This is a genomic window from Fulvivirga lutea, from assembly GCF_017068455.1.
Lineage (GTDB): Bacteria > Bacteroidota > Bacteroidia > Cytophagales > Cyclobacteriaceae > Fulvivirga > Fulvivirga lutea.
In genome coordinates this window covers 4,073,186-4,130,856 of sequence record NZ_CP070608.1, presented here as the reverse complement: position 1 = coordinate 4,130,856, position 57,671 = coordinate 4,073,186, and the positions used below count along the sequence as shown (strand labels likewise).

At 37.2% G+C, this 57,671-nt stretch carries 52 protein-coding genes and 1 pseudogene (2 of these 53 running past the window's edge); 22 read left to right on the top strand and 31 right to left on the bottom strand.

All coding sequences use genetic code 11. The features are described 5' to 3' along the window. The 5 genes and pseudogenes from rpsG to chrA form a co-directional block, all read left to right on the top strand. Positions 1–450 (top strand): annotated as a pseudogene (gene rpsG / locus JR347_RS18310) (30S ribosomal protein S7); it begins 17 nt to the left of the window's first position. Positions 451–460: 10 nt separating this feature from the next. Further along, the gene (gene fusA, locus JR347_RS18305) at positions 461–2,569 is read left to right on the top strand and encodes an elongation factor G (protein WP_205722015.1); all 2,109 of its coding nucleotides are present in this window, start codon (positions 461–463) and stop codon (positions 2,567–2,569) included. A gap of 11 nt (positions 2,570–2,580) precedes the next feature. Further along, positions 2,581–2,886, top strand: coding sequence for a 30S ribosomal protein S10 (gene rpsJ, locus JR347_RS18300; RefSeq protein WP_155184296.1), 306 nt, complete (start codon positions 2,581–2,583; stop codon positions 2,884–2,886). A gap of 119 nt (positions 2,887–3,005) precedes the next feature. Next, complete coding sequence (locus JR347_RS18295; protein WP_205722014.1) at positions 3,006–3,977, top strand: isopenicillin N synthase family dioxygenase; 972 nt, start codon at positions 3,006–3,008, stop codon at positions 3,975–3,977. Positions 3,978–3,980: 3 nt separating this feature from the next. After that, positions 3,981–5,159, top strand: a complete 1,179-nt coding sequence (gene chrA, locus JR347_RS18290; RefSeq protein WP_205722013.1) for a chromate efflux transporter — start codon at positions 3,981–3,983, stop codon at positions 5,157–5,159. On the opposite strand, the gene JR347_RS18285 is transcribed toward chrA, so the two are convergent. The 17 genes from JR347_RS18285 to JR347_RS18205 all read right to left on the bottom strand — a co-directional run bounded on the left by JR347_RS18285 (position 5,156) and on the right by JR347_RS18205 (position 28,754). Continuing rightward, positions 5,156–5,827 carry an energy transducer TonB gene (locus JR347_RS18285; protein ID WP_205722012.1) on the bottom strand — a complete coding sequence of 224 codons (672 nt, stop codon included), beginning with the start codon at positions 5,825–5,827 and terminating at the stop codon, positions 5,156–5,158. The genes chrA and JR347_RS18285 overlap by 4 nt on opposite strands. Positions 5,828–5,912: 85 nt before the next feature. After that, entirely contained in the window at positions 5,913–6,587 is a 675-nt protein-coding gene (locus JR347_RS18280; RefSeq protein ID WP_205722011.1) for an energy transducer TonB, read from the bottom strand. Between the two features lie 65 nt (positions 6,588–6,652). Further along, positions 6,653–7,012 (bottom strand): VanZ family protein, encoded by a 360-nt coding sequence (locus tag JR347_RS18275; protein ID WP_205722010.1) that lies wholly within the window; start codon positions 7,010–7,012, stop codon positions 6,653–6,655. A 1-nt stretch (position 7,013) separates the two neighbouring features. Continuing rightward, complete coding sequence (gcvH, locus tag JR347_RS18270) at positions 7,014–7,394, bottom strand: glycine cleavage system protein GcvH (protein ID WP_205722009.1); 381 nt, start codon at positions 7,392–7,394, stop codon at positions 7,014–7,016. Positions 7,395–7,443: 49 nt separating this feature from the next. After that, on the bottom strand, positions 7,444–14,580 hold the full coding sequence (gene sov / locus JR347_RS18265) for a T9SS outer membrane translocon Sov/SprA (protein ID WP_235689717.1): 7,137 nt from the start codon (positions 14,578–14,580) through the stop codon (positions 7,444–7,446). A 51-nt stretch (positions 14,581–14,631) separates the two neighbouring features. Further along, complete coding sequence (ruvA, locus tag JR347_RS18260) at positions 14,632–15,225, bottom strand: Holliday junction branch migration protein RuvA (protein WP_205722008.1); 594 nt, start codon at positions 15,223–15,225, stop codon at positions 14,632–14,634. After that, positions 15,222–17,501 carry an NADP-dependent malic enzyme gene (locus JR347_RS18255; RefSeq protein ID WP_205722007.1) on the bottom strand — a complete coding sequence of 760 codons (2,280 nt, stop codon included), beginning with the start codon at positions 17,499–17,501 and terminating at the stop codon, positions 15,222–15,224. The genes ruvA and JR347_RS18255 overlap by 4 nt, the downstream gene beginning before the upstream one ends. Before the next feature lie 35 nt (positions 17,502–17,536). Further along, complete coding sequence (locus JR347_RS18250) at positions 17,537–18,625, bottom strand: DUF4837 family protein (protein WP_205722006.1); 1,089 nt, start codon at positions 18,623–18,625, stop codon at positions 17,537–17,539. Between the two features lie 95 nt (positions 18,626–18,720). Further along, complete coding sequence (locus tag JR347_RS18245; RefSeq protein ID WP_205722005.1) at positions 18,721–20,079, bottom strand: lytic transglycosylase domain-containing protein; 1,359 nt, start codon at positions 20,077–20,079, stop codon at positions 18,721–18,723. Positions 20,080–20,082: 3 nt separating this feature from the next. Further along, on the bottom strand, positions 20,083–21,510 hold the full coding sequence (gene gatA, locus JR347_RS18240; RefSeq protein ID WP_205722004.1) for an Asp-tRNA(Asn)/Glu-tRNA(Gln) amidotransferase subunit GatA: 1,428 nt from the start codon (positions 21,508–21,510) through the stop codon (positions 20,083–20,085). 1 nt (position 21,511) lies between these two features. Next, positions 21,512–21,718 carry a Sec-independent protein translocase subunit TatA/TatB gene (locus JR347_RS18235; protein ID WP_205722003.1) on the bottom strand — a complete coding sequence of 69 codons (207 nt, stop codon included), beginning with the start codon at positions 21,716–21,718 and terminating at the stop codon, positions 21,512–21,514. Positions 21,719–21,805: 87 nt separating this feature from the next. Continuing rightward, on the bottom strand, positions 21,806–22,996 hold the full coding sequence (locus JR347_RS18230) for a murein hydrolase activator EnvC family protein (protein ID WP_205722002.1): 1,191 nt from the start codon (positions 22,994–22,996) through the stop codon (positions 21,806–21,808). Further along, a complete protein-coding gene (locus tag JR347_RS18225; protein WP_205722001.1) occupies positions 22,983–23,744 on the bottom strand; it encodes a DUF4292 domain-containing protein in 762 nt (253 codons plus the stop codon). Before JR347_RS18225 ends, JR347_RS18230 begins: the two co-directional genes overlap by 14 nt. After that, on the bottom strand, positions 23,734–25,452 hold the full coding sequence (locus tag JR347_RS18220; protein ID WP_205722000.1) for a tetratricopeptide repeat protein: 1,719 nt from the start codon (positions 25,450–25,452) through the stop codon (positions 23,734–23,736). The genes JR347_RS18225 and JR347_RS18220 overlap by 11 nt, the downstream gene beginning before the upstream one ends. An 8-nt stretch (positions 25,453–25,460) precedes the next feature. After that, positions 25,461–26,462 (bottom strand): sugar phosphate nucleotidyltransferase, encoded by a 1,002-nt coding sequence (locus JR347_RS18215; RefSeq protein ID WP_205721999.1) that lies wholly within the window; start codon positions 26,460–26,462, stop codon positions 25,461–25,463. 45 nt (positions 26,463–26,507) lie between these two features. Then, on the bottom strand, positions 26,508–27,956 hold the full coding sequence (locus JR347_RS18210; RefSeq protein ID WP_205721998.1) for an oligosaccharide flippase family protein: 1,449 nt from the start codon (positions 27,954–27,956) through the stop codon (positions 26,508–26,510). Between the two features lie 15 nt (positions 27,957–27,971). After that, the gene (locus tag JR347_RS18205) at positions 27,972–28,754 is read right to left on the bottom strand and encodes an enoyl-CoA hydratase/isomerase family protein (protein ID WP_205721997.1); all 783 of its coding nucleotides are present in this window, start codon (positions 28,752–28,754) and stop codon (positions 27,972–27,974) included. Positions 28,755–28,977: 223 nt separating this feature from the next. On the opposite strand from JR347_RS18205, the gene JR347_RS18200 reads away from it, so the two are divergent. Further along, complete coding sequence (locus tag JR347_RS18200; protein WP_205721996.1) at positions 28,978–30,009, top strand: T9SS type A sorting domain-containing protein; 1,032 nt, start codon at positions 28,978–28,980, stop codon at positions 30,007–30,009. Here JR347_RS18200 and JR347_RS18195 read toward each other — a convergent pair. Then, positions 29,986–30,942 (bottom strand): NAD-dependent epimerase/dehydratase family protein, encoded by a 957-nt coding sequence (locus JR347_RS18195; protein ID WP_205721995.1) that lies wholly within the window; start codon positions 30,940–30,942, stop codon positions 29,986–29,988. The two genes, JR347_RS18200 and JR347_RS18195, sit on opposite strands and share 24 nt — an antisense overlap. 94 nt (positions 30,943–31,036) lie before the next feature. Between JR347_RS18195 and JR347_RS18190 the strand changes: the two genes are divergently transcribed. Together JR347_RS18190 and kbl are read left to right on the top strand one after the other, a co-directional pair. Beyond that, complete coding sequence (locus JR347_RS18190; protein WP_205721994.1) at positions 31,037–31,384, top strand: hypothetical protein; 348 nt, start codon at positions 31,037–31,039, stop codon at positions 31,382–31,384. Further along, entirely contained in the window at positions 31,384–32,577 is a 1,194-nt protein-coding gene (gene kbl, locus JR347_RS18185) for a glycine C-acetyltransferase (RefSeq protein ID WP_205721993.1), read from the top strand. The genes JR347_RS18190 and kbl overlap by 1 nt, the downstream gene beginning before the upstream one ends. A gap of 1 nt (position 32,578) precedes the next feature. Here kbl and cdaA read toward each other — a convergent pair whose 3' ends face one another. After that, positions 32,579–33,469 (bottom strand): diadenylate cyclase CdaA, encoded by an 891-nt coding sequence (cdaA, locus tag JR347_RS18180; RefSeq protein ID WP_205721992.1) that lies wholly within the window; start codon positions 33,467–33,469, stop codon positions 32,579–32,581. A 15-nt stretch (positions 33,470–33,484) separates the two neighbouring features. After that, positions 33,485–34,342, bottom strand: coding sequence for a dihydropteroate synthase (gene folP, locus JR347_RS18175; RefSeq protein ID WP_235689716.1), 858 nt, complete (start codon positions 34,340–34,342; stop codon positions 33,485–33,487). 36 nt (positions 34,343–34,378) lie between these two features. Here folP and JR347_RS18170 point away from each other — a divergent pair, with 36 nt between their 5' ends. Genes JR347_RS18170 through JR347_RS18160 form a run of 3 tightly spaced genes read left to right on the top strand, consistent with a single transcriptional unit; the run spans position 34,379 to position 36,534 of the window. Further along, a complete protein-coding gene (locus JR347_RS18170; protein WP_205721991.1) occupies positions 34,379–34,921 on the top strand; it encodes a DUF1599 domain-containing protein in 543 nt (180 codons plus the stop codon). A gap of 1 nt (position 34,922) precedes the next feature. Beyond that, complete coding sequence (locus tag JR347_RS18165; protein WP_205721990.1) at positions 34,923–36,026, top strand: BT_3928 family protein; 1,104 nt, start codon at positions 34,923–34,925, stop codon at positions 36,024–36,026. Beyond that, positions 36,010–36,534: a shikimate kinase gene (locus tag JR347_RS18160; protein WP_205721989.1), complete on the top strand. Its 525-nt coding sequence runs from the start codon at positions 36,010–36,012 to the stop codon at positions 36,532–36,534. Before JR347_RS18165 ends, JR347_RS18160 begins: the two co-directional genes overlap by 17 nt. Here the strand turns inward: JR347_RS18160 and JR347_RS18155 are convergent. Further along, entirely contained in the window at positions 36,508–38,088 is a 1,581-nt protein-coding gene (locus JR347_RS18155; RefSeq protein ID WP_205721988.1) for an OmpP1/FadL family transporter, read from the bottom strand. The two genes, JR347_RS18160 and JR347_RS18155, sit on opposite strands and share 27 nt — an antisense overlap. A 32-nt stretch (positions 38,089–38,120) precedes the next feature. Then, entirely contained in the window at positions 38,121–39,458 is a 1,338-nt protein-coding gene (locus JR347_RS18150; RefSeq protein WP_205721987.1) for a hypothetical protein, read from the bottom strand. A 131-nt stretch (positions 39,459–39,589) separates the two neighbouring features. Here JR347_RS18150 and proS point away from each other — a divergent pair, with 131 nt between their 5' ends. From proS to JR347_RS18110, 8 genes are all read left to right on the top strand, one after another. Then, complete coding sequence (proS, locus tag JR347_RS18145) at positions 39,590–41,068, top strand: proline--tRNA ligase (protein WP_205721986.1); 1,479 nt, start codon at positions 39,590–39,592, stop codon at positions 41,066–41,068. A 160-nt stretch (positions 41,069–41,228) separates the two neighbouring features. Further along, entirely contained in the window at positions 41,229–42,677 is a 1,449-nt protein-coding gene (locus tag JR347_RS18140; protein ID WP_205721985.1) for a sensor histidine kinase, read from the top strand. Between the two features lie 59 nt (positions 42,678–42,736). Continuing rightward, positions 42,737–43,426: a glycosyltransferase family 2 protein gene (locus tag JR347_RS18135; protein WP_205721984.1), complete on the top strand. Its 690-nt coding sequence runs from the start codon at positions 42,737–42,739 to the stop codon at positions 43,424–43,426. Position 43,427: 1 nt separating this feature from the next. After that, positions 43,428–44,894 (top strand): cellulose synthase family protein, encoded by a 1,467-nt coding sequence (locus JR347_RS18130; protein WP_205721983.1) that lies wholly within the window; start codon positions 43,428–43,430, stop codon positions 44,892–44,894. Positions 44,895–44,922: 28 nt separating this feature from the next. Further along, positions 44,923–46,218 (top strand): hypothetical protein, encoded by a 1,296-nt coding sequence (locus JR347_RS18125; protein ID WP_205721982.1) that lies wholly within the window; start codon positions 44,923–44,925, stop codon positions 46,216–46,218. Beyond that, positions 46,211–46,711, top strand: coding sequence for a rhodanese-like domain-containing protein (locus JR347_RS18120; RefSeq protein WP_205721981.1), 501 nt, complete (start codon positions 46,211–46,213; stop codon positions 46,709–46,711). The genes JR347_RS18125 and JR347_RS18120 overlap by 8 nt, the downstream gene beginning before the upstream one ends. Continuing rightward, positions 46,704–47,318 carry a TIGR04282 family arsenosugar biosynthesis glycosyltransferase gene (locus JR347_RS18115; protein ID WP_205721980.1) on the top strand — a complete coding sequence of 205 codons (615 nt, stop codon included), beginning with the start codon at positions 46,704–46,706 and terminating at the stop codon, positions 47,316–47,318. The genes JR347_RS18120 and JR347_RS18115 overlap by 8 nt, the downstream gene beginning before the upstream one ends. Before the next feature lie 156 nt (positions 47,319–47,474). After that, positions 47,475–48,005, top strand: a complete 531-nt coding sequence (locus JR347_RS18110) for an EF-hand domain-containing protein (protein ID WP_205721979.1) — start codon at positions 47,475–47,477, stop codon at positions 48,003–48,005. A gap of 34 nt (positions 48,006–48,039) precedes the next feature. Here the strand turns inward: JR347_RS18110 and JR347_RS18105 are convergent, their stop codons facing one another. The 4 genes from JR347_RS18105 to JR347_RS18090 all read right to left on the bottom strand — a co-directional run bounded on the left by JR347_RS18105 (position 48,040) and on the right by JR347_RS18090 (position 50,661). Next, positions 48,040–48,612: a hypothetical protein gene (locus JR347_RS18105; protein ID WP_205721978.1), complete on the bottom strand. Its 573-nt coding sequence runs from the start codon at positions 48,610–48,612 to the stop codon at positions 48,040–48,042. A gap of 113 nt (positions 48,613–48,725) precedes the next feature. Further along, positions 48,726–49,097, bottom strand: a complete 372-nt coding sequence (locus JR347_RS18100; RefSeq protein WP_205721977.1) for a cupredoxin domain-containing protein — start codon at positions 49,095–49,097, stop codon at positions 48,726–48,728. 27 nt (positions 49,098–49,124) lie between these two features. Beyond that, positions 49,125–49,676, bottom strand: a complete 552-nt coding sequence (locus JR347_RS18095; protein ID WP_205721976.1) for a carboxymuconolactone decarboxylase family protein — start codon at positions 49,674–49,676, stop codon at positions 49,125–49,127. A 124-nt stretch (positions 49,677–49,800) separates the two neighbouring features. Beyond that, positions 49,801–50,661, bottom strand: coding sequence for a helix-turn-helix domain-containing protein (locus JR347_RS18090; RefSeq protein WP_205721975.1), 861 nt, complete (start codon positions 50,659–50,661; stop codon positions 49,801–49,803). A gap of 194 nt (positions 50,662–50,855) precedes the next feature. Between JR347_RS18090 and JR347_RS18085 the strand changes: the two genes are divergently transcribed. After that, on the top strand, positions 50,856–51,194 hold the full coding sequence (locus JR347_RS18085) for a YopX family protein (protein ID WP_205721974.1): 339 nt from the start codon (positions 50,856–50,858) through the stop codon (positions 51,192–51,194). Positions 51,195–51,256: 62 nt separating this feature from the next. After that, entirely contained in the window at positions 51,257–51,499 is a 243-nt protein-coding gene (locus tag JR347_RS18080) for a hypothetical protein (RefSeq protein WP_205721973.1), read from the top strand. Here JR347_RS18080 and JR347_RS18075 read toward each other — a convergent pair. The 3 genes from JR347_RS18075 to JR347_RS18065 are packed head-to-tail and all read right to left on the bottom strand — an operon-like array spanning position 51,496 to position 54,479. Next, positions 51,496–51,732, bottom strand: coding sequence for an acyl carrier protein (locus tag JR347_RS18075; RefSeq protein WP_205721972.1), 237 nt, complete (start codon positions 51,730–51,732; stop codon positions 51,496–51,498). The two genes, JR347_RS18080 and JR347_RS18075, sit on opposite strands and share 4 nt — an antisense overlap. A gap of 43 nt (positions 51,733–51,775) precedes the next feature. Further along, a complete protein-coding gene (locus JR347_RS18070) occupies positions 51,776–53,137 on the bottom strand; it encodes a sensor histidine kinase (protein WP_205721971.1) in 1,362 nt (453 codons plus the stop codon). After that, entirely contained in the window at positions 53,127–54,479 is a 1,353-nt protein-coding gene (locus tag JR347_RS18065; RefSeq protein WP_205723958.1) for a sigma-54-dependent transcriptional regulator, read from the bottom strand. Before JR347_RS18065 ends, JR347_RS18070 begins: the two co-directional genes overlap by 11 nt. A 207-nt stretch (positions 54,480–54,686) precedes the next feature. Between JR347_RS18065 and JR347_RS18060 the strand changes: the two genes are divergently transcribed. Next, positions 54,687–55,352 carry a TapB family protein gene (locus JR347_RS18060; RefSeq protein WP_205721970.1) on the top strand — a complete coding sequence of 222 codons (666 nt, stop codon included), beginning with the start codon at positions 54,687–54,689 and terminating at the stop codon, positions 55,350–55,352. A 144-nt stretch (positions 55,353–55,496) separates the two neighbouring features. On the opposite strand, the gene JR347_RS18055 is transcribed toward JR347_RS18060, so the two are convergent. Continuing rightward, a complete protein-coding gene (locus JR347_RS18055; protein ID WP_205721969.1) occupies positions 55,497–56,411 on the bottom strand; it encodes a glutaminase in 915 nt (304 codons plus the stop codon). A 62-nt stretch (positions 56,412–56,473) separates the two neighbouring features. Further along, positions 56,474–57,671: the final stretch of a WD40/YVTN/BNR-like repeat-containing protein gene (locus tag JR347_RS18050; protein ID WP_235689715.1), read on the bottom strand. 2,030 nt of this gene lie beyond the right edge of the window; only the last 1,198 of its 3,228 coding nucleotides appear in the window; its start codon lies off the right edge, out of view; it ends in the stop codon at positions 56,474–56,476.

The window sequence follows — 57,671 nt, the reverse complement described above, 5'->3', positions numbered from 1 at the left end:
AAAAAAGAGATATATTCTTCCTGATCCAAAGTTCGGTGATACTTTGGTGACAAAATTTGTTAACTACCTAATGGTAGACGGGAAGAAGAGTATTGCCTACAGCATATTCTACGATGCAGTTGCAAAAGTAGAAAGCAAAACAGGTGAGAATGGTCTTGAAACCTGGAAGAAAGCGTTGAACAACATTATGCCTTCTGTTGAGGTGAAAAGTAGAAGAGTAGGTGGAGCTACTTTTCAAGTACCAATGGAAGTTAGACCAGATAGAAAGATTTCATTAGGAATTAAGTGGATGATCCGTTACTCAAGATTAAGAGGAGAGAAGACAATGGTTGATCGTCTTGCTGGTGAAATAATTTCAGCTTCTAAAGGTGAAGGTGCTGCTATCAAGAAAAAGATGATACGCACAGAATGGCAGAAGCAAATAAAGCATTTTCTCATTTCAGATTTTAATTAAGTATAAATGGCAAAGAGAGATTTAAGGTTTACTCGTAACATTGGTATCGCTGCGCATATTGATGCGGGTAAAACTACGACTACAGAACGTATACTTTATTATACAGGAGTTAGTCACAAAATAGGTGAAGTTCATGATGGTGCTGCCACTATGGACTGGATGGAGCAAGAGCAAGAAAGAGGTATTACCATTACTTCTGCTGCTACAACAGTATTCTGGCCATACAAAGGCGACCAATATCACATAAACATTATAGATACTCCAGGACACGTTGATTTTACTGTAGAGGTAAACAGATCGTTACGTGTTTTAGATGGTTTAGTATTCTTATTTTCAGCTGTTGATGGTGTTGAGCCACAGTCTGAAACTAACTGGAGGCTTGCTGATAACTATAAAGTAGCTCGTATTGGGTTTGTTAATAAAATGGACAGATCTGGTGCTGACTTCTTAAACGTATGTAAGCAAGTAAAAGAAATGTTAGGTACAAAGTCTGTACCTCTTCAATTACCTATCGGAGCGGAAGATAATTTCAAAGGAGTGGTTGATCTTGTTGAAAACAAGGCAATGGTTTGGAATGAAGAAGATATGGGAATGACTTACGAAGAAGTTGAAATCCCGGCTGATATGGTAGATGACGTTCAGCATTACAGAGAGCAATTAGTTGAAGCTGTTGCTGAGTACGATGAGAATCTAATGGAGAAATTCTTCGATGATCCGGATTCTATCTCTAGAGACGAAATTGTTGCTGCATTAAGAGCCGCTACTATTGACTTGGCATTCGTTCCGATGTTGTGTGGTTCTGCATTTAAGAACAAAGGTGTTCAGACGATGTTGAACTACGTGATGGAATTACTTCCTTCACCTCTTGATAGAGACAATATCGTTGGTACAAATCCAGACACTGAAGAAAAAATTACAAGAAAGCCAGATACAGATGAACCTTTTGCTGCACTTGCTTTCAAAATTGCTACTGACCCATTTGTTGGTAGACTTTGTTTCGTGAGATCTTACTCTGGTATACTTGAGTCAGGTTCTTATGTATACAATACAAGAACAGATAAAAAAGAGCGTATTTCTAGAATTTTCCAGATGCACGCTAATAAGCAAAACCAAATCGATCAACTGTATTGCGGTGATATCGGAGCGGTTGTTGGTTTTAAAGATATTAAAACTGGAGATACACTTTGTGATGAGAAATCTAAGATCGTTCTTGAATCAATGGTATTCCCTGAGCCAGTTATCGGATATGCCATTGAGCCAAAAACACAGGCAGATGTTGATAAACTAGGTATGGCTATTTCTAAGCTTGTTGAAGAAGATCCAACACTTCAGGTAGAAACTAACCACGAAACTGGTCAGACTATCCTTAAAGGTATGGGTGAACTTCACTTAGATATTATTATCGACAGATTAAAGAGAGAATTCAAAGTTGAAATCAACCAGGGAGCTCCTCAGGTTGCTTACAAAGAGACAATTCAATCTACTGTTGAGCACAAAGAAGTTTACAAAAAGCAATCAGGTGGTAAAGGTAAGTTTGCGGATATCGTATTCGACCTAGGACCAAAGGATGAAGATTTCGAAGGTGAAGGTTTGCAGTTTGTGAATAACATTGTTGGTGGTGTAATTCCTAAAGAATTTATTCCAGCGATTGAAAAAGGTTTTAGAGAGGCTATGAAAAATGGTCCTTTAGCTGGATACCCAATCGAAACAATGAAAGTAAGATTATTCCACGGATCATTCCACGATGTGGATTCTGATGCCCTTTCATTTGAGATGGCAGCAAGGTTAGGCTTTAAAGAAGCAGCTAAGAAAGCAGCTCCGGTATTGTTAGAGCCAATCATGTCGGTTGAAGTTGTAACTCCTGAAGAGTACACAGGTGCTATCACTGGTGACTTGAACAGAAGAAGAGGTATCATGAGAGGTATGGATACAAGAGGTACTGCTACAGTAATTAAATCAAACGTTCCATTATCAGAGATGTTTGGTTATGTTACTGACCTAAGAACCATGAGTTCTGGTAGAGCGACTGCTTCATTAACATTCTCTCACTACGATCCAGTTCCTAAAAATATTGCAGATACAGTAATTGCCGATACTAAAGGTCAATTAGCTTAAAGAATTTAATTATGAATCAGAAAATAAGAATAAAATTAAAATCTTACGATCATAATTTGGTTGACAAGTCTTCAGAGAAGATTGTAAGAGCGGTAAAAACTACAGGAGCTGTAGTAAATGGGCCAATTCCTTTACCAACAGTGAAAGAGAAATTTACTGTATTGAGATCTCCACACGTAAACAAGAAATCAAGAGAGCAGTTTCAACTATGTACTTACAAAAGACTAGTTGATATCTATTCTAACAGTACAAAAACTGTTGATGCTCTAATGAAGCTTGAGCTACCAAGTGGAGTTGATGTAGAAATAAAGGTTTAAGTACCTATATGAGGAACAAATAAACCCTGGTCATTGATCAGGGTTTTTTGTTTTAAAGGAAGATTATTCACTGAGAAATGAATAATTTTAGTATCTCGATTGACGAACCTATTAAACCTATGAGTAGTAAATTATACAACGAAATACCTTCTTTAGATTTAGCTGATTTTATAGAGGGCGATCAGGAAAGAAAGAACAAATTTGTTCAAGCTTTAGGCGATGCATACAACAGTATCGGTTTTGTTGCAGTGAAAAACCATTTCTTATCTGATAAGAAATCTGAACAGCTTTATGCAGCAATAAAGAAATTCTTTTCATTGGATGAATCCATAAAACAAAAGTATGAAATTGAGGGCTTAGCAGGGCAAAGGGGTTACATAGGTAAAGGAAAAGAACATGCTAAAGGAAGAACAACCGGAGATTTAAAGGAGTTTTTTCATGTTGGCCAAGAGGTTACTGATGGAGATCCTATAAAAGAAGAATACCCTGATAATGTATGGGTTGATGAAGTTCCTGAATTAAAGGAAATAGGATTGGAGGTATACCAAAGTTTGGAAAAGACTGGTGTTTATATGTTACGTGCAATAGCATTATATCTTGGTCTTGAAGAAACTTACTTTGATGATAAAGTTAAAAATGGCAACAGTATTTTGAGGCCAATACACTATTTCCCTATTGAAAACCCGGAAGAAGTTCCTGCTGATGCAGTAAGAGCAGCAGAGCATGGCGATATAAATCTTATTACGCTTCTAATGGGAGCCAGCGCAGATGGGCTTCAAGTACTTCGAAGAGATGGACAGTGGATACCAATTACCGCGTTACCTGAGCAATTGGTAGTAAATGTTGGTGACATGTTGGAAAGACATACTAATGGAAAATTAAAATCTACCATTCATCGAGTGGTTAATCCGCCAAAAGATAAAATGAAAACCAGTAGGTATTCAATACCATTTTTTATGCACCCAAGAAGTGACATGGATTTAACTTGCTTACCTGAATGTGTTGATGAAAACAACCCCAAACAGTTTGAAGATATCACAGCTGGTGAGTTTTTGAGCGAGAGGTTAGCAGAAATAGGCCTTAAGAAATAGGCTTTGTTTAGAAAGGTACGATACTATATCTTTCTACGGGATGTTTTAATACTCGCTGTAACTGCTTTCGGAGGCCCTCAGGCGCATATTGCTATGTTTCTTGATCTACTGGTCAAGAAACGAGGATATCTCTCTGAGGAGGATCTAATTGAGCTTAATGCTCTCTGCAATATATTACCAGGCCCTACCTCAACCCAGACTATCACTGCAGTTGGTTTTAAAATTGGTGGGCCTAATTTGGCTTACCTAACATTATTAATCTGGATGGTACCTGCTGTAACTATTATGACAATAGCTGCGATTACCATTTCTAATTTGCAGGAACAGAATATTTCCATTGAATTCACGCGATTCATTCAGCCTATGGCTGTAGGCTTTGTGGCATTTGCCGGTTATAAGATTGCGAAGAAGGTAATTCATTCTACATTAGGTTTTGGGTTAATGATAGCCTCAGCGATTGTGTCACTTTTCTTTGGTTCGCCCTATGTTTTCCCGATTGTGCTGGTGGCAGGGGGATTAATTACCTCTTTAAATTATAAAGCCCATGCGATTGAAGAGAAAGATAAAATTAAAATTCAGTGGGGCAATTTTATTTTATGGGCATCGGTGTTTGTACTAGCTGCAGCTTTAGGTGGACTAACCAGGGCATTGCCCGTAAGGTTATTTGAAAATTTTTATCGAAATGGGAGTTTAATATTTGGAGGTGGACAGGTACTTATACCTTTTTTATATACCGAGTTCGTAGAGTTTAAGCAGTATTTAACCTCTGAGGAATTTTTATCAGGATATGCACTAATGCAATCACTTCCGGGTCCGGTATTTTCGTTTTGTGCATACGTAGGTTCTCTTTCTATGCGAGAGTATGGGGTAGGTGGAGAAATTGTGGGTGCCATTTCTGCCTCGCTCGGAATATTTTTGCCCGGAGCATTTTTAATATTTTTTGTTATCAGATTTTGGGATAGCTTGAAAAAATATAGAAGAGTGAAGGCTTCACTTGAAGGTATAAATGCCGTTAGCTCGGGAATGGTAATAGCTGCGGCCATCATTTTATTTTTACCGTTAGAACCTAATTATCTTAATTTTGGTATAACAATAAGTACATTTTTGATACTTATGTTCACCAAAATACCCTCACCATTACTAATAGTAGCGGGTCTGTTGGGCGGGATTATTATTTCCTAGTTTAATTGAAATACTAACCTAACCATTATTCGTTGTTTCACTGCTTTACCTCTTTGCTTTGGAGGGTTCCAATTTGGTGCACTTTTTAATAATCTTTCTGCTTCTTCATCGCAACCGGCTCCAATTCCTCGTACAGTTTCCACTTCTGATATCTCTCCGTTAGGCCCAACCACAAACTGAACAAATACTCTACCTTCTATACCCATTCTCCTTGCTTGTGCAGGGTATCGAATGTTCTTTGAAATGTACTCATAGAACGATTGGTAGCCTCCAACAGGCGTTGCAGGTTCTTCTACAATTTGGAATACTTCGTCTGCCACTTCTTCTTCTGGAGCTTCTTCAATGATAATATCTTCAATTACTGTTTCTTCAGTGATATCTACATCAAGATCCACCTCTATCTCTTCTTCAATCTCTTCTTCATCTGGAATTTCTATAATTTCAGGCTGTTTGATTTTGGGTGGTGGAGGTGGTGGCTGTTCTGTGGGTGGAATTTCAAGTAATTCTTCAAAATCATCAGATACTGAATTGAGGTCTACTAAACCCATGTCTTCATAGCTTTTCCATTCAAAGGCGAATACTATAGCAGACATTGAAATGAACAAACCAATATTGAAGAATAACCCTCTATATCGTCTAAGGTCAGATTGTTTTGATTTCTTTTTCATTTAACTATTAATTAAATAATAAAACTAAGAAATTAGTTATAAATTTCAAAATAAAAGGCCAAATCTGAATTGGCCCTTTAAAGTCTTAACCTAACTTAAATGTGATAGGTAATATAATTCTTTGCTTTACTGGTTTTCCTCTTTGTTTTGGAGGACTCCATTTTGGTGCAGATTGAAGCACTCTTACAGCTTCTTCATCACATCCGGCACCAATACCCTTCACAGCCTGTACTTCAGTAAGTGAACCGTCTTTGTCTACAACAAACTGAACGTACACTTTTCCTTCGATACCCATTCTTCTTGCTTGTGCTGGGTACTTTAGCCTTTTTGCTACGTATTCGTAGAAAGCTTGGTAGCCACCTGGAGGCATTGCTGCATCTTCCACAATAGTGAATACTTCATCAGCTACTTCTTCTTCTGGAGCTTCCTCAACGATAATGTCTTCAATTACAGTTTCCTCTGTAATTTCCACATCAAGGTCAACTTCAATTTCTTCTTCGATTTCTTCTTCATCAGGCACCTCGATTATTTCAGGTTGCTGAATTTTTGGTGGTGGGGGAGGTGGTTGCTCCGTTGGTGGTATTTCTAAAAGCTCTTCAAAATCATCAGAAACCTGACCTAGGTCTACTAGAGCCCCATCATCATAGTTTCTCCATTCGAAGGCTAAAACTACCAGACACATTGTAACGAATAGGCCGATGTTGAAGAAGAATCCTGATTTATTCCTCAAGCTAGCACTTTCTGTCTTTTTAGCTTCCATTATTTATTTTGTTAATTATTAAACTCTACTCTGTAGTCTCCAAATATACAAAACTACTTAAAAACTCATTGCCAGTTTTTCTTATAACTTATGTAAAAAACTGAAATACCTATAATACTTCCGGCACAGTTGGCCACTAAATCCATAAATTCCATACCTCTATCTGGAATAAATTCTTGTGCTACTTCTATACCGGCACCGTACACTAGTGTTATTAGTAATCCAACTAGTACACTAAAAGTCACAGATTTTTTGTCAAAATATATTCCTGACACGAAAAGATACGCCTGAATTGCAAAAATTCCTGCATGTCCCAGCTTATCATAGCTAAACAAATCTACATCGGGTAACGATTTACCTGGCGTTAGGGTAAGCCCTAAAATGAGGCATGCCCAAAGTATACTTGCAATGTAATATTTATTCAAATTAAGCTCCTACTACGGCTTTATAGGCATCAGCATCAAGTAGATTATCGAGTTCAGAAGTATCTGACATTTTAATTTTCACCATCCAGCCTTTTTCATAAGGATCTTCGTTTACAATTTCAGGTGAATTTTCAAGATCACTATTAACTTCTTCCACTGTTCCGCTTACTGGCATAAATAAATCAGAAACAGTTTTAACGGCTTCCACGGTACCGAACACATCACCTTTGCCAAGGTCTTCGCCTTCTGTCTCAATCTCAACATAAACAATGTCTCCTAATTCGCCTTGGGCAAAATCAGTTACTCCAACATAGGCATAATCTCCATCAACTTTTACCCATTCGTGGTCTTCAGTGTACTTTAATGTAGCTGGTATATTCATAATTATTATTTTATTCTCAAAAATACATTCTTTTTCTATTTGTAGAAATTTATTGAGCCAAACTAAAGCGAACCTGAAAACCAACCCTTGTAGTGGCTCTTGGGAATGCATTTGATATTTTAGGCTCAGTGATATTTCGTTCGAAATAGAATTGTAGATTTAGTTTTTCATTGAGCACATAGCTTATATTTGGCCTAATTTGAATATTTAAGTTACCATCAGTAAGAATATCATTTTCATCAATTCTTCGCTGTATAGTTTTGGAGTTTCGAATTGTAAAGTTGAATCTAAAAGTAAGGTCGTTTTTCAGCGTTACAACTCTACCTTGTGCTTTCCATGGCATTTTCATTCCTGCTTTTGTAAAACCCAACTCAAGAACTATATCGTTACTTTTTTGCTCGGTGATTTGAGCGTTGCTGATATTCAGAGCTAAGTCACGTTTTGTACGATATTCTACTTTTCCAGTAAGCCTGCTTTTTGTTCTAATATTTACGCCTATTAGCGGTGCAAACTGTTCGCTGATCATTACCTGGCTGATTACGTACACGGGAACGAGTTCACCATTTCGAACTTCTGCAAACCTGCTTTTATTGTAACTCTCTACATCGTTACCCAATTCGAGATTATTATTATACTCCAGCGAGTTTGAATAATTGACTACATTGTAGTTCGATTGATATGAATGGTTGAGTGTAATTGATTGAAATTTCTCCTGAATGGCAGGTATCTTATTTAATCCTGTATAATCAATTCTCCAGTTAGGTATTGGGTTTTTGGGGAATGGACTCAAACTCACATCCCCTGCACCTTTACCTGTATATGCTGCAATAAAGGCCGGAATTAAAACATCTTGTGAATTGGTATCATACCGCACACCTGTTTTTTGTTCAAACCGGTCTATTATTTCAAGCCGGTTTCTTTCAAACTCTTCGAAAACGGGGGAGCTGTTATCGGAATTATCTCGCGTAAATGCTGTGCCTATAGTTAAGAATGATACTGCATAACTACCTGATCGACTTGGACTTAAACTTTCAAATACGGGTTCGAGAGACTGATCTTCCTGAGTATTGCGATATATTTCTTCATATGATGCACTCGTGAGCTTCTTAGCATTTAATTGAATATTGATACTAGGCGAAATACTAACATCTGCACGCACATTAATATCCAAAGATTTTGATTGAGTAAAAGGCGCAGTAAGGTTTGGATTAGTTGTTATATAACCTCCCTCAGCAAGCTTATATCTTATGGAAGATTTTTGTGAACCTAATAAGAACGGTACGCCTGGTTGATTAAAACTACTATCCAACCCAAACAAATAGGCTCTTTTTGTAAAGCCTGGAATTATTGTGCCCTCCCTCAAGGCTACAGTTGCATTAATCGATCTTACCGACATCAAAAATCTAAGGAAACTGTTAACACCTTTATTTCCTTCAGGCGTCTCATCTTTTGCTTTTGGGTTATTATTTAAAGAGCTCCTTCTCCGTGAGGTTGGTGGCGAATTTATATTTTTCAGATAGTTGATTTTGTTATATAGCTTGACTAAATCGAGCTTACCAGTAATGGAGTTGTCTCTGCTATTTTGGATAACATTTCCAAAATCGAGAGAATCTCGCTGCCCTTCATCTGCATAAAACGGCCCGGCTCGCCAGGAATAGGAGGCGCCATAACGATACTCGGCACTCACCCAGTCAGTTACTGGAAGTTTATCTAATGGAAGCTTATAGTTGGCATTTAGCGTTTGATCGAAGTTTTTCATTCGACCAAAGTTTTCAAGATTAGTACGTATCGAATCTTTTTCTTCTGCCGTATTAATCTCGCCTTCAGGTTCATCTATAATTGCATTGGCCCTCGCATTATAATCAACTGTTAAGTTTTGTGTTAGGCTCCAACCTGCATTATAAGTTCTATCTAAGGTGAAGTACTTCTGAAAGTTTTCTGTCTCCCCATTGCCCTCATTATTTCTGTAGACAGTTTGAATTATTTCTCGCCTCAAATCAGCCCTAAAGCCAAGCTTTGTTGGAACAGGATTGAAGTTAAAGTCTTTGATGGGTTTAAGATACTTTTTATCCAAGGCAGTTGAGTTGCTGAAAGGCTCAAAAGGCTCAACATTAGGACTAAAGTTCCAAGCCACTGTGGCATCATAGTTTCGTTTAGTGTATTGCTGTAAATTAAAATTGGTACGCTCTGTTTCGCTATAACCATAGGTGAAAGCAAAATTTTCAATATCCCAAATGTGATTTTTAGGATTCTCTTTTGTCTTTACTTTTTTGACGTTGGTGAAATTGATGCTGCGCCTGGTAGTAATATCCTGAACAGTCTTTTTATACTCTTCCCTTTCTTCTTCTGTTTCAAAGGATAACAGGGCCGCATCTAATCGTATGTCGGGGTTGGCCGGATCAAACCGTGGAGTTTGTGTTGTTTTTTCGTAACTGACATACATAGGAATTTGTAAGCCCAGTTTTTCGGGTAACAGTTTATCTACATTTACATTTGCTGACACATCGTAAGCTGTAGTTTCTTCTCTCGTTCTTTCGGCTATTCTCGATTGTATGCCTCCAAACCCAAAAGTGGTATGTTGCAGGGTGGCGGTCACATTCGCAAAGTCGGCCAGCTTGGTATTTAATGTAGCATTGGCTGCCCAGCCTTTAGTTCGGTCGAAGTCAGACACCCTTAACTCATTAGCCCAAATACAGGCAGATAGGGGTCTGCCATCTGGTGTGGCTGGGTTTCTTACACCTATGGACAACCATTTGGCGGAACTTAGATCAGGATTACCTCTCAGTCTAATTTGATTATTACCTACAACTTTTGGTCCTTCTAATGGGAATAGAGCTCGTTTAGAAATATTTAGTCTGTCTCTTTCAGACTTTAATGCATAAAGTTGATCCAGTGCAATATCAATTTCATTTTCTTTTGGCCATATTTCGTTAGGGTCGAAAGAGCCTTGAGGCGTGATTTTAAGAGGAACTTCTATTTCGTAATAGTTGGAGTCAACGTCATCTCCTAATCTTAAAAATGCAGTTAGTTCATTATCGCTGGCCTCGCTATCTGCATGTAAAAACATTTTAATTTGGCCGTAGTTGATCAGATCTAATTGTACTTGTTTTGTTACCGCTCTTGCATCTCCATCTTCCAGATCATCTACACATACCTGTAATGATTGCTCGTTTAGTCTAATATTTAAAGTAGATGTATTATCCTGATCACGATCAAAACCTGGTGGAAGAACATACGGAGATTGAGTTGAAGTACCTGCCCCATTTTCCTCGATGTTTACAACTGAAACAGTGAAATTATCGATGTCATCACTATCATTAATAATGTCCAGGTTAGCCTGCTCTAAAGTATTTAGATATCTTCTCCACCGACTTGAAACAAACCTAAAGTTTACCATTCTAAGAACAACTGGCTCTGCAAAGTTGGTAAGATAGGTTCTTAGGTATCTGATGGACTTAAAGCCATTAATATTACCAACGCTTCTATCAAACTGCCTGATTGGAATTCTATATAGGTACCAAGTAACTTCATCGCCATTTATGTTGTTGGTAATCTGATCCACAATAAATTCATTTTGCTCAATTCCACCACCAGAAGCAGGTCTTATTGGTACTTGATATTCGTAATACTCTTCTAATTCACTTAAAGTATTATCTGCATTTAAATCTTCATTGTCTGGAATAGTTGTGCCCGAAGGAGTAAATGAAGTATTGCCTGTAACCACAGGAGAGTTATTCTCCATACCATTAAAATTCTTGTACCTCTCAAGTAATGTAGCATCTCTGGCATCTAGTTCACCGCTAAGAAAGTAGCTAAAGTTATCTGCTGAAGGGTCTTGCTCAACGATTACACGAGCACCCCCTGGAACAGCGTTTACAAAATCAGAAAAGATTTGGTTTTCTTCTGTTGTGTTGGCACCATCCAAACCCACATCCTGATTAGCACGGGACGACTCGGAGTTATCGAAAGCATTTGTTAAAAATGGTTGTGTTGTAACATAGCCCCAATCCGGATCGAGAAAAACATCGCCACCAGATTTATCACCATCTGGAGGCAAACCATTCTCGAAGGCATGTCGGCCATCAGGAATTACATCTTCTGAAATACTACCAAGGTTAAAAAATAGATCACCACCAGTGGTGTTTGGGGTTGGATTTGGCCTACCATCATCAACCACACCTCGAGCACTTTGAATGAATGGGTCCATCAGCCAGAATTCTATATATTCTACGTTAGCTCTGTCAAAGTCTACTTCGGATCGTATGGCGTTAGTAATACCACCCCAGCTTCTTCTAGGATCAAAATTTAAATTTCCTTGATTATCAAGATTCGGATTATAATTATACTGGCCTCTTTCATTAGGGTAAAATGCCAAATCAAAAACTTGTTGAAAGTTGATAATATTTAAATCTCTATTGGCAAATATTTCCTGTTGTTCAACGGCTCTCACATAGTGGTTTTCCAGTTCTTCATCAGAAATGCCATCTGGTCGTCTGCTATCACTTCTATAGAAAAGGTTATCGATATTATACCAGGCCAATTTTGCTCTAAAATCATTTTGCGGCCTTGAGCTGGATCCTAAGAATTTATTCTCCGGGGTTTGAGGATAAGAGGCTAATCTCCAGCTATTAGGGTTGCTCAGTGAAAATGGAGTGGCCGAGTTTTCAAAATCATCGATATACGATGTTCCCTCGCCATCTACAATATTGGATGTACCCGGAATTAATTGAGCAAATTCTGCACTGAAGGAAACGGATGATGGCTCCTTCGTAGAAATTAAAGGCAGCTTATCCAGCATTTTTGTAAGAAAACGTGATTCCTTTCTAATGTTTACATCAAAGCCATATTTAGTATTTCTTATAGGCTCATTACCGACACTATTTCTTGAAATTAGTGGCCGTTCATTCAGGTGCAGTAATGTGGCTCCAAAATTTACATCATCATTCAACTTATAGTCGAATCTAGTTCCTAAAAGTGTTCTAGATTGAAAATTGAATAAATCTGCTTTTTCATAAGAGATAGAAAGTGTTTTGCCAGATAACAATACTCCTTCATTGATAATATTTACTTTACCAAACGTATAATCAACAGTATAGTCAACACCTTCTTGTAGAGGGGAGCCACCCGCAAAAACACGCACAGAACCCTCAGCAATATTGAATCCAGGAATTACAATTTCATTGGAAGAGCCAGATTGAAAAGAACCAGTGATAACATATTTGTTTTTATTGGAGACAAGTTCTGCATCAATTTTGGTTTGATTATATAGCTCTTCATAGACGAATTTTTCCCTGAATTGATCTTCAGTTTCTAAAAAGGCATTATCAAGAGGCGTATTGAAAGGTTCTAAAAATGGAAATATGATCAATCCGTTTTCTGTGCTGATTGTGATGTCTTCGACAAAGTCAAAGTTACCATCAGGCTGTGGGTCGTTATTTGGATTTAATTTATCAAGACCAAGAAGTCGAATTAATGGAATAGTGCTGGCCACCGCTCCAAACTGTAATTGAGGGTTGTCAATACCTGATAAATCATCCCGATAGATAACTCTTAGCTCAAACCCATCTTGACTGACATTTGTGGCATTTAATGAATAAATGTTTTTCATCATTAAATCCCAAGTTGGAATTCTATTGCCTTGAGGGTCGTCAATATTAATTTTTCTTGGGCGAAGAAGTTTCATGAAAATCACATCATCATCGCTTAATGCTGAGTAGTCTTCTGAAAGCTCACCTACTTTATAATTTCTTCCCTGATAAGTGTATTCAAAGGAAACAGCCAATGCCTCATCATTTTGGAGTTTTCTAAATAATGAGATGTAACCCAGCCTTCTGTTTACTGAATATTCATTAGGATCTAGTTTTCTGGCAGTGGTAATTTTTTCAAAGTCAGTGCCGTTTTCGAAACCTAACATATCAAGATTTTCATTCACTGTAGCTGCATTCCTGTTTAGTCCGTTTAAGAAGCTGGTAAACATGTTGTTACCGTCATTTCTTACGGGATTACCATTAATTGTTGATGCAGAGGCTTGCACTATGTCGTTGTAAATATTTCGTTGTCTCGACTCACCCATATCCATCATACCAAGAATGTTTCTGGTTGTCTGCGTGTCGTTATTTCTGTTTACCACATATACCTCAACCCTAGTAATATTCACCCCTGAATTGATATTTGGTATTGTGCTCAACCAACTTTCATAGTTCTCTCTAAAGAATTGTGAAAGAAAGAAGTGCCTATTTTCATCATAATTAGAAGCCTGAAGCTCAAACTGCCTACCTTGAACACCACCACCGTCAATTGTGATTGTTTCAGATTTACCTCGTTGAGTGGAGGCTACGGTAGTTACATACAGATCACCAAACTGTAGTTGAGCTTTAACTCCAAAAAGGTTTTGGGCACCGGTAATTAAACTGTTATTGAGTGGTAAACTTACGTTACCAATCTCCAGTTTCTGAAGCATATCTTCCTCATAACCAGTGTATTCTACTTTCAGGTTGTTTTCAAAATCGAAGGAGTTGTTGTTGTCGAAATTGGCTGTAACCTGTAGTTTTTCGCCAATTTTACCCACTATGTTCATGCTTATCTGCTGATCGAATTCAAACCCACCATTTCGCTGCTGCCTGATGGGAATACTTGGGTTGTTAATTCGCTGCCATCTTCCACCAAAATCGAGCGTTACAAAGCCGCGCGGGATAATTTCCACATAGGTACCTCCGAAAATTCTATCGAATATTGGGCTTATATATATGGGAGGAATAAGGTTTCTGCCACTAACAGCACTTTCACCATCCAGGCCCGATGATCTGTTTTTCCAATATTCTTTTAACTGATTTCGTTCCTGATATTGTTTAAACTCCGTGAATGACATGGAGGAGGTAGGGCGATAATTTAAATCACCTATTTTCTCATAGATAGTGTAATTCATACCCGTATCAATCTCAACATCCAATTGCATGCTGGAGGGGTCGTCAAGTAATAGTGGAGAATTACTTGGCCTACTACTAAAAGGGTCGCCAAACCGGTCTTTGGGCCGGTAAGTTGGCCTTCTGGAAGGTGAATAAGGCTGATTTGCTACGCTATCTTTTTTAGCCGAATCAGCTTGAACGGTTTGAAATAAAAATTTTGATTTAGAATAAGATGTTTTGGGAAGTGCACACAGAATCACGAGTGTTATAAAAACACCCACGCACGTGTTTACAAATGTGTTGAAATTCCCAAAAATCAAAACTTAAATATCTCAGGCGTTTTTTAATGAGAGCTTGATTAATTCCTCCAAAGTAATCGTATTTCCCGAATTTTTAAGGATGCTATCGATACTTTTTTCAGCTGCATTTTTATTAATTCCTAACGTCATTAAGGCAGATAACGCCTCTTTCTTTAATGTATTGTGGCCTGATGAATTTATCTTTTCTCCCTCTTCATAAAGGCCTTCTTTTTTTAATTTATCTTTTAACTCAAGGATGATTCGTTGAGCAGTTTTGCCACCCACACCTTTTACACTTTGAATGGTTTTAACATCTTCCTGAACGATGGCTTGTTTTAATTCACCTGCACTCAGCGAGGATTGTATCATTAAGGCAGTATTAGGCCCAACCCCTGAAATGGAGAGTAGGCTTAAAAACATGTTTTTTTCAGACTCTTCACTGAAGCCAAAAAGTGTATGGCTATCTTCCTTAATGTGTAAGTAAGTGTGGATAAAAATGTCCTCCTTATCTTTAACGGAAGAAAAAGTATTTAATGAAATATTAACTTGGTACCCCACACCATTAACATCAATGATTAAATGAGTAGGTTCTTTTAACGCTAATTTACCTTTCAGGTACGCTATCATTTTTTGTTATTTTGATCGTATAACTGAGCATCCACCACAGTAATGGCCACCATATTCACTATGTCTCGCACTGAAGAACCCAGTTGAAGTACATGTACTGGCTTTTTCATTCCCAGTAGGATTGGGCCAATAGTTTCAGCTCCGCCTATTTCCATTAAGAGTTTATAGGCAATATTTCCTGCTGCAAGGTTAGGGAAAATAAGTGTATTTGCGCCTTTATCTGCTAACTCACTAAATGGATAGGCTTCTTGTTGGATTTTTGTATCTAGTGCTATGTTGGCCTGTATATCACCATCAATAATTAAATCAGGATATTTTTGTTTCGCCAAGCGAACGGCCTCTCTCGTTTTTTCAGGTATTTCTCCTTTACTTGATCCAAAGTTAGAGTATGATAGAACAGCAACACGCGGTTCCATATCAAAAAATTCAACTCCTCTGGCTGTTAAGCCGATGATATCTACTAATTCTTCAGGAGTAGGATTTACGTTTACAGTTGTATCTGAGAAGAAAAAAGTGCCTTTTTTGGATAAAATGATGTACATACCAGCCACACGCTTTACATCTTGCTCCATCCCAATAATTTGCAGCGCAGGTAAAATTGTTTTAGGATAGTCCTTTGTAAGTCCCGATACCATTCCATCGGCTTCTCCAGCTTCAACCAGCATTGCACCAAACATATTACGATCTCGCATTTGCTTGTTGGCATCGTAAAGCGTCACACCTTTTCGCTTTCTTTTTTCGTAGTAAAACTTAGCGAATTCCTGCACTTTTTCTTCTTCCTCATAGGTGTCAAAGATTGGACAATCTTCAAGGTCAAGGCTGTTGTCTTTAATTAAGTTAGTTACGATTGACCTTTTTCCAAGTAAAATCGGGAAGCCTATACCTTCATCTTTAACCGTTTGGGCAGCCTTAAGAATTCTAAGGTCATGTGCCTCAGCAAAAACAACTCTTTTAGGGTCTTTTCTAGCCCTGCTTATTACTCTAGACATTAACTTTTGGTCAATGCCTATTCTGCGTTGCAGCTCAAGTTTATATTCATCCCAGTTCTCAATGCTTTTACGAGCAACACCGGATTCCATGGCGGCCTGAGCAACTGCCGGTGAAATGGTAGTGATTAAACGAGGGTCTAACGGTTTAGGAATTAAATATTCCTTACCGAATTGAATTTTTGTATTGCCATAAGCCTTGCTAACCATATCAGGTACACTCTCCTTGGCAAGTGTAGCTAAAGCTCGTACTGCAGCCAGTTTCATTTCTTCATTAATGGCAGTGGCTCTAACGTCTAACGCTCCTCTGAAAATGTATGGAAAACCGAGTACATTATTTACCTGGTTAGGATGGTCGGATCTACCAGTGGCCATTATTAAGTCATCTCTGGTTTCAATAGCTAGATCGTACGCTATTTCAGGATTTGGATTTGCCAGAGCAAACACTATCGGGTTATCAGCCATAGAGTTAATATGCTCTGGTGTAAGTATATCAGCCACAGAAAGGCCTAAGAAGAAATCAGCACCTTTCACTGCATCTTCTAAAGTATCTAAGTCTTTATCAGTGGCAAATTCTGCCTTAGATTCATCAAGGTTTTCTCTTGATTTATTAATTACTCCTTTGCTATCGCACATGATTATGTTCTTGTGCTTCGCACCGAGTGATGTATAAATTTTTGTACAGGCAATGGCTGCTGCTCCAGCTCCATTAACTACAATGGTAATATCTTCAATCTTCTTATTTACCAGCTCAAGGGCATTAATTAGTGCAGCTGCAGAGATGATAGCCGTGCCATGCTGATCGTCATGCATTATGGGAATGTTCATCTCTTCCTTGAGTGTTCTTTCTATTTTGAAACTCTCAGGTGCTTTAATGTCTTCCAGGTTTATACCACCAAAAGTAGGCTCTAAAGACTTTACTATTTGAATGAATTTATCAGGGTCTTCTTCATCGATTTCGATATCAAAAACATCTATACCTGCAAATTTTTTGAAAAGCACACCTTTACCCTCCATTACTGGTTTTGAGGCTTCCGGTCCAATATTCCCTAAACCTAATACAGCGGTACCATTTGAAATCACACCCACCAAATTGCCTTTAGCGGTATATTTATATACGTCTTCTTTGTTTGCAGCAATTTCCTTACAAGGCTCCGCCACACCAGGTGAGTATGCCAAAGCCAAGTCCATTTGAGAACCCAGAGGTTTTGTTGGTACTACTTCTATTTTTCCTGGCTGGCCCTGTGTGTGAAAGTTTAGGGCATCTTCTTTTCTTATCTTGATGGCCATTGCGTAAAGATGTTAGATGTAAATAAAGGGCGAAATTACTTGTTTTCGAGCTCGGATGAAACTTTAAATGTGTTCAATATTACTTGGAGCTCACGAATAAATTCACGCTGGCTTTTCCCCGGGGAGTATACAAAGCCTTCAATATAGTAGAGTCGGTTAAGATTTTCATCTACAACAGTATACCCAATAAAAGGGCCACCCATAGAAAGATTGTTGGTCTTCCATAAACCACGTGTTTCAATGGCAAATTTATTATTGAAATTATACTCTCTTGAAATAACCGGAATATAGGGTACCTGAGTTTCTGTTTTAATATAGGTATCAGGTTCAGCTGGGTCTTCGAATAGTTGTCGTTGAGCCACAGAATCCCTGAAGTTAATGATCGCTTCTTGCGTAAACGCCTTGTCAGAATTATAAGTTTTGTAGGTGATAAAAATGTCCTTGTCACTTTCATCATTTATCTGCCTGAACCAAATAAAGCCTTTTTGATTCACAACCATTTTATATCCGAATGGAATACGCATTGAACAATTGTGATCTTTGATTAATTGCCTGGTGAACCCTTCTTTTTCTTCTGCATTATAAAGCCCTTTAAAAAGTCTTTCGTTTTCTGCGTTATTAAAATATCCTTGGAGGCGCTCTTTATTCTCTTCTATTTTTTGGATTAAGTTCTCAGGGCTATTGCCGAATAAATACATGATATTCTGCCCTCTCGCAAATTCATCTTCAGCAGTAAAAACAAATAAGTCATCGTTACTTCTTATTTTATCTAATGAGCTTTTTGTGAAGTAGTTTTTTACAACTCTGGAGGCAGAGGATTTGCTATCGAGTGTAACCACAAACAGTAAATTTTTAACGGTCTTTAGTACACTATTGAATTTTGTTGGTTCAACTCTGTTCAATTTAAAAAGGTATTCTTGTCTTGGTAGCCCTTTTACTTCCGCTTGAAACGTCTCTTTTACTGCGTCACCTAGAGCGCCTTTCCACTGGGCAGAATCCATAACCACAATCATCTCGCCCGGCTTTCCACTTGCCTTAGGGAGTAGTGCTACTTCCTTTTTCCCATCACCACATGATAATAAAATGATCGATAACGTGAGTACTAATGCCTTGGTTAGGTTCATAAATTACTATTTTTAAATCTTAAAGATAAATCACTTAATGCATCCAATTAGTATAAGCCGCATTAAGTTTTAAAGTCACGAAATGTGAGCTGGAATTAACTTCCGATAATTAACTTTTGACCCGCCTTAATATTGTTAGTGCTCAACTCATTTAAGGCTTTCAGTTTTTCGATACTTAAACCTTCGAATTTTCTGGAGATATCCCACAGGGTATCACCAGGCTGAACAATATAAGTTTTTGTACCATCGGGTAATTTTTCAAATACAGGTTCTGTGCTTTTTGCAACATAGCCTGCCTTTTGCCAAATGGTTAAGTTTTGGCCTACTCGAATTAGGTTTCCATTAATATTATTCCAGGTTCTTAAGTCGGAAATCCTCACATTATATCGTTCTGCGATTCTTCCCAAAACATCGCCACTACGAACTTTATAAATTATTTTATCTCTGCCATAAGTACTTCCGGGAGCGTTTCGAGCCAGGTATTCAATTTGGTTTTTACCTACTTTAGAAGCACTGTCAAGTATTTCTCTTCTTTGAAGATTAAATCTTTCTTTTTCGTGTGCTGGAAGGTTAATGGCATAGGCTTTTGTATTTTCAGGAACTACACCTCTTCTTAAACTAGGATTAAGTTTAATCAATTCATCATCGCATATATTAAGCTGGCCAGAAATGGTTGTAAGGTGGGTATAACCATTTACCATTACCGTATCAGTTTCCTGATAGTATTCTAAATCATCCACAATAAAATTGTGTTCCTCTGCATAATTTAAGGTGTAAATCATGGCGGTAAACTGTGGTAGATAGCTGCGTGTTTCGCGAAGTAGGTGAGGGTAAATTTCCCAAAAAGTGCGTTTGTACCCTGATCTGCGAATAGCCTTTCTAATATTTCCTGGTCCGCTGTTGTAGGCTGCAATTGCAAGCTCCCAATCACCAAACATGTTATATAACTGCTTTAAATAGCGGCAAGCAGCTTCTGTAGATTTTTCAGGATCCATTCTTTCATCAATATACCAATCATTGTGCAAGCCAAAATACCTGCCTGTGGCAGACATAAATTGCCATAAACCAACGGCACTGGCTACAGAAGTGGCCTCAGGGTTTAACCCTGATTCGATTATTGATAGGTATTTTAATTCATCCGGTAACCCGTATTTCGCAAGGTATTTCTCAAAGAGCGGAAAATAGACGTCCCTTTTTTTAATGATGCCGCGCGTATAATCTCTGTCTTTATTCGTAAAGTAGTTAACAAATGCGTGAACTCTTGTATTATACTCTAATGGGATAGTTCTTTCTATGCACTTGAGTCTGTCCTGAATAAGGTCAAAATCTGCTTCACCGGGAATAAATTCGTATAAATAGGGGTTTTCAGACTTAGTAATTTCGTTATCTTGAGCTACAGTTGCTTGGCAACATAAAGCTAGTATAAAGCAAAAAATGGTGGCTTTGATATACATATATTACCCTAAAGTCATCAAATATTTTGAAAATGACAATAATTTGGCCTCCTCAAAATCATTAGCAATTACCTGAATACCAACGGGTAAACCAGAAGAATCGTGCCCGGAAGGTACAGAAATTGCAGGTAAACCAGCCACTGATGCTTGTACTGTATATAAATCGGCAAGGTACATGGCTAACGGGTCAGCCTGATGCTCACCAATTTTAAATGCTGTTGTAGGTGTTGTAGGTGTTATAATAAAATCATGCTTAGATAATATGCTTTTACTGGCCTCTCGAATCAACCGCCTTACTTTTTGAGCTTTGTTGTAATAAGCGTCATAATAACTGGCACTGAGTACAAAGGTTCCTAGCATTATTCGCCTTTTCACCTCTTCACCAAACCCTTCTGAGCGTGTGTTTTTATACATAGACTCTAAGGAGGAGGCATCTTTTGATCGGTAGCCATACCTCACTCCGTCAAAACGTGATAAGTTTGAGCTCGCCTCAGCAGTTGTAAGTATGTAATAGGTTGGGAGAATGTAGTCGAGCAATGGGAATTCAACTGGTTCTACCTTATGTCCTTCAGAATTTAATTTTGTTAGTTGTGCATTGAAATTCTGCCGTATTTCATCATTCAGACCATCAGAATCTAAGGTTTCCTTGATATAAGCAATCTTTAATTTTTTTTCTGAATTATTAAGGCCATTGGAATAACTATCAACCTTAGCCTTAGAAACGGTACTATCAAATTCATCCTCACCTGATATTACTTCCAGTACGATCGCAACATCAGAAGTATCTTTTGCGAATATTCCTATACAATCAAATGAAGATGCATAGGCCAATAAGCCATGGCGCGATATCCTAGAATAGGTGGGCTTTAAGCCGATAATACCACAAAAGGCTGCTGGTTGCCGTACAGAGCCTCCTGTATCCGAACCAAGTGAAACGAGGCACATACCTGCTTGCACTGCTACCGCAGAACCACCAGATGAACCACCTGGAACACGACTATTATCTGCTCCATTGAGCGTAGGTCCGAAAGCTGAATTTTCATTGGAAGAACCCATTGCAAACTCATCGCAATTATTTCTTCCAATGATTATGGCATCTTCATCAATAAGTCTTTGTACTGCCGTGCCGTTAAATTGTGATTCGAAACCTTCTAAAATTTTGCTTCCGGCACTTAGTTTATGGTCTTTATGGCATAACACATCTTTTAGTGTTACCACCATTCCCGCTAATCTACCAGAGGTTCCGCTTTTAATCTTTTTGTCAACCTCCAGGGCTTTGGCTTTGGCTTCATCGGCATAAACCTCTACTAAAGCATTCAAATGCTCATTTGAGTTTATTCTTTCTAAATAATGATTGACAAGCTCAGAACATGAGATTGAGCCACTTTTTAAATCTTTCTGAATAAGACTTAAAGAGGAGTATTCGTTCAACTTAACTCTTTTTTTCTTCCTCTATCTTGCTTGAATCTTCAATGTCTTTTTTGATCTCTTTGGTAGCATCTTTGAATTCTCTGATGCCTTTACCTAAACCACGAGCTAATTCAGGAATTTTCTTAGCTCCGAAAAATATCAAAACCACCAAAATGATGATTATCCACTCCCAACCACCTGGCATTCCTATCAAAAATATGCTGTTCATAACTGTGTTTTTATTAAGATGTTGTAAAGATAGGTATTAATTATTAACGTGTGAAAGTACTAATTGACAAACGGTTTAATGTTTGATTTATTTTCTTACTAACCACTGCTGTGGGTCTAATGCCGCAGCACTTTTTCGCACCTCAAATTTTAATTCAGACACCCCGTCTTTATTGGTAAGAATGGAGCCCAACTCTTCACCGAGGTTTACTGTTTGGCCTGTTTTTACGAATACGTCCTTAAGGCCGGCATAAACAGTAAAGTAATCGCCATGACTTATTAAAACTGTGTTACCAACAAGAGGTACAAATGCTACTGTTCTAACCTCGCCACCAAATATTGCCTTTACTTTCTCGTTTTGCTTTGTCTGAATGTTTATACCTGTGTTATTCATAACAATACCTCGGAGCACTGGGTGGTTTTGTTTACCGAACTTTTGAGAGATAAATCCGGATACAGGCCAGGGCAGTTTTGTCTTATTTTCAGCAAACTCATTCGAAAGTTTATTACTGGCATCAATTGCGGACCTTTCAGCTAATCGTGCTTTTTCAATTTCTGCTTTAATAATGTCGTTAATGAGTTTATCTAGCTTAGCTACAGCATCTTTTCTTTGCTCTAAGTCTTTCTTGATCTGGTTCTCTTGCTTTTGCAGGTTAGTGACAAGGTTGTTTTGGTTTTGCTTTAATCTCTCCAGGCTTTTATTTTCCTGCAAATTTTCCGCTAACAGGATATTTTTTTCAGACACTTTGCTCTGTATCACAGTTACCTGGTCTGATAAGATGTTTTGCACTTTGGTAATTTGTTCGGCCTGCTTAATTCTGGCCTCACTGTATTGATCCATATATTTTAACCTTCTGAGAAACTGATTGAAGGACTTAGCCGTGAAAAGAAAAGTAAGCTTATTGACTCCTTTATTAGCCTTGTAAGCAGAGTAAACCATTGCGGCATATTCCTTTTTCAGGTTTTTTAAATCATCTGATAAGGCCTCAATAATTTCATTGGTCTCTTCTATCTCATCGTTAAGAAGATACATTTCATTTTTTATTGAGCTGATAAGGTCTTCCTGCGTTTTAATACGCTGATTTAATGCATTGAGCTGACCAACTGTATTTTGCTTTTTGCCTCTTGTTTCATTCAGAATCTTCTCTGCTTCAGCAATTTTGGCAAGGTTTTCCTGTTTTTCTTTCTGTAATTGAGCTTTGGACTTTTGTGCAAGTAGTGTTCCTGCAGAGATGCAAACCAGGCAAAGAACGAGACTTGCTAACTTACTTACGCTCATATTTTTTAGGTATACTGAAAGGGAATTTTAAAGGTTTGTGTTCAATTTCAGCTTTATTGTATTCAAACTCAATAACTGTATTTAAAGTGCCTGTATTGGCTTTGTAAAATAAAGAAATTATGGCTGAATAAGGAAACGCGTGTTCTTCAACCAACTGAAAGTCGTAATACCTGATTACTGCGGTATTTTTAGAGCTTGGCTCAAGCATTTCAACCCGCTCAATTTTCATTGTTTCTGCGCTTACAAAGTTTGTCATTTCCACTTTACCTGATTTCTGCTTTAACTGATAGAAATCATCTACACGTTCTGAATGGTCACCTTTAGTATATGGTTTGATTAAGTTACCTAAGGCAACGGATTGAATAGCATCAAAATTTACATCGAAATTAAATTGCTTACTAAGAGAATCGTAATTGAAAACGTAGTATTCTTTCTTTACCAAATTTAGGATTGTAATGGAATCCTGGCTGATCATACATCGGGCACCTTGTATACCTACTGCAGAGAATGCTATCCAAATAGCACTATCTTTTTTAATTCTGACATTTGCTCTGGCTTTAATGTCTAGCTCTTCATCTTTATAATTGATCTTTGCTTTGCCGGAGAAGTACTCGAAATCTATTTCGCGAACATCCAGTTTGTTTTTATCCAGCAAATTCCAGGTAACACCTTGAAATTTGTTACTACATCCACTTCCTAAAATTATTGCGATTAATAAGCAGGGGAATGCTGCTATTTTATTTTTCATAAAGCTTTCTATCGGCAATTTTTTTATCAATAAGTTCTGCATTAGGGTCCATGCCTTTCGCTATTTTCCACTGTTCAACAGCTTCGTCTACTTTGCCTAATTTGTATAAAATGTCACCGTAATGTTCGTAATGAATGGCTTCAACGCCTCCAATTTCTATGGCCTTCTCCATCACTTTCTTTGCTTCTTTGTACTTTTCTTTAGTATATAACACCCAGGCATATGTATCTAAATAAGTGACGTTGGTAGGATTTCTATCAATTACCAACTTCGACATTTTTTCGGCTTTATCTAAATCTTGATTCCTGATAGCCAAAAAATAACTGTAGTTATTGAGTACGAGGTCATTATTTGGATCAAAATCGAGCGCAGCTTCATAGGCTTCATCTGATTTCTTATACTCCTTAATATTGTTATATGCATCTCCCAACAACGCATTAAACCCACTCAATAAACTCAAATTGCTGGATGAAAGTCGCTTGCCCTGCTCCAAAGAAAATACCGCATCTTCATCATTACCTTGTTGTAGGTTGGCGGCTCCATTATAATAGTATAGAATACCTTGGTTGGGAAATAACTCAAGGGCAATATCTGAATGATAAATAACACTGTCCACTTCATTTAATTCAAAATGAAGTTGAATAATATTCTGCCATACCGAAATATTGGAAGGGTCTATTTTTGTTGATGCAACATATTGATTTTTAGCATTTTCTGATTCACCTACTTGTTGAAGTAGATCACCATAGATAATATGCGCATCTGCTACATCCGGATGTGTATCAACTACTAATTTACCTAAAGGAAGCGCCAGTTGCTTAAGCTCATTTACAGGAAGACTGGCTCTATATTGAGCCAACAATTGTATTTTATTTCCAGCATTAAAATTAGGATTACTGAAAGCTTTCTTCAGCTCACTAAGTGCGCTTTCTACTTCACCACTTCTTCGTTTTAATTCAGCAAGTATTAAACGCGATTGGTGATTGCCGTTAGAGTGATTCGCAAGAAAATCTTCTAAAAGCGATTTTGCATCAGCTTCCCTTTTGTTAGACATCAATATCTCAGCTTGTTTAATCACAAAGCTTTCTTCATCAGGATATGCTTCTATCAACTTTCGGCCTTCTTCCAATGCAAGGTCTAACTGGTTAGTTTGTAAATAAATCTTTTGTTTTTGAAAAGTTATCTCTTCTGAGATACCGTATGATTTTTCAACCTTATTATAAGTAGCTATGGCATCATCATACCTCTGTTGATATAAATACAAAGCAGCTAATTCAAATAAATAGATTTCCGTGTTTTCTATCTTGTCAATTAATTGCTCATAGGTATCTGCAGCTTTAGGAAAGTTTCCTAGTTGTGTATAGATATCAGCTACAAGAATGTAGAAATACTTGTTGCTATCGTTCAATTCTAATGCTCTTAACGCATTTTCTAGCGCCTTTTGTAGTTCGCTACCTTTAGCATAAATCTGGCCTATTTTGAAATAGACTGTGGCGTTTTCATCATTGATATCTAATGATTTTTGAAAAAGTACTAAGGCCTTTGAGTAATCTTCAAGAATGTAATACTTCTCACCTTCTGTAAAGTAAAATTCAGCTTCACGAAGTTTTGTTTCCCAATTTTTACCTTTTTTCTGGCCTATAGCCTGGTTGCTGATTAATAGCAAACAGGCACCTACACAAAAACTATATAATAACTGCTTTAACATTAATTGATTTAAGAGATAGTGTTGTAGTCTCCAACACTCAGATCATCTGATTTACCTTCAAGGGTAACGTGATTACCCAACATTGAGTTTTTCATATTTGAATTATTTATGTTGGTATTTGTCTGAATTATACTATTCTGAACAATAGAATTTTTTATTGATGACTTATTTCCCAAAGATACATGTGGCCCAATAATTGAGTTCTCAATCACTGCTTTTTCGCCTATATATACAGGAGGTATAATTACCGAGTTCTTTATGGAGGCTGATTTTGCAATTAGATCTTCATCTTTTATGAATTCTAAGTACCTTTTGTTGGTGTAAACTGTTGCGTTTTTATTTCCGCAATCGAGCCATTCACTAACCTGTCCTGGAACAAAGTTTGATCCCTTGTTCTTCATATTTTCAAGGGCATTTGTTAGTTGATATTCACCTTTAACCTTAATGTCGTTGTCAATAAGATATTGTAGCTCAGACCGCAAAAAGGCTCCATTCTTGAAATAATAAATCCCAATTATGGCTAGGTCAGAAACAAATTCTGCTGGCTTTTCAACAAAATCTGTGATAACGCCTTCATCCGTTTTTACAACGCCAAATGCAGAAGGGTCATCTACTTGCTGTACCCAGATAATACCATCTTTGCTCGAGTCGAGCTTAAAATCTGCCTTAAAAAGCGTATCAGCAAACGCTACAATTACATTACCTTCAAGCAATTCCTGAGCACACAGAATGGCGTGTGCGGTACCTAATTTGTCATCTTGATAAAAGATATGACCTTCCGCGCCTAATGATTTGGCAATAGCCTTCAAATCAGCCTCTATTTCTTTACCAAAATCGCGGCCAATGATGAACCCAATATTTTTAACTGATTCCGAACAAACTTCTACAATATCTTCAACCAGTCTATTTACTATTGGCTTACCTGCTATAGGAATTAAAGGTTTAGGAGTGGTTAAAGTGTGTGGTCTAAGTCGAGTACCACGACCAGCCATAGGAATAATTATATTCATTTCAGAATTCTTTTTTCAGTTACCCAGCCTCAAAACTAAGAAAAATTAAAGCTTTCCTGCCGACAATTTATTTTTTTCAATAACCCAAAGAACGATGGTGATAAGTATTGAACAAACTATGTTAATAGTAGTGTCAATGGTGAAGTTGGGATGCTGATATAATTCCCCCATATACACAAGCACAACTGCTGTAATTGCGTAAGGTATAAGTTTTGTGAAGTTGTAAGGGATAGGAAAGTGCTTCTGACCGATAATATAACACACCAAGCTCATCGATAAGTAACAACAAATGATACTAATGGCGCATCCCAAAAGTCCAATTTTTGGTAACAATAACACATTGCCAGCTAGAGTTACAAATAATCCTATAAGACTAAAATAAAGGCCATACCTGGTTTTATCGGTAATCTTAAACCAGATACTAAGATTTAGATAAACTCCATAAATAAGTTTTCCAAAGAGAATTAACGGGACAAGGTATAGGGCCACCCTGTATTCAGGCTGTCTTAAAAAAATGGAGGCAATGAAATCAACATTTAAGCTTACAAGCACAAATAATAAAAGCCCAAAAATCACAAAATAGTGCATTACACGAGCAAATAACTCAGGAGCCTTTTTATCATCGGCTTGTGCAAAGAAAAAGGGCTCGCCCGCGTAACGGAAAGCCTGAACGGCCAGCATCATCAGCACACCTAGTTTAAACGTTTGGCTATAAACCCCTGTTGCTGCAGTGCTGTCCATTGATTTATAATATGAGTCAGGAAGGAAATGTTCGATCAGAATTTTGTCAAGCTGCTCATTCATCATACCTGCGAGTCCCATCAGAAAGATGGGTGTAGAATAACTAAAAACCGTTTGCATTACTTGTTTATCCCAATGGAACCTAATTTTAATGACCTCTTTGTAGAGCATTAAAACCATCAGTGCATTGGCAATAAGGTTGGCTAAAAATATTGAGCCAATAGTTACTTCAAAGGATGAATCTAGCGAGGGAATAATTAATAGGAAGAAAAATTGTAACCCTATGTTAATGAGAATGTTAGCAATTTTTATGGATGCAAATTTTTTAGCTTTATTTTCAAATCTTAACCTACCGAACGGTATAGATAATACCGCATCTATCCATAAAATAATGGCCAGCCATTCAATGTATTTTCCAGCTGAAGGATAGCCGATGAGAGGTGCTAAAAAATCAGAATTAAAATATATAGTTGCTGATAAAACTGTGCTAATAATAATTACTACTGTGCATGATGAAGTGTAGGCCTTTTCCAGATTATCCTTAGCAAACCTGAAAAATGTTGTTTCCATGCCATAGGTATATATCACTAAAAAAATGGCAGTGTAGGCAAATAAACTGGCAACTATACCGAGCTGTTCCGGAAGGAAAATAGCAGTATGAAGTCCTACAAGTAAATAGTTTATAACTCTGCCAAGTATACTACTTACACCGTATATAGCAGTTTGTCCTGCAAGACTTCTAAGTTGCCCCATTATAAAGTGATGGAATTATTCGCCTTTAAATTCAGGCTTTCTTTTTTCCAAAAATGCCTTCGTTCCCTCTGCAAAATCTTCTGTTTTCGTGCAATGTGAGAAGGCATTTGCTTCCGTTTGGTAACCATCTTCATCAGAATAAACTGCGTTAATACAGTCGATAACCATACCTACTGCCAATGGTGCTTTTGAAAGTATTTTTGAAAGTATTTTGTTACACAATTCGTGGAGCTCTTCTTTTGATTGCACCACATGATTAACGAGGCCTAATGACTTGGCTTCATCGGCAGAGATCATATCTCCTGTCATCATTAATTCAAATGCCTTTCCTTTGCCAATTAGTTGGGTAAGTCTTTGAGTTCCACCATAGCCAGGAATTATTCCTAAGTTCACCTCGGGCTGTCCAAACTTTGCATTATTGGAAGCTACTCTCATATGACATGCCATAGCAAGTTCACAACCACCGCCAAGCGCAAAACCATTGACTGCTGCAATAACAGGTTTAGGGCAATTTTCATAAAGTGCAAACACTTCCTGGCCGTTTTCAGCAAAATTACGAGCGTTCATTTCATCTAATTCGGCAATTTCCGTAATGTCTGCGCCTGCTACAAATGCCTTTTCACCGGAGCCAGTGAGAATTAAAGCTTTGATTTCTTCATAATCATAAACTTCTGTGATTAAACTCTTCAAGTCATCAATTGTTGCAATATTGAGCGCGTTGAGGCTTTCTGGTCTATTAATTGTTGCAGTTAAAATGCCTTCATTAAGCTCTGTAAGTATGTTTTGGAATGCTGCCATGGTTACTTATTGTTATTCGATTTAAAGTTACTTTTCGAATTAGTAATTGCAAACTCTATTTCAAATTAAGGATGAAATTCCCGTTTTGGGAGGATGGGCAGTAATAAAATTGTTTTATAGACCAAAAATAAACTTTTAAAGTGTGGTGTAATAATTGTTTCTTTGCATGTTGTAAGTAAAAACACCTAGTTACTTTTACTTATTTCGTTGTATTAAAAGAGTTATGAAAAAATATTTTCTAGTATTTGTTATGAGTTTCTTGGCAGAGATTGCCATCGGTCAAACTTGCACAAGTTTAAATAATGTAATTTCTGGAAATCCAAAAGGATGGTCAAGAACTACGAACTGGAGTTGTTCAGGAGCTTCTAATACTGTAAGTGGAGCATGGGATGGAACAAACATTGTAATTAACAGGGATTTCAACATAGAAAATGAAGTAATTGACTTAACAAGTTCTACATCAATAACGACCATTACAATTACTTCAACTGGAATTCTTACTTTTAGTTCAAATGCAAAACTTTTATTACCTGCTGGTGTAGAGATAGTTTTTGAAAGTGGCGCACAATTGGTAGCAAATAATAATGCATCAGGCTCTCTAATAGAAATAAATGGTAATGGTGTTTGGGGAAATGCATGCCCTGGCTGTAGTAATGAAACATTAACTGGTCCGGGTACGATTGATGAAAATTCTGACCCTAATGCACCTCTTCCAATTGAACTAGCATTTTTTAATGCAAAATCTAATAGAAACTATATCGAGCTTGCGTGGTCAACCTATACCGAAATCAATAACGACTTTTTCACAGTCGAAAAATCATCAGATGGCATTAACTATAGTTTATTAACAACAGTGGATGGTGCAGGAAACAGTTTGGCGCCATTAGAATATAGTTATACCGATAAAAACCCATCTTTTGGAAGATCATATTACCGATTAAAACAAACAGATTTTGATGGTACTTCAGAAACGTTTGCGCCAGTGGCCGTTGATTTTACTTCTTTAGAAGAGGGAAAGCTAGTATTTACAAACCCAGTGAGCCCGGGTGGTTTAGTTAATATTATTACAAACGCAGAAGAAACAGAAGCCCTTTCTCTTAGTGTAGTGAATATTTTGGGTGAAGTAATTCTCACAAAAACCTTCTCAGGATCTCAGTATGATTTTAACTTACATCAGAATATGAAGCCTGGACTTTACTTTGTAAAAGTGTTTTCTTCAACGTCTGAAAGATCAGGACGTTTGATTGTTCAATAGAGGTTTTAATCCTGTAAGAATTTCCGAAGTCATTTTATCTAAATCAAATTGGTGAGACCAACCCCAGTCATTTCTGGCACTGCTATCATCAATTGAATTAGGCCAGGAGTCAGCAATTTTTTGTCTGAAATCCGGTGAGTAAGAAATTTCAAACTCAGGCATTTCTTTTTTAATGGATTCAGCTATTTCTTTAGGGGAAAAACTAATGGCACTGATATTATAGCTGGATCTTACTTTAACATCACTTTCCTCTGCCTGCATCAAATCAATAGTGGCCTTCACAGCGTCATCCATATACATCATGGGTAAATAGGTATTTTCTGATAAGAAGCACTCATATTTACCTTCTTCTAAAGCTTTGTAATAGATATCTACTGCATAATCAGTTGTCCCACCTCCTGGTTTCGCTTTATGGCCAATTAATCCAGGGTATCTTAAGCTTCTAACATCTACACCATATTTATTGTGATAGTACTCACACCATCTCTCACCGGCCAGCTTACTTATCCCATAAATTGTGTTGGGATCCATAATCGTATTTTGTGGTGTATTATCAACTGGTGTTGATGGCCCGAATACAGCTATTGAACTAGGCCAGTAAATTCTTTTTAGATTTTTTTCTTTGGCAAGATCCAGAACATGGATTAAGCTGTCCATATTCAATTGCCAGGCAAATTTTGGGTCAGACTCACCTTTGGCTGAAAGAATGGCGGCTAAATGATATACCTGTGTTATTTGATGTTTGTCTGCTAATTCGAAAAGCTTTTCCCGATCCATAGCATTGAGAATTTCTGATGGTCCATCAGCCAACTTACCAGATGGTTCTTTGATATCGGTAATAACTACATTGTCTCTACCATAAATATCGCGAAGCGCTAAACTTAATTCAGACCCAAGTTGCCCTAAGGCACCAATCACAAGTATTTTATCCATAGTTAATTATTGCTCGGTGCGAATTTAGACATTTCATTCAAACGATTGAAATTCTGTTCGCGCTTTGAGCGAGCAAGTTATATATTTGCTATTCATGGACTTTATCGAATATCTCAAGTCAAAAAAAATTGATCCAAAGCTGTATGAAGCGGGAGATCAAAAGCAATACCTAAAGTTCAAGCAGGAATACGAACAAATGCATCCTAATAGTTTTACATCTCAAAAACTGTTTTTGATTAATGATTTAAGGAGAAGGTATTTGCTTAGTGAAGCGAAAGACTCGAAAGAAGTAAATAATGATAATGATTCTAAAGAAGTAAAAAGGCCAATTGTTAAGCCCAAGATAGCAGGAAAGGCGAAACCGGTGATGAAGAAACCTGGTAAACCTGTTATCAGAAAGCAAGCAAAGCCTATTATAAATAGACCTAAAAAGGAAGATTGATGTATACGTTAAAAGAAAAGCTAACTAAAGAAATAGAAGAAATTAAAGAAGCAGGGCTTTATAAGTCCGAAAGGGTAATTGTCACGCCTCAGGGAGCTGATATTAAAACAGCTCAAGGTAAAGAAGTAATTAATTTCTGCGCGAATAATTATTTGGGTTTGTCCTCACACCCGAAGGTGATCGATGCAGCCAAAAAAACAATTGATACGCATGGATATGGAATGTCGTCAGTTCGATTTATTTGCGGCACCCAAGATATTCATAAAGAACTTGAAAGGAAGATTTCTGAATTTCTAGGCACTGAAGACACCATACTATATGCTGCAGCTTTTGATGCCAATGGGGGTGTATTTGAGCCTTTGTTAGGCCCGCAAGATGCTATTATTTCAGATGCATTGAATCATGCTTCAATTATTGATGGCGTGAGACTGTGTAAGGCTATGAGATATCGGTACAATAATAACGATATGGCTGACTTAGAGGCCAAATTGAAGGAAGCGAGGGAAGCCGGTGCAGAACAAATAATGATAGTTACAGACGGTGTATTTTCCATGGATGGAACAATCGCTCAATTAGACAAAATCTGTGATTTAGCTGAAAAATATAAGGCCATGGTCATGAGTGATGAATGCCATTCTACTGGATTTATAGGTAAAACGGGAAGAGGCGTTCACGAACATTGCGGTGTAATGGGCAAAATGGACATTATCACAGGAACATTAGGAAAAGCTTTGGGTGGAGCTTCAGGAGGATTTACTTCAGGTAGAAAAGAGATAGTTGAATTGCTGCGACAAAGATCACGACCGTATTTGTTCTCTAATACATTAGCACCATCGATAACAGGCGCTTCTATTGCCGTGATAGATATGCTAAGTGAAACAACCGACTTGCGCGACAAACTGGAAAATAATACGAAATACTTCAGAGAAAAAATGACAGCTGCGGGCTTTGATATAAAGCCGGGAGTTCACCCCATTGTACCCATTATGCTATACGATGCACCATTAGCACAGAAAATGGCTGATGCATTATTAGAAAAAGGTATTTATGTAATTGGCTTCTTCTATCCGGTAGTTCCTAAAGGACAAGCAAGAATAAGAGTGCAGATATCAGCTGCACATGAGCAACATCATTTAGATGCAGCTATCAATGCTTTTACAGAAGTTGGTAAAGAATTAGGTGTGATAAAATAATTTAAGCCTTCGCTTCACTACGAATGGGGTTGTTGACAGTTTTATTTTTACTTTCAGCAACCTCATTTTTTGTTTCTTCCTTTCCTTCGGGTTTGGTTGTAAGGTATTCCTGGATATGCTTTCTTAATTCCTGAGGCGAAAGGTTACTATGTAACTTACCATTTCTAGTAAGTGATAATTGACCTGTTTCTTCAGAAACTACCAATATAGCCGTATCTGTTACTTCCGACATACCCATTGCCGCTCTATGCCTTAAACCAAACTGAGCAGGAAGACTATCAGACTCTGAAACAGGAAGAACACATCTTGCAGCTTTTATTTTGCCTTTATGAATAATTGCAGCCCCATCATGAAGTGGACTGTACTTATTAAAAATTGAAAGTAGTAGCCTTTTAGATAGGTGAGCATCAATAACGTCACCGGATTCTGCATAAAATTTCAATTCTGAATCTTTGGAAAATACAATCAGTGCTCCGGTATTTGTTCCACCTAATGTTTTGGCTGCTTCAATTACGGGAGTGATATTAAATAGCTCGTCATGCTCACGGCCTTTCCCCAAAAAAACGTTTTTAAAGAATGATGTACTTTTATTGAAGTCTGTTGTTTTGCCAATGAGTAGTAAAAACTTACGTATTTCTGGTTGAAAAAGGATTATAGCAGCCAGCACACCAACTCCCATAAACTGGCCTAATATTAAGCCTAGAAGTTCCATCTGTGCAGCACGTACAATAAGGTAAATGAGGTATAGTGCCAATACTCCTAAAAAGATGGTAACGGCCACACTACCTCGCATTAGTTTATAGACCTGATACAACAATACACTTACTAATAGTATGTCGATAACATCTACCCAACTAACCTCAAGAAACCCTATGCTAAATGATAATATCAATTTTAAATTTTTAGACTATTTAATATACGTTAAATTAAACAATTTGACCGTTTCTGCCGCTTCTTTTACGTCATGAACCCGTAAAATTGATGCGCCATTTTGTAAAGCAATCATATTAAGTGCTGTAGTGCCATTCAAAGCTTCGGCCGCAGAAATATCTAGTGACTTATAAATCATTGACTTCCTTGATATACCAACGAGAATAGGTAGCTCTAAAGTTTTTAATTCCTTAAGTTTTTTAAGAAGCTCAAAATTTTGAGGTACCGTTTTGGCAAAACCAAATCCCGGATCAATAATTATATCGTGTATACCTCTTGCCCGAAGATCAGTAACCTTTTTCTGGAAGTAATCGATAATCTCCAAGATGAGATGGTCGTAGTTGGTATACTCTTTCATGGTTTGAGGCGTCCCTCGCATGTGCATCAAAATATAAGGAACATTTGTTTGTTCAATAAGATCAAACATCCCATCATCTAGTTCACCACCTGATACATCATTAATAATATCGGCACCGGCATTGAGTGCTTCCTTCGCAACTTCTGATCGAAATGTATCAATCGAAATATAGCTATCAGTTAGCTCTTTTCTGATGGCTTTAATTGCGGGAATGACCCTATCGATTTCTTCTTTAACTGAAATATCTACAGCCCCTGGCCGGGTGGAGTAGCCGCCAATATCTATAATGGCAGCTCCATCTTCTACCATTTTAGTTGCTCTCGTAATAATTTCTTTCTCTTGCTCAACTCTACTGCCTTCATAAAACGAATCAGGTGTAACATTGAGGATACCCATTACCAATGGTACGTTTAATGAAACGGCATTTCCACGAATGTTGAGTGTCTTTTTACTCGAAAAAAATGTATCTTGCGCCACCTTAAAAATGGGTTTTTACAACTAAAATTTAATATTTTGATAGACCAAACTGTCAGCGAATATACGCAGGTAATAAAGGAGTGTAAAGCGCTTTTTGAAAAGAAAACAAAAGATTACGGCACAGCCTGGAGAATTCTCAGGTTAAGTTCAATTACTGATCAGATTTTTATCAAAGCGCAAAGAATTAGATCTATACAGGAAAAAGGAACCCAAAAAATAGAAGAGGATATTACCAATGAGTTTGTAGGGATAATTAACTACTGCATCATCGCTATTTTACAACTACGTTTAGAAGGTGATAAAAGAACTGAAATTCCCTATAACGATTTGGAACCCTTATATGATGAGGTTGTTAATGATACATTGGATTTATTAAAAAATAAGAATCATGATTATGGAGAAGCGTGGAGAGACATGCGTGTAAGCTCTATAACAGATATCATTTTAATGAAACTATACAGGGTGAAGCAGATTGAAGATAATGCCGGTAAAACATTGGTTTCTGAAGGTGTAGAGGCTAATTATCAAGATATGCTCAATTACTCTGTCTTTGCGTTAATCAAGTCAAACTTTATTTAATATGTTCAAAAAGGCGATTGATTTATTTTCGAGAATTTTTGTAGGCGGACTGTTTATTTTTTCCGGGTTGATCAAGTTGAATGACCCTGTGGGTACCAAAATTAAGCTTCAGGAATACTTCGAAGTTTTCTCTTCCGATTTTGGATCCTTCTTTGAAATATTTATTCCATTTGCACTTCCTATTGGAATGATCCTGATCATATTAGAAGTTGTTTTAGGTGTTGCTGTTCTAATTAATTATAAAATGAAATGGTCGATGAGTGTGATGATGGCACTCATGGTCTTCTTTACATTTCTTACCTTCTATTCTGCCTACTTTAATAAAGTGACGGACTGTGGTTGTTTTGGCGATGCCATACCACTTACTCCTTGGCAGTCATTTTATAAAGATTTGATACTGATCGTGTTTGTTGCACATCTTTTCTGGTACCGAAATGGTTATGAATCAGTTCTTCGTACAAGGCCAGCGAATGCTATAATTATAGCAACAACCGTTGTAAGTTTTATTCTTGGAATTACTGCCATTCGTCACTTACCTTTTATTGATTTCAGGCCTTATAAAATTGGGAACAGTATTCCTGAGAAGATGATTGCAGAGGAAGCGCCCATACTGGAATATACTTTTAAGAAGGATGGTGAAACAGTAAAATCAACTAAATATCTACTGCCAAAAGATGGTTATGAGTATGTAAGTGCCGAGTTGCTTAATGAAAAGGCATCTACACCTAAAATTACCGATTATCAAGTAGTTGGCACAGATGGTAATGACTACACAGAAGAAACATTTTCTGGTGCGAAGCTCTTATTAATTTTTTATGATGCGTCTTTTGAAGACAAGGAAAAAATGGATGAACTAAACAATCTGATTAACGGGTTGAATGGAATAGAACCAATGGTACTTACATCCTCGTCAGAAGCGGATTTTGAGGCATTCAGGCATGATTATCAATTGGCAGTACCTTACTATTTTACGGATGCAACCGTACTCAAGGCAATGATACGTTCAAATCCTGGCATTATGCTATTGCAAGATGGTGCGGTGCTAGGTAAGTGGCATCATAATGATATTCCATCGGCTGATATAGCAAATGGACTTATCAAATAGAATAATTCTTATAGGTATGCCGGGTAGCGGCAAAACAACCTTAGGAAAGGAATTGAGTGAGTGGATGAATCTTCCTTTTTTTGATTTAGATGATTTAATTGAGTCTAAAGAAGAAAAAACAATTCAACAAATATTTGGGCAGGAGGGGGAGGATGCTTTTAGAGAAATGGAAGCTTCCACTCTTGAAGGCTTCTGCAATTCGCATAATAAGTTCGTACTTGCAGCAGGCGGGGGCACTCCATGCTATTACAACAATCTTGAATTAATGAATGCGAATGCAAAAACTATTTATTTAGATGTTTCTGCAGAGGCGTTATTTGAACGGATGAATAAGACTGCCGTTGAGAAAAGGCCTTTATTTAAAAATGAAAACGTACTTGATAAGATAAAATCACTTATCGAAAGTCGCAGGCCATTTTATGAAAAAGCAAAACATCGTCTGATGTCCGATTCAATTTCTGTTGAAGATATCAGCGGGATTCTAAAAGAAGAATCCCACCGTAAATGACACTGCCGTATTTTTATTCTCTACTAAGGCCTCTCGCCTAGGATAGGGAGATACAGTTGAATTTCTGCCGTTAGATGTAGAAATAGCCATATCAACAAAATAATCTTCTGTTCTGATACCACCACCAAAGGTAATTCTGTTCTCACTCTCATCGATATCATTTTTGATGGGGTCGTCCATTCTGGCAAAACCAGCTCTTAGCCTAAACATCTCATATCTAAACTCAGCACCTAATCGATAGTTGATCACAGACTCTAGTTGATTGATGTCTGAATTGGCTTGAGAAAACGATACTCCGGATTCAGAATTTGAAAGATTAGCACCGGCATAATTAATTCTTTCAATATCCCCTGTAATAAACCCTGATTTCCCTAAAAAGTAGGTGGCACCTGCCCTCAGTTTAGATGGAGTAGTTATTGTAAAATTGAATGCCTCGTAATCGAATCCGAAAGACTCAATTTGTTCTCTAAAACTAGTTGCAAATAAGTAGTTAGCAGTAAGAGTTACGCTTCTAATTTGTTCAATAGAAATTATTGAAGGTGTTGTATAAGAGGCACCTAATAATACCTGAGGCATTGGCCTTCCAATAACTCCAAATGTAGCATTTACGCCAGTACCGTTTTGTTCATAGTTATCTTCCAAAACAAGACTAGTCAATTCGGCATTTGTTGGAATTTCAATATATTCCCTGTTTACTTCTCTAGTCATTGTTATAAGCCCTAAGCCAGCTCCAAAATAAATTCTATCATCATAGTTGGCTCCATAACTGAATGATGTCTGATACATTGCTCCGGTGGACTTGATTGTTTCTGTCTGGAAAGTGGGAAAGTCAGGCTCAGTATAGGCGGGTATGAAAATATCATTCCCATTGTTGTCTTGAGGGAAACTACCATCGTCTTCCACTGCGTAATAATCCCTATCAACAAAGTTATTGCCATTGATACTGAAAGGGCTTATAAGAAATGTTTCGAATGCAAGCTCTGCAAAATCATTATCAAAGCTTATATCTGACCCGTTGCTTGTAAAGGCATTTAATGCGGCATATTCTACAAAGTCTGCAGGATTGTTAGGGTCAAAAATAATATTACCATTATTATCTAACTGGTTAAAGCTGTTACCCTCATAGGTGATTTGATTTTGAAAATCGGCAATTCTATTGATACTGATTCCAAATGAACCACCTTTAAATGAGCCAGACCCTCTACCATATTTAATGGCTGCTCCTAAATTGCTGAAGTTGAAATTTAGACGAGCATCAGAAGTGTTTAGGCCAAGATATTCGCTTGTAGTATTTAAGTAATTGAAGGCAGGCGTAAAGGAGAACTCAGACTTATTGAAAAAGCCTAATCCAGCCGGGTTGGAGGAGGCTGAACTAATATCTCCTCCTAAAGAAGTCTGGGCTTCACCAATCCCCAACATTCGGGCACTTCCTCCTGGCGTTGTTCTGCTTAAATCAAGAGCCGTTCCTACAAAGTTACCGGCATCTTGTGCTTGCACATTGCTTAGACAAAACATTCCCATGCTTATACCAATAAGCGCAATTACTTTTTTCATGACTTAGAGTTTTCTTTTCTTAAAAATTCAGATTAGTTACCTCTTCTAGATCCTCCCGATGAACGCGAGCCGCCAGATGATCTGGATCCACCGCTACTTCTGCTTCCAGAAGAACCTGATGACATTCTACTACCACCTGAAGATCTAGAGCCTGAACTCGGTCTAGAATAACTTCCGGATCTGCTTCCAGAACTTGGCCTTGAATAGCTACCTGATCTGCTTCCAGAGCTAGGTCTAGAATAGCTTCCAGATCTACTACCAGAACTTGGCGTACTCCAACCTGAAGATCTTCTCTGAGGTGAGTTTCCATAACTACCTGATGATCTTGTTCTGGAATTAGGATAAGAACCATAGCTGCCACTTCTTGAACTGTTCGAAGGTCGACTATAAGTCGAATTCGATCTTGAACCAGATGAATTTGATCTGTCATAAGAAGACCTACTATAAGAAGATCTTGAATTAGTAGCCTCAGAATTTACGTCAGAAGATGGTTGAGACCTTCTGTAGTAAGATGATCTACTCGCAGCATTCCTCGTGTACCTATTATCGACCCTGCTATTTGAATTGTCAACTCTACCTGTAGTTCTTCCATTAGAAACACCATCATTGGATGCTACTCTTGATCTGGTTGATCTACCGGAGTTTACTGTTCCAGTACTTCTGGAAGAGCCTACACCTCTTCTAAAAGTTCTATTACTTCGGGTTTCAACGTTATTAATTACAACAACATTATTTCTGTAAGGATAAAAGAATGGGTCGTTCCAACCCCAGCCACCGCCATAGCACCAAGGGTCATACCAGCCACCGCCCCAGCCATAGCCTATGCCTACATTCCAGCCGGATCTCCAGCCCCAACGATTTCTCCATCTCCAATCATTCCAACCCCAGCCCCAGCCAGTGCCGAAACCTACTGAAACAGACCAACCCGGACGACCAATAATTCCTGGACCATACCATGGATCGTAGAAACCACCCCAATTGTTGCCATAAAAGCCATTGTTAAAACCTGGATTTGAATAATAATAGTTATTCACAACGGGAGGATTTTGACCATTATTTTCATAATCATCAACATAATAGTCGTCCTGATAATTACCATTATCTTCTTGATAAGAATCAGCCGAATATTTAGCTACATACTCTGGGTTTACATTTTTTTGTGAATAGCTGGATTCAGGAGATACATCATCAAAATTGGTTTTAACATCTTCAACTTGAGGTTGATTATATTTTTCTTGACGTGCCTTCTTTTTAGCTTCCCGATCTTTGGGTGTGTAATAAAGATCATCGTTTTCCTGAGCAATACTTGCACTGGAAATGATCATTCCAACTAGTAAAAGAATTGAAGTAAATTTAATTGTCGTTTTCATGGCACTTTCCTTTTGGTTCTAAACGTAATTTATTGCTCAGTAATTCCAAAATAAGGCTTTTTATATCCTTATATTTGCCGGCAACAAATTAATTACTTCAAAATAAACAAAAAACATACCAAACCTTAATTATGGCGAAAGGATTACCAAAAAGAAGTGAAGATTATTCTCAATGGTATAACGAATTGGTTAAAAAAGCTGATTTAGCAGAGCATTCATCTGTTAGAGGATGTATGGTTATAAAGCCCTATGGCTTTAGTATATGGGAGAAAATGCAGGCTGCACTGGATAAAATGTTTAAAGATACAGGTCATTCCAATGCGTATTTCCCATTATTCGTACCTAAGAATTTATTTGAAGCCGAAGAGAAGAATGCCGAGGGTTTTGCCAAAGAATGTGCGGTTGTTACTCATTATAGATTAAAAAATGACCCTGATAACAAGGGAAAATTAATAGTAGACCCAGAAGCTAAGTTGGAAGAAGAATTGGTAGTGAGACCAACAAGTGAGGCGGTCATTTGGAGCACATATAAAAACTGGATTCAGTCGTATAGAGACCTGCCATTGCTCATTAACCAGTGGGCCAACGTGGTTAGGTGGGAAATGAGAACGAGATTGTTCCTTAGAACAGCTGAATTTTTATGGCAAGAAGGGCATACTGCACATAGTTCGAAAGCTGAAGCAGTGGCGGAAACCAAGCAAATGCTAGAAGTATATGCAGATTTTGCCGAAAGATTCATGGCTCTACCAGTGGTTAAGGGTGTTAAATCAGAATCTGAGCGATTTGCTGGTGCAGAGGATACCTACTGTATTGAAGCGCTAATGCAAGATGGAAAGGCATTACAGGCCGGTACTTCTCACTTTTTAGGTCAGAATTTTGCCAAGGCATTTGATGTGAAATTTGCTGGGAAGGATGGTAAGGAAGAATATGTTTGGGGCACATCGTGGGGTGTGAGTACACGATTAATGGGGGCATTGATTATGGCGCATTCAGATGATGAAGGCCTCGTAATACCTCCAAAGTTGGCACCCATTCAAACGGTTATTGTTCCTATTTTTAAAGGAGAAGAACAATTAAATCAAATATCTGAAGTAGCTCAAAAGCTCAAAACGGAATTACAAGCTGATGATATTTCAGTGAAGTTTGACGATAGAGATACGAGTTCTCCCGGTTGGAAGTTTGCAGAGTATGAACTTAAAGGAGTACCGGTAAGAGTGGCCATAGGACCAAGAGATTTGGAAAATGGTACGGTAGAAATAGCCAGAAGAGATACTAAAGAGAAAAAAGTCATTCCGTTAAGCGAAGCGGCTCAGCATATCAAAAATTTAATGACAGAAATTCAGGAGAATATTTACAAACGAGCGCTGGATTTTAGAACTGATAATACCACTGAAGTGGATTCTTACGCTGAGTTTAAGAAAGTACTTGATGAGAAAGCAGGGTTTGTTATGGCTCACTGGGATGGCACTCCTGAAACGGAAGAAAAAATAAAAGAAGAAACAAAGGCTACCATCAGATGTATACCTCTTGATTTCAAAGAAGAAGAAGGCAAATGTATCTATAGTGGCAACCCATCGAAAGGTAAAGTAATGTTTGCCAGAGCTTACTAATTAAATTGATACCAACAAATGAAAGCAACCTGACATATCGGGTTGCTTTTTTTATGTTCTGTCGGTTGTAAGACCTTATTCATTCAACCAGACTATTTGATTGACGTTAAAAAGGCTCATGTCTAAGTTGATCAGCAGACTCAAGAGAAAAAACAGATTCATGGCGGTAATATTATCTGCCATCGGAATATTGCTTATCTATTTCATAATCTCATCGCACTTTCTTCACAAGGAGAAATCTAAAGCACTGGTTCTTCAAAAGCTTAGAGCAATTTCATTAACAGCAAGTCAATTCATTGATGGTGATGCACATGAATACATTGTAAATACCTATCACAAAAAGAATGATATTATTTCATCGGAAGAAGACTCAATTTACCTGAGATTACACAGGCAACTTAATAAGGTAAAGCAACTCAATGCGCTAGAAAGCCCCATTTATACGATGGTTTTCAATCAGGGTCATAATGAGTACGAATTTATAATTACCTCATCGGAACAGCCTTACTACAGACATATGTTTGTTAATTACCCTTCGCAACTAAGAATGAATTATAGTGTTGGAGGAGTAATAGATGAATACCAAACAGAAAATGGAACCTGGTTGAGTGCTTTTGCTCCAATAAAAAATTCGAAAGGTGAGGTGGTAGCTATACTACAAGTTGATCAGGAATTTGACTCGTTTCTTCAAGAAGCTCGGGAAGATTTAATAAAAAACATTCTTTTTACATCCGTACTGTTCGTGCCATTTATGATTTTCCTCTTCACTTACATGAGGAACGTTTTAACCAAAGAGGAACAGAACCAGCAACTTTTAGAAGAGCGTAATGAAGAAATTGAAATCCAAAATGAAATGATTAAAGAGGCGAACTTAAAACTTGAAAAGGCTAATTTGATTATACAAGCTCGAAATGACACGTTGGATAAACAAGTGAAAAAACGCACTAAAGAGCTACTGGAGGCCAATCAGGATTTAGAAACATTTCTATATAGATCGTCACACGACATTCAGGGGCCAATTGCTTCATTGAAGGGCGTAGTAAATTTAGCGCAAGCAGATACTAATAATGGGAAAGAATATTATGATTTTATAACTACAAGTGTTAATCAACTTGAAACAAGAATACGCGGTATTAACTCTGTTTTTGAAATTAAGAAACAGGAATTGGATTTGGCACAGCTCAGTATTCGTGAAGTTTTCGAAGATGCCGTAACTGACCAGTGTAATGAGCTAGGTTTTCACAGAGTCGATCTAAAATTTGGAGGCAATGCTATTGTTAAAAGTGACAAAACAGTTCTGAGTGTGCTTTTTTCTGAGTTGGTAAAAAATTCGATTATGTATCGCAATAGCGATATAGTAAAGATTGATTTATCAACCGAACTTGTAGGACAAAAACACATTCGAATTACTTACAAAGACAATGGAGTAGGAATAGATGCAGACCAACGAGATTCCATATTTGATATGTTTAAACGAGGGAACGAAAAATCTCAAGGCTCAGGCCTTGGACTCTATGCTGTAAAACTTGCTTTAGAAAAACTTCATGGTAAAATAACCCTGCTCAGTGCCGACAATGGTGTTACTTTCCAAATTAATTTACCCAGATGACCATCTGTCATTAATATGACTTTGCGCAAACCAAGGATTGGTTTACTTTGCAACCCTGAATGAAGCAGATAGTTAAAGTAATTATACCCGCCTTTAATGAAGAAAATGGAGTAGGCTCTGTTATTGCAGAAATACCTAATGACATTGTGAGTGAAGTAATTGTAGTCAATAATGCTTCTACTGATGATACTGAAAAGGCAGCAGCTAAGGCTGGGGCAACTGTTCTGAGGGAAGAAGTTAAAGGATATGGCAGGGCTTGTCTGAAGGGTATTGAGTATATCAAACAACAAGAAAACAAACCTCATATTGTTGTATTTTTAGATGCAGATTACTCTGACTATCCTGAGGAAATGAAGGATTTAATAAAGCCTATCATTGAACAGGACATGGATTTGGTGATTGGGTCGAGAGCGTTGGGCAACAAGGAGAAAGGAGCAATGACACCGCAGCAAGTTTTTGGTAATTGGTTGGCTACAGGTTTATTAAAGTTGTTTTATAATGTAAATTTCACTGATTTAGGTCCATTCAGGGCTATTAAATATGAAAGTTTAATAGCATTGAATATGAAAGACAAAACATATGGCTGGACTGTGGAGATGCAACTGAAGGCAGCTAAAATGAAAATGAAATGTACAGAAGTGCCAGTGAATTATAGAAAAAGAATAGGCTTTTCGAAAGTTTCCGGAACGGTTAAGGGAACTGTCATGGCAGGATATAAAATAATTTGGACCATTTTTAAGTACTTGTAATATGGAGTGGTTAGTTATTGTACCATATAGCCTTGCATTACTGTTTATTTTTGTCTTCAGCCTAAGCCAATTGAACTTAACGTGGCACTACCTGAAGTCTAAGAAAAATCAAACTCAGGCTCCATCAACGTTGAAAGACTACCCTTATGTAACTGTTCAACTTCCTATTTATAACGAAAAATATGTTGTAGAGCGCTTACTGATAAAAGTGGCTCAATTCGTTTACCCAAAGGATAAATTAGAGATTCAGGTATTGGATGATTCCACCGATGAGACAGTGGAACTCACTGCAGCATTAGTTGAAAAATTACAGAATACGGGCCTGGACATTCAACACATCAGAAGGCCAACCCGGGAAGGGTTTAAAGCAGGAGCTTTACAATATGGAATGCAAATGTGTAAAGGTGAATTCATTGCTATTTTTGATTCAGATTTTCTACCTGAGCCAGATTTTTTACTTAAGACCTTACCGCAATTCGAGGCTAATATAGGTGTAGTACAAACCAGATGGGGCCACTTAAATAGAGATTATTCACTGCTCACAGAGCTTCAGGCGTTTGGACTAGATGCACACTTTTCTGTGGAACAAACTGGTAGAAATCACGCCAACAGTTTTATTAATTTTAATGGTACTGGAGGAGTGTGGAGGAAAGAATGTATTAATGATGCTGGCGGTTGGTCTGCTGATACATTAACTGAAGATTTAGATTTAAGCTATCGGGCGCAACTAAAGGGCTGGAAGTTTAAGTACTTAGAAGACTGTGTAGCTCCCGCTGAGTTGCCGGTTATCATGTCAGCAGTTAAATCTCAACAATACAGATGGAATAAAGGTGCAGCAGAAACGGCCAAGAAGAATTTAGGTAAAGTGCTAAAATCTGATTTAGGTTTTGGGAGTAAAATACATGCCGTTTTTCATTTGTTTAATAGTTCGGTGTTTGTATGTCTTCTAATTGCTTCATTATTGAGCATACCCATGCTCTTTATTAAAGATGCGAATCCAAGGTTAGAATTGCTGTTTGACATAGGCAGCGTTTTTCTGCTCGGTTTTTTCTCAATTACTTTCTTTTATTGGGTTGCAACCAAAAATACCCTCACCAACTATTCGTCAAAGTACTTTTTTAAAATATATCCTATGTTTTTAACGGTTTCAATGGGGCTTTCGCTTCATAATGGGCTAGCTGTTTTAGAGGGTTTGTTTGGGTTTAAAAGTGAGTTTATTAGAACACCCAAGTTCAACATTAAAAGCAAGACAGATTCTTGGGTAAACAACACGTACATCAAGCCAAAGCTCAACCTTCTCATATTGTCAGAGGCATTTTTGAGTTTCTATTTTTTCTTTGGTGTAAGCAGTGGTATATTTTTAAAGGACTGGGGCCTTGTAATTTTTCACCTCATGTTAGCCATAGGTTTTGCGATGGTATTTTATCACTCAATAAAGAGTTTACCGGGTGCTGCGTCTGCTAAATAGGAAGTGGTTCTTTTGGTTATTAATGGCCTTGAGCATCATATTATATGTTCAAATAGCATTTTTTATCCAAAGGTTCGAAAGTGGAATTCTAATTCCGGCTTATACTTTGGTCTTCATTTGTTATATCGTTCTTGTTAAAAACTATTCAAAGAGCGATGTTCAGATCAACTATCTTTTAGGTTTGGCCTTCTTAGTACGATTTTTACTTGTCTTCGCCTTCCCATCTTTGTCTGACGACATTTATCGGTTTATATGGGATGGAAGATTACTAAATGCAGGCATTCACCCTTTTTCTGAGGTTCCTTCCTTTTACATGATCTCTGGAAATGAGATGGCTGGATTGGATCAATCGCTTTATACAAAATTGAACTCACCGGAATACTTTACCATTTATCCACCTTTTGCTCAATTCATTTACTGGGTATCAACGTTAGCTACCGATTCCATTTACATAAGTAATATAATCATCAAGTCACTCATTTTTCTTGCTGAGGTAGGTTCAATCATTATCGGCTTAAAATTGCTCGAACGCTATAAACTTCAGAAAAGAAATATTCTGATGTATGCACTTAATCCTTTGGTGATTTTAGAACTCACCGGTAATGTTCATTTTGAAGCATTTATGATTTTCTTTTTGTTGTTGTCAGTGTACTTGATGCACCAATATGCTATAGTAAAATCAGGCTTTTACATGGCTGCCAGTATTGCTAGCAAGCTAATACCAGTAATATTTCTACCGTTATTTTTAAGAAGGTTAAAACTAGCACCTTTAATAAGGTGGTACGCGGCAATTCTAGTCTTCTCGTTATTATTTTTCATTCCATTATTTCAGTCTGACTTTGTTCATGGAATGGGTGAAAGCCTGGGGTTGTATTTTCAGAAATTTGAATTTAATGCAAGCATCTATTATATCATCAGAGAAATCGGGTATTGGTTTAAAGGATATAATATCATAGGCACGGCAGGTAAGTTTCTGGCCTTGGCTTCATTCCTCAGTATTATGGGTATAAGTCTATTTTACCGAAAGAATGCCAATATTTTTGAGTTGATGATGCTGGCATTAACCGTATACCTACTCCTTTCAACAACAGTTCACCCCTGGTATGTAACAACCATTTTAATGGTATCGATATTCACAAAATTCAGGTTTACAATAGTGTGGTCTTTGCTAATCTTTTTCACTTATATTGGATATACTGAAACAGGCTTTCAGGAAAATATGTTGATAGTGATACTAGAATATGTAGTTATAGTTACTATCCTAATTGATGAACTTTATGAAGTATCTAAGAATAGAACACCTTGGTTGGCAAAAAATGTTTAGATGGATTTTATTAGTGTTTACGATCGTAGCTTGTAATGATATGTTTGCTCAACAAGATTTTGATAAAAAAGTAAAATCACTTTTAAATAATACAGTGCCACAGATAACCAGTAGCGAGTTGGATACTTTACTACAAAAGAATCCTAATCTGATTTTATTGGATACACGATCAACAGAGGAGTATAAAGTAAGTAAAATAGCTTCAGCAAAGTTTATCGACTATGATGATTTTGAACCTCAAATGGTTCAGGGAATAGACAAAGATGAACAAATTGTTGTCTATTGCTCTGTTGGGTATAGAAGCGAAAAGATAGGGGAGAAACTTCAAGAAATGGGCTACAACAATGTACTCAACTTATACGGTGGCATATTTGATTGGAAAAATACTGATCATGTTGTTATTAATGAGAATCAACAACCTACTGATAGTGTACATACTTACAATAAAAATTGGTCTAAATACCTAAACAAAGGAGTGAAGGTTTATGACTGATCACCTCATTATTTTTGCTAAAAACCCTGAATTAGGAAAGACTAAAACACGGCTTGGGAATAAACTTGGTGATGATGTGGCATTAGCGGTTTACTACAACCTAATCCATCGAACACAAGAGGTTACAGCCGATGTTAATGTAACCAAGATCGTATATTACTCATCATTTGTTGACAGGGAAGATTCCTGGGATAATATCACTTACAAGAAGAAGAGGCAAAAAGGTGAAAATTTGGGTGTAAGGATGGCTCAGGCCATGAAAGACTCTTTTGAGGAAGGCGCTACCAAAGTTGTCCTTGTAGGAACAGATATATATGATCTGACATCGAATATTATTCAAACTGCCTTTAATGAACTTGATGATCATGATGTAGTTATTGGTCCGGCCAAAGATGGTGGTTATTACCTTGTTGGCTTATCTAAACCTGTTTATTCGATTTTCGATCTCGACTCCTGGAGTCATTCCGAGGTATATAATGAAACAATGGCCCTGATAAACCAGGCAAATCTCTCTTCATCAGTATTAGTTGAGTTGAATGATATTGATGAACCAGAGGACTTGAAAGGTACTGATCTGGAAAAGTTTCTGTTTGATATAGGCAAGTAATTCGCCACTAACACTACATTTCTGTAGAATTAATTACACACCACACGTTGCACGATATCAACAATTAAACCGAATTTAAGGCCATTTTCGGTGCTATTGGATGATGGAATAGTCTTCGCACTTATAAGGGTAACTTTAATCAAACTAAATAAGATCATGAAAAAATTAACTTTTTTAATAGCTACATTATTAGCAACCAGTCAATTATTTGCTCAAGACATGACATTTGATGATTGGGATACGGATGATGATGGATTGATTGAACGATTTGAATTCACTCAGAAGTTCGTAGACAATTATTTCAAAATGTGGGATCCATCGGAAACAGAAGGGATTTTAGAAGAAGATTTCTTTAAATCTTCATATGCAGGTCTCGATACTGATGGTGATCAAATGTTATCGGATGAGGAATGGCTTATAGGTTATAACTATTTCTATGAAGATTACATTACCACAGCAGAAGTCAATTTTGTTGATGTGAATAATGATGGTAGAATTACTTATGAAGAGTATCATGATGTACTCTATGATCTTGATTATTTTACTGACGTAGATGTTGATGAAGACAATTACATTAGCGAATATGAATTAGCTGATTATGTCTTCGATAATTGGGATTTTAATGATAATGGTACAATTGGAGTTTACGAGTATAGTAGATTCGATTGGTATTATCTAGATGTATAATTGAACATCAGACCCTCCAACAGTGGAGGGTTTTTTATTTTATAGGCTTAAAAAAGATGAGCATTTGAATAATAATCCCAATTAAAATGAGGGTTCCAATTTCCAGGGTTGAAATAAGGTTGCTGCTCTCAACAAGCCTGTTAGATTTATCCAACTCCCTTTTTGCTTCCAACATTTGTATTTCTGCAAGTTTATCGAGTTCACCTAATACCTCCACAATTTGAACTGCTCGCTCTGAACTATCTCCACTTTTTTCTATTTCATAAAGTTTGCTCAGTTTTTTCTTCAGCACATTCATCGACTTTTCCTCTTTTGCAGTAAGTCTGGTATTGGCGTATTTGTCAACTACCACATTGATCGAATCATTAATGTTAAAATCAATCTTTGTGATTTCTCCGGTAATCAAATCGTTCTTTTTAATATCTAAAAGTCTCGATATTTTAAAGATGTGATCTTTAGCTACCAGGCGGTCTTCATAGACAGATGAGAATGACTTTTGAATCATTTTAAAATGATTTTTATCCATTCTATTAGTGGCAAACACCAATAGAAAAACGGTTACAAGGGCAGCTAATGCTTTTAATTTGGACCAAAGTTTATTTGACATAAGAGTGGAGTTGAATTACCAAAACTAACGTACTAATATATAAATTGTTCGCTGCCTAAAAACAATAAACCCTCTTTAAAAGAGGGTTTATTATTTGAAAATATTCAACCTATTTATTTAACCATTATGGAATATTGCGGTGTAGGGTTCAGCGGACAGAAATAAACATACTCGCCTTTTTCCAACGTAACGGTTTTAGATTCAGCCGTTTCGCCATCATTGATGGTCTTTTTTAAGTATGCCTCAGGAATATGATTCTTCTGATCTGTTTTTCCTTTGGGTGCAATCACAAATCCTAGTTCATGATCCACACCCTCGTTAGTTACTTCAAAAATATATTGTTTTCCTGCCTCAAGAGTGAGTTCAGTTTGAGTAAATTCACCTGCAGTTTGAGATAATTTTACTCTTTCTGGAGTTTGAGCTTGTGCTATTGAGCTAATGCTTAGCACTGCTGCAAAAAGTATAGATTTTAGTAAGTTTTCCATTTTATAATAGTTTAAGGGTTTATTCAATTATGCGTTAATAGTCTCTAATTCAGGTGCAGCTGGGAAGTCTACAGGAATTTGAGTAGCACCATGTATAAAGTTGCTGATAATTTTATCACCTATTACCATGATAATATCCACCAAGTTGGCTTTTGTATAGCCAGCGTTGAATAAATTATCAACGGCATCAGAACTTGGTTTGCTTCTGTTTTCAGTAATATTTTTAACAAAAGCCGCAAGAGCATTTAATTTCTCATTGAATGAAACATTACCAGTTCTAATCTCTAAAATTTGGTCGTCTGTAAAACCGTTCATTTTGCCTAATGCAGTGTGAGCAGCCAAGCAATAGTTACACTCATTTACTTGCGAAACAACTAAATTGATTACTTCTCTTTCTTTAGCTGTTAATGTACTTTTTCTGTTTTGAAGTGCAAGGTAGTCTGCTAAAGCCGTCTCGTTGTGAGCATACGTAGCGTAAAGGTTAGGTACAAAACCTAGTCCTTTTTCAAGCTGATCAAATATTGCCTGATTGTTAGCACTTACTTCATTTTTTGTTGGAACATTTATTTGCGTTGCCATATCTGTTTTGTTTAATTTTTAAAATGTTTCGTTTTGATTACGATACAATTTTACGGCAACAATACAGGCAGGTGAGAGGCTACTCTTCCCGATAGAGTGTCAATACTTCCCAATGTGCATTTTTCTATTGTACACTGGCTTTTTCAGAACGCATTTGCTGCTTGAATTCAAGGGGTGTTTGCTTAATTAAACGCTTAAAAACTTTATGAAAACTACCGGCATCTTCAAACCCCAGCTCGTAAGCAATTTCCTTTACACTTTTATCGGTATAGAGTAAAAGACGTTTTCCTTCCAAAATAATTCGCTCCTGAATTATCTGCAGCGGAGTGCTATTGCTAAACTTTGAAAATAGGTTGGATAATGTTTTTGGTGACTTAAAAAGCAGTTCTGCATAGTCAGATACCTGGTGTTTTAGTTTATAATTTTGCTCTACAAGTACATTAAACTTCCGGATTAAATCTATTTGGCTGTCTTCCATTTCAGATTGGATAATCTGCTTTTTAGCTATTCTGGTCACTTTTATGATTAATCGCTTTAATAACATCCTTAACATTTCTTCCTGGATATTATCACGCGTACTAAATTCGTCAACAAAAACATGGAAGAGCATTTCAAACTTTTCTATCTCTTCTTCTACCAAATCGATTATGTGTTGGTTAGAGCTCCCAAAAAATAAAATTCCATTGCATGAAACTTCCTGATCGTGATCTATGATGCAGTAAAACTCCCGATTAAAATTAAAAGAGGTGAGTTCGGGGGTGTCTTTGGGAAATTTAAGAACATGTAAATAGGTGTAAGTAGTAATCTGGTTGGGCAATAGTGTGGTTTCAGCTCCATCAACATAAAATGTTACAGGATTATGGCACCTGTTCCATAAGATGCTAATTAAGTTATTATACCTTTCTAACTCATGGAGTTCCTTGGCATGATTAGTCAGTAGCGCCAAAAGAGAATTGAATTCCTTGCCTTCAAAAACTTTTACCATTCTATAAATCTCTGAATTATTTTAAAAATGGAAAGTCACCTTACAGACTTAAGCATTATTTGGATTGATAAATTTTTAATATACATGTGCTATTGAAAGAACAAGCTTAAATTGTTGTCGATGCTGATCAATAAAATATATTTAAGTATTTTGATGATAAATGTCGCTTGTTTTAGCTAAAAAAGGAGGAAATATTGGAACGGCAATTCAAATTCAAAGCCTGGAATAAAGATACTAAGCTGTTAATGCGCTTAAACCAGATCGATTGTGTGAAAGGCGTTCTTGTCAAAGAAGATCATGTGTTGCTGCAATTTACCGGCTTACATGATAAAAGCGGGAGCGAAGTATACGAAGGCGATATTTTGCTTTTTGGTACTGAAAAAGCCATTGTCAAATGGAATAATGAGTCATTTTCCTGGACACTAGTTAACGAAATTGGAGGTAGCCATCGTCCGTTTAACTCAGCAGAAATGGAGAAGGGTGTAAAATTGTGCAGCGTTTTTGAATCGCCAGAATCTTTTTCTTCAAAATAGTGGTTACCTTTGCACTGCAAAACGTTTTTATACGCACACGCTATTCTAACTATACCAACTAAATGAAAGTATCACTAAGTGTTGATCAATTAAACATTACTCCGAGAGAAGCTCAGGTAGTGGACATGCTTTGTGAGTCTTTAAAACAAGACGTTGAGCTATTAAAGTGTCCAAATTGCGGTGAAGAAGGCCAAATAATTCTTCACGTAAACAATACGAAAATTTCAGCTTTAAGAACAGAAATTAAGGTGTGCTGCCCGGAATATTATGCCAAAACAGAAGAAGCTTTGGCACTAAACGTTTAGCCCTTCATTTTTTTGTCAATATAAGCTACGGCCTGATTAATAGTTTGTAGTTGCTCGGCATCTTCATCAGGAATCCTGATATTAAAAGTCTGCTCAAACTCCATCACCAATTCTGCATAGTCAAGTGAGTCTATTCCTAAATCTTTGATGAAGTTGGCATCTGGAGTTACCTCCGTTTCTGCTATACCTAACTTATCGACTAATATTTTGGTGATTGTATTATTTATATCCATTGGTTGAATCTATAAAAAGCAATCCGTAAATCTATGAAAATTATTAAAATCGCAAAAAGAACTCGGTACCCTCATCTATTTGTGATTTAACACTTAAACTACCCTGATGTTTCCTCATTATTTGCCTTGAAAGGCTCAGACCAATGCCGGAGCCATCTTTCTTCGTGGTAAAAAAAGGGATAAATATTTTTTGCAGCGCCTCTTCCTCAATTCCATTACCATTATCACGAATACTAATAACAGGCCTCTTTTTCTCATCTAACTCAGCGGTAACCTGTATTAACCTGTTCGCTTGCTCATCAAAAGCTTGTGTGGCATTTTTAATAATATTAATAAGCACTTGCTCAATCATGTGCCTGTCTGCTTTAATGGTTAAATCAGGTGCTATATTTTTATGAATTTGAATCTGGTTATTTTCAATCTCCTTTTTAAGTAGCAAAAGTATATCATCTATTAGCTCGGCAACGGCTATTTCTTTTATGGTTGGTGTGGCCACTTGAGTAAGGTTTCTAAAATCCTGAACAAACTTTATGAGCCCTTCGCTTCTCTTCTTTATGGTCTGAAGTGCCAGGTGTAAGTCTTCGACTTCATCATTACTCATTTGGTTCATCTCCTTGCCGTTAGCCAATTGAGTTTGCAATTCCTGGTCTACCGTATTTGCAAGTGAGCTGATAGGAGTAACGGAGTTCATTATTTCATGCGTTAACACCCGCACAAGATTTTGCCATGCCTCCATCTCCTTTTCTTCTAACTCACTTTGTATGTTTTGTAAGGAGATGAGTTTATAAACTTCACCACGAAGAGTAAGCTCAATGGCATAAATGGCCAACTGAAATATTTCGCCATTTAATTCAATTTTTACCAAATCTCGACCCCCCGTTCTTAATCGAATAATAGTATCAACCAATAATGGATCGATGGTTTTTAGGTCATGAATATTTTTAAGATTTTCTGTACGTAATAATTTTTTTGCAGCTGAATTACATATCTGCACAGTGCCGTCTTTTTTGAAAGTGATAATTCCTATTCCAATATGTTGAACAATATTTTTCAGATACTGAAAATCAGCCTCTTTTTCTCTTTTATTGGAAGTGTTGTTGGAAATGAATTTGTTTAAAGCTGCATGGAGTGCATTTAAATTAGGATTATCCGTATTTATCGGATATTTCTTTTTTATCACATCCTCCGATAAGGATTGTAGAAAAATGCGCACATCTTCATTTTCCTGTTTATTAGAGCTAAGAAATTTGATCATTGAAGCCACCTGTAGTCCTGCAAGTGCAATTAGAATGGCCTGAGTGATTATAAAACCATTGTTAAATAGTGTGTAGCAAAAAATAAAAAGAGTGAGGGTTAGTAATCCAACCCTTATTAACGCATTCTTTTTTAAATCACTAAAGTCCATGCTTTTCCAGCCTTCTGTAGAGTGATGCCCTTGTTAAACCAAGTTCATCAGCAGCTTTAGATATGTTGCCCGAATGAATGCTAATGGCTTTTTTAATGGCATTTTTTTCAACTATGTCCAGGTTAAGATCGCCCGATAAAATATCATCATTCGATGAGTTTGAAGTATTTAGAAACGAGAAATAGGAGGCTTCTATTACTTCAGAATCATTCATAATAATGGCTCGTTCAATGGCATGTTCCAACTCCCTGATATTTCCAGGCCAGTCATAGCGTTTAAGGTAATCCAGCGCCTCACTAGAAATTTTATTTACGTTCTTCCTATATTTTTTAGCGTACTTGTCTAAAAAATGGTTCGCCAGGAGTGGAATATCTTCAGGTCTATCTCTTAGAGCAGGTATTTTTATTTCAACTGTATTGAGTCTGTAAAGTAAATCTTGTCTGAATGTTCCTGAACTAACCATGTCATTCAAGTCCATATTAGTGGCACTTACGAGCCTCATGTTTATTTCCTTACTTTCATTACTTCCAAGTGGGGTTATTTCTCTATTCTGCAGGCTTGAGAGAATTTTCGATTGTAGAGATGTATTGAGGTTGCCTATTTCATCCAAGAAAAGAGTGCCTTCATTAGCTAACTCAAATTTTCCAACTTTATCTTCTTTGGCATCAGTAAATGCTCCTTTCTTATGTCCAAAAAGTTCGCTCTCAAACAAGGATTCAGAAATGGCACCCATATCCACACTTGTAAATGGGTTGGTTTTTCTTTTCGAACGTTGATGAATAGCTCGCGCTACCAATTCTTTTCCAGTACCATTTTCTCCAAGAATCAATACATTAGCATCGGTTTCGGCTACTTTATCTATTAATGAGAATACTTCTCTTATTGCTCGGCTTTTGCCAATAATATTTTTGAATGGTTGATTGATTTCAGCCTCCAGTAACTCCTTGGCTTTTTTAAGTTTGTCTACCTCTTTGTATGATTCCTTCAATTTAATAGCCGTAGAAATGGTAGCAATAAGTTTTTCGTTTTGCCAGGGCTTGAGCACAAAGTCAGTAGCACCCTCTTTTAGTGCTTTTACGGCCATTTCAACATCACCATAGGCTGTAATTAAAATAACCACAGCCGATGGATCTTTTTCTAATATTTGATTCAACCAATAAAAACCCTCTTTACCGCTGGTAATGTCTTTGCTGAAGTTCATGTCCAACAAAATCACATCATACGTATCATTGTTTAGTAAGAAAGGAATCTTCTTTGGATTTTTTTCGATGATCACCTGATGTGATTGTTTTTTAAGTAGAAGCTTAGCGGCTAATAGCACATCTTCATCATCATCGATCATTAATATTTTACCGGATTTTTCCACGTGGTTATTTTTTGGCTCAGAGTACTATACTAAATATGGTGCCAAAAGCCTGAAAGCGTTTAAACACTGATAATAATTAAACGGATGTTCAGTAATGTACTAAATTGTTCGATAATGAACACTTAATTACGCTTTTATTTCTGCTTTAGGTTTGGTACATTCCCTCCAACCAAATCATTAACTATGAGAACATTACTTACACTTTGTCTATGCTTGCTTTTTCAATTTTCTTATTCTCAGTGCAATCCCTTCTATAATTTTAAAGAAGGCTCCACATGGGAAATAACCAATTATACCGATAAAGATAAAGTCACCTCACGTCAGGTGAATTCGGTAAAGTCTTTAACTGAAACATCAAACGGTTGGGAAGCAACTTTAGCTTTTAAGAGTTACGATAAGAAAGATAAGCTAGAGTTGGAAAACGAAATTGAAATGACTTGCGATGATGGAACTATTTCTATGGATATGTCGAGGTTTTTTCCTCAGGAAATGATGGAATCTTTTGAGGATATGGATCTGCAGATAGAAACAGAAAATATGGTAATTCCTGAAAGTTTGAGTGTAGGAGATGAATTGCCAGAAGCTTCAATTACAATTTCTGGACAGATACCTTTTACAATGGAGACAAAAATTACAGACAGAAAAGTACAAGGTATTGAAAGTATAACTACACCAGCCGGTACTTTTGAGTGTTATAAAATTTCTTACAAAATCATTACTAAAACGATGATGTCCATAGAGATGAATGGAGTTGATTGGATAGCTAAGGATGTAGGAATGGTAAAGGCTGAGAGCTATAAACAAAACGGGAAGTTAATGGGAGTGAGTCTTTTAACCTCTTTTGAATAAAAAGCTTACATGCTCAAATCATTTTAGCTAATTCTTTGTTATATTAGCAGTGTTGTTATTGGGATAAAAATATTTATCCTATTATTTTGAGTTTTTGACCTTGGAAGTGCTCTTGACCGGAGCACTTCTTTTTTTGTCCAAAAATTAAAAGATAGAGGAGGTTGTTTTTGTGGTAAATAGCTCCAATGCCTTCATTCCTGCTAGTGAATTACCCTTTCTATTTAATCCGGGGCTCCAAACAACAATGCTATATTCGTTAGGGAGAATAGCTGCAATTCCCCCACCTACACCACTTTTTCCTGGCAAACCTACACGAAATGCAAATTCACCGGCTTCATCATAGAAACCACATGTAAGCATAATTGCAGCAATTCTTTTAAACTGGCTTTTGGTTAAATATCTGTGCGAGTCAATAACACCCTTTCCGTGATTGGCGAAAACTCTGAACGCTTTGGCAAGCTCGTGGCATGTCATTTCAATGGAGCAGAAATCGAAATACAAATCCAGCACTTCTTCGATATCATTATGAATATTGCCGTAGGATTTCATTAAGTTAACCATAGCAGCATTTTTGAAGCCTAGCAGCTTCTCGCTGGCAGCAACTTTTTCATTGTATCGTATATCGTCCTGACCCGTGAGTTTATTAACGTATTCCAAAAATTCACCCCGTGGATCACTTAGGTTAGAAATGAGCATATCTGTCACTACCAGCGCACCTGAGTTGATGAAAGGGTTTCTTGGTATACCTTCTTCATATTCAAGTTGAACCAACGAATTAAACGGATCACCTGATGGTTCTACATCAACCCTGCGATACACCTTTTCCTTACACTTGCCAACGGCCATGGCCAACATAAATACTTTTGAGATACTTTGAATAGAAAACTTTTCATCGTAATCTCCTACGGCATAAGGCTCCTGATCAAGTGTGAGCAAATACATGCCGAATTTGTCTTGTTGTATTTTGGCCAGTTCAGGAATGTAATTTGCGACAACTCCATTTTTAAGAAGAGGTTTTACTTCGTCCGCAATTTCTTCCAGTATTCGTTGATAGTCCATTGGTTGAAAGTAACAAAAAAGCCCTTGCTTTTGGCAAGGGCTTCGTAGTAATTCATTCTCAATTATTTAATTAGGGGCTCGTACTCCTTAAAAGGGGAGAGGTCAACTTTTTCTAATTCCGCTTTTAAAGAACTCCAGGTGGTGGTGAAAAAGCTATCTACTTTTTCAATTTCAGGTTTCATCATTTCAATAGCCTGATTTAATAAGCGCTCTTCAGTTGCTCCCGGTTTGTGTAAAGTGGTAGCTAAATAGAAATATGCACTCTGAAAGCGGTCATCAACAGTAGGGAACTCTGTTGCTATTATGCCTTGTTTGGTGGAATTGTCCTCACCAATGAGTGGAATAAATAATTGATCGATGCTATCCTTAGCGGCTTTAGTTTTGTCTATCAGTTCTTTAAATCCTTTCTCATCTTTTTCTTTCATTCTTTTAAGGTAGTCATCCAAAATACTTTTTGACTCCGCCAATCGGTGAGTAGCCTTAGCCACAATGCTGTAGTTGCTTTCAATTTTCTTGTTGAAATCATGCAAAGCCTGAAGGGTAGCATTATCAACGTCTTTTCGTGGATCGAATACTACTTTTACATAGGTAGAATCCTTTTTATCGCCATAGTTAAAAACTGCTTTATAAGTGCCTGGTACAACCTGCACACCACCTGGTTCAGAAGCATTATCAGCAGGAACCGTTCTTGATGGCGAATGAATTCCTTTCTCATTCATATACCAATAGGTTCTATGAATTCCATTTTTCTCTGGTGCACTAAACTTCAATGTTCGGATCAAGGAATTATCGGCATTGTAAATATCTATTCTTACAGAATCGTATTTTACTTCCTCTTTTTCTGTTTTCTCAACTGATTCTTCTGTTTTACCCTTTTTCTTTTTAGATGTTTCTTCAGTTTCTTTTTTCTCTTTTTCTGGCTTGTTGATTAAATAAGTAAGCATAGCCGCTTGTCTCCGGTTCTCACCGTTAAATATGGCGTCTGCGACAAAGCGTGTACCAGATGCTTCCTGGCTTATTGATTGAAATGCAGTAGGTGCTTCAAACACTTTCAATGTGTTCTTTAAAACACTTGATTTATTTGCAATAGCTCTTAATGGTCTAATATCATCTAAAACATAAGCTGCTCTACCATAAGTGCCAATAACAAGATCATGTTCTCTTGGATGAATGACCAAATCCATGGTAGGCACACTAGGATAATCATTGGTCCATTTTTGCCAATTGGCACCACCATTAATACTCACATATAAGCCACCT

Excerpts from the sequence above, each read along its gene's own strand:
- fusA (WP_205722015.1), top strand. The coding sequence starts at position 461 with ATGGCAAAGAGAGATTTAAGGTTTACTCGTAACATTGGTATCGCTGCG.
- rpsJ (WP_155184296.1), top strand. The coding sequence starts at position 2,581 with ATGAATCAGAAAATAAGAATAAAATTAAAATCTTACGATCATAATTTG.
- JR347_RS18295 (WP_205722014.1), top strand. The coding sequence starts at position 3,006 with ATGAGTAGTAAATTATACAACGAAATACCTTCTTTAGATTTAGCTGAT.
- JR347_RS18285 (WP_205722012.1), bottom strand. The coding sequence starts at position 5,827 with ATGAAAAAGAAATCAAAACAATCTGACCTTAGACGATATAGAGGGTTA.
- JR347_RS18280 (WP_205722011.1), bottom strand. The coding sequence starts at position 6,587 with ATGGAAGCTAAAAAGACAGAAAGTGCTAGCTTGAGGAATAAATCAGGA.
- gcvH (WP_205722009.1), bottom strand. The coding sequence starts at position 7,394 with ATGAATATACCAGCTACATTAAAGTACACTGAAGACCACGAATGGGTA.
- ruvA (WP_205722008.1), bottom strand. The coding sequence starts at position 15,225 with ATGATAGCGTACCTGAAAGGTAAATTAGCGTTAAAAGAACCTACTCAT.
- JR347_RS18255 (WP_205722007.1), bottom strand. The coding sequence starts at position 17,501 with ATGGCCATCAAGATAAGAAAAGAAGATGCCCTAAACTTTCACACACAG.
- JR347_RS18250 (WP_205722006.1), bottom strand. The coding sequence starts at position 18,625 with ATGAACCTAACCAAGGCATTAGTACTCACGTTATCGATCATTTTATTA.
- JR347_RS18245 (WP_205722005.1), bottom strand. The coding sequence starts at position 20,079 with ATGTATATCAAAGCCACCATTTTTTGCTTTATACTAGCTTTATGTTGC.
- JR347_RS18235 (WP_205722003.1), bottom strand. The coding sequence starts at position 21,718 with ATGAACAGCATATTTTTGATAGGAATGCCAGGTGGTTGGGAGTGGATA.
- JR347_RS18230 (WP_205722002.1), bottom strand. The coding sequence starts at position 22,996 with ATGAGCGTAAGTAAGTTAGCAAGTCTCGTTCTTTGCCTGGTTTGCATC.
- JR347_RS18225 (WP_205722001.1), bottom strand. The coding sequence starts at position 23,744 with ATGAAAAATAAAATAGCAGCATTCCCCTGCTTATTAATCGCAATAATT.
- JR347_RS18220 (WP_205722000.1), bottom strand. The coding sequence starts at position 25,452 with ATGTTAAAGCAGTTATTATATAGTTTTTGTGTAGGTGCCTGTTTGCTA.
- JR347_RS18215 (WP_205721999.1), bottom strand. The coding sequence starts at position 26,462 with ATGAATATAATTATTCCTATGGCTGGTCGTGGTACTCGACTTAGACCA.
- JR347_RS18210 (WP_205721998.1), bottom strand. The coding sequence starts at position 27,956 with ATGGGGCAACTTAGAAGTCTTGCAGGACAAACTGCTATATACGGTGTA.
- JR347_RS18205 (WP_205721997.1), bottom strand. The coding sequence starts at position 28,754 with ATGGCAGCATTCCAAAACATACTTACAGAGCTTAATGAAGGCATTTTA.
- JR347_RS18200 (WP_205721996.1), top strand. The coding sequence starts at position 28,978 with ATGAAAAAATATTTTCTAGTATTTGTTATGAGTTTCTTGGCAGAGATT.
- JR347_RS18195 (WP_205721995.1), bottom strand. The coding sequence starts at position 30,942 with ATGGATAAAATACTTGTGATTGGTGCCTTAGGGCAACTTGGGTCTGAA.
- JR347_RS18190 (WP_205721994.1), top strand. The coding sequence starts at position 31,037 with ATGGACTTTATCGAATATCTCAAGTCAAAAAAAATTGATCCAAAGCTG.
- kbl (WP_205721993.1), top strand. The coding sequence starts at position 31,384 with ATGTATACGTTAAAAGAAAAGCTAACTAAAGAAATAGAAGAAATTAAA.
- JR347_RS18165 (WP_205721990.1), top strand. The coding sequence starts at position 34,923 with ATGTTCAAAAAGGCGATTGATTTATTTTCGAGAATTTTTGTAGGCGGA.
- JR347_RS18160 (WP_205721989.1), top strand. The coding sequence starts at position 36,010 with ATGGACTTATCAAATAGAATAATTCTTATAGGTATGCCGGGTAGCGGC.
- JR347_RS18155 (WP_205721988.1), bottom strand. The coding sequence starts at position 38,088 with ATGAAAAAAGTAATTGCGCTTATTGGTATAAGCATGGGAATGTTTTGT.
- JR347_RS18150 (WP_205721987.1), bottom strand. The coding sequence starts at position 39,458 with ATGAAAACGACAATTAAATTTACTTCAATTCTTTTACTAGTTGGAATG.
- proS (WP_205721986.1), top strand. The coding sequence starts at position 39,590 with ATGGCGAAAGGATTACCAAAAAGAAGTGAAGATTATTCTCAATGGTAT.
- JR347_RS18140 (WP_205721985.1), top strand. The coding sequence starts at position 41,229 with ATGGCGGTAATATTATCTGCCATCGGAATATTGCTTATCTATTTCATA.
- JR347_RS18135 (WP_205721984.1), top strand. The coding sequence starts at position 42,737 with ATGAAGCAGATAGTTAAAGTAATTATACCCGCCTTTAATGAAGAAAAT.
- JR347_RS18130 (WP_205721983.1), top strand. The coding sequence starts at position 43,428 with ATGGAGTGGTTAGTTATTGTACCATATAGCCTTGCATTACTGTTTATT.
- JR347_RS18120 (WP_205721981.1), top strand. The coding sequence starts at position 46,211 with ATGTTTAGATGGATTTTATTAGTGTTTACGATCGTAGCTTGTAATGAT.
- JR347_RS18115 (WP_205721980.1), top strand. The coding sequence starts at position 46,704 with ATGACTGATCACCTCATTATTTTTGCTAAAAACCCTGAATTAGGAAAG.
- JR347_RS18110 (WP_205721979.1), top strand. The coding sequence starts at position 47,475 with ATGAAAAAATTAACTTTTTTAATAGCTACATTATTAGCAACCAGTCAA.
- JR347_RS18105 (WP_205721978.1), bottom strand. The coding sequence starts at position 48,612 with ATGTCAAATAAACTTTGGTCCAAATTAAAAGCATTAGCTGCCCTTGTA.
- JR347_RS18100 (WP_205721977.1), bottom strand. The coding sequence starts at position 49,097 with ATGGAAAACTTACTAAAATCTATACTTTTTGCAGCAGTGCTAAGCATT.
- JR347_RS18095 (WP_205721976.1), bottom strand. The coding sequence starts at position 49,676 with ATGGCAACGCAAATAAATGTTCCAACAAAAAATGAAGTAAGTGCTAAC.
- JR347_RS18090 (WP_205721975.1), bottom strand. The coding sequence starts at position 50,661 with ATGGTAAAAGTTTTTGAAGGCAAGGAATTCAATTCTCTTTTGGCGCTA.
- JR347_RS18080 (WP_205721973.1), top strand. The coding sequence starts at position 51,257 with ATGAAAGTATCACTAAGTGTTGATCAATTAAACATTACTCCGAGAGAA.
- JR347_RS18075 (WP_205721972.1), bottom strand. The coding sequence starts at position 51,732 with ATGGATATAAATAATACAATCACCAAAATATTAGTCGATAAGTTAGGT.
- JR347_RS18070 (WP_205721971.1), bottom strand. The coding sequence starts at position 53,137 with ATGGACTTTAGTGATTTAAAAAAGAATGCGTTAATAAGGGTTGGATTA.
- JR347_RS18065 (WP_205723958.1), bottom strand. The coding sequence starts at position 54,479 with ATGATCGATGATGATGAAGATGTGCTATTAGCCGCTAAGCTTCTACTT.
- JR347_RS18060 (WP_205721970.1), top strand. The coding sequence starts at position 54,687 with ATGAGAACATTACTTACACTTTGTCTATGCTTGCTTTTTCAATTTTCT.
- JR347_RS18055 (WP_205721969.1), bottom strand. The coding sequence starts at position 56,411 with ATGGACTATCAACGAATACTGGAAGAAATTGCGGACGAAGTAAAACCT.